Raw genomic sequence first — 56,719 nt, 5'->3', positions numbered from 1 at the left:
CGGCATTTTCCGCTTTCCCGATCCCTGAGATTTTTTGAGGCAGGCATGGCAACCATACTATTTCAGGCAGCAGGTGCGGCGCTCGGCGGTATTTTTGGGCCCGTGGGAGCGATCATCGGGCGTGCGGCCGGCGCGCTGGCTGGCAACGCCGTGGATCGCGCCTTGCTTTCAGACGGTCGTACCGTGTCCGGGGCACGGCTCTCGGCCGCGCGTATTCCCGGTGCGGATGAAGGCGCCGCGATAAACCGGCTTTACGGTACGGCGAGGATCGGCGGCACCCTGATCTGGGCGACACGTTTCGAAGAAAGCCGTGTCGTGCAGAGACGTGGTGGCAAAGGCAACCGCGGCCCAAGGACGGAAACCTATCGATATTTCGCCAATCTCGCCATCGGTCTCTGCGAGGGGGAGGCGGCCTTCGTGCGGCGCGTCTGGGCCGATGGGCGCGAAATTGACCTGACCGGCATCGAGATGCGCTTTTATCCCGGCAGCGCAACGCAATTGCCCGATCCGCTGATCGAGGCGAAACAGGGGAGCGGCAATGCTCCCGCCTTTCGCGGCCTCGCTTATGTCGTCATCGAGCGCCTGCCGCTTGAAGCCTATGGCAACCGCATTCCGCTCATGCAGTTCGAGGTGGTGCGGCCGGTCGGCGGGCTGGAGAAGTCGATCCGCGCCGTGACCGTCATTCCGGGCGCAACCGAACATGGTTACGCAACGGTGCCGGTTTCCGAGCATACGGGCATGGGTGAAAGCCGCGTGATGAACCGTAACGGCCTGACGGCCGAGACGGACTGGCGCGCTGCCATCGATGAATTGCAGGCGCTTTGCCCCGCTCTTCAAAGCGTGGCGCTGGTGGTGAGCTGGTTCGGCACGGATATGCGGGCGGGCGAATGCCGCATCCTGCCGGGTGTTGAAGTGGGGGACCGGGAGGGGGAGACGGCGCCGTGGTCCGTTGCCGGCTTGACACGCGCCGGGGCGCATCCGGTCAGCCATCATCATGGCGGTCCCGCCTATGGCGGCACGCCGAATGATGAAGGCGTGCTGCAGGCGATAGCCGACCTCAAGGCGCGGGGCCTGAAGGTCTGCCTTTATCCCTTTGTGATGATGGACGTGCCGGCGGGCAACGGGCTGCCGGATCCCTATGGCAAGGCCGAACAGGACGCTTATGCCTGGCGGGGGCGCATCACCTGCTTTCCCGCACCCGGGAGGCCCGGATCGGCCGATCGTACCGCCGGTGCGCGGCTGGAGATCGATCGTTTCTGTTCCCGCGCCGAGGGCTATCGACGCATGGTGCTGCATTACGCCGACCTTTCGGTAAAAGCGGGAGGCGTCGACGCCTTCCTGATCGGTTCCGAACTGCGGGGGCTGACGGGGTTGCGCGACGACAACGGCGCCTTTCCCTTCGTGGAGGCGCTGGTGCGGCTCGCGCGCGATGTACGGGCTGTCGTCGGAAGGGCGACGAAACTAACCTATGCTGCGGACTGGAGCGAATATTTCGGTCACCAGCCGGCCGACGGCTCTGGGGACGTGTTCTTCCATCTCGATCCGCTCTGGGCGAGTTCAGACATCGACGCCATTGGCATCGACAATTACATGCCGCTCTCCGACTGGCGCGACGAAGATGCCGCAAACGGCAATCCTGACGGCATGACCGGCCCGGATGACGCTGTGGCCTTCCGCCGCGCCGTTACGGCTGGCGAGGGTTTCGACTGGTTTTATGCAAGCGAAGCCGACCGCACGGCCCGGCGGCGAACCCCCATTGCCGATGGCACAACGGCAAAGCCATGGGTATTCCGCTACAAGGACCTTCGAAACTGGTGGGAACATCTCCATTACGATCGGCCCGGCGGGAAGGAGGGCACCACGCCGACCGCATGGAGGCCGGGCTCGAAGCCCATCTGGTTCACGGAACTCGGCTGCCCGGCGGTGGACAAGAGCGCGACACGCCCCAATGTCTTTCCCGATCCGAAATCGGCGGAAAACGCCTTTCCCCATTTTTCCCGCAAAAGCAGGGCGGACAGCCAGCAGCGGCGTTTTCTGGAGGCGCATCTGGGGCACTGGGAGAATGGCGATACCGCGATGGTGGATACGAGCCGGATCTATCTGTGGACCTGGGATGCGCGGCCTTTCCCGGCCTTTCCGCAAAACGGTGCGACGTGGAGCGATGGCGGTAACTGGCGCACGGGCCACTGGCTGAACGGCCGGCTGGGAACGGCGACGCTTGCCGACACCATCGCCGCCATTTTGACGGATCACGGCTTTTCCGCTTTCGACGTCTCCGCCATCAGCGGCGATCTCATCGGTTATGTGCAAGGCGAGGTAACTTCGGCCCGCAGCCTGCTGGAGCCGCTGATCGCGGCATTTCAGCTGGATGTGGCGGAGGATGCCGGCACCCTGTGTTTCCGCTCCCGCAACGGGGCTGTCACGCCCGTTCGGGATATTTCCATTCTCGCCGATCTGGAGGGTGAACCGCTGTGGTCGGAAAATCGCGGCCACGACAGCGATTTCCCCGCGGAAGCCGTTCTGACCTCGTTCAACCCGGCGCTGGACTACGAGCAGGCGAGCGTGCGTTCGCGGCGCGTGGAGAATGCCGGCAGCCGTGTCATGCGGCTCGATCTCAACGCCGCTCTATCTTCGGAAACGGCGCAAGCGGCGATCGAGGCGGCCTTGCGCGACAGCCGCCAGGCACGGCGCAGCCTGAGTTTTGCCCTGCCGCCGGGGCAGATTGCGCTGGAACCGGGTGACTGCATCCGTCTCTCCACGGAGGCCTTTCCGCAGGCGCCCGCAGGTCGGTTCATGGTCAGCCGTATCGAGGATGGCGCGGTGCGGCAGGTGGAAGCGCGGGCCTTTTCCCCGGCCTTGTCAACTTTTGCCGGTGTGGCGGACGAGCGACGTGCCCGTGGCGCAAGCGGCAGCGAGGGTTTCGCGCCGGAAGTGCTGTTTCTCGATCTGCCGTATCAGGACGGTGCGGCGGCCGAGCAGTCGGCGCGAGTTGCCGCCTTCGCGAAACCCTGGCGGCACATCGTCGTCTCGGCCTCATCAGGCACGGAAGGATACGGCCAGCGCGTCGTGCTAGACCGTCCGGCCAGGATCGCAACGCTGGCAATGCCGCTGAAGCCTGGACCCTCCGGTCGCTTCGACCGTGCAAATACCATCGTGCTCGATCTGCCTTTCGGCGAAGTTGCATCGGTCGAACCGCTTTCGGTGATGAACGGCGAGAACCGCATCGCCGTGAGGGCGGCGAATGGTGTCTGGGAAATCGTCGCTTTCGCGAAGGCAGAGGAAACCGCGCGGTCGCGCTGGCGGCTTTCTGTTCTCCTGCGCGGCCTTGCCGGCACGGAAGACGCGTTGGCCATCGGTGCGCCGGCAGGGGCGCCGGTGGTTGTTCTGGATGCCGCGGTACAGCCGCTCGGTCTGCTCGCCGGAGAGCGTGGCCGGCGAATGAACTGGATTGTCGAGGCAGCGGAACAGGCCGGCGCGCCGGTCGGGCCTTTCTCCGTCGAGGCCGGATTTCGGGCGCTGACGCCGCTTGCGCCGGTGCATCTTGGCGGGCTGCGAAAAACGGATGGCGTTCTCATCAGCTGGAAACGCCGGGGGCGGATGGACGCCGATGGCTGGGACGCAAGCGAGATTCCGCTGGATGAAGCTTTCGAACGTTATCGGGTGGAGGTGCTGGACGGCGACGAGGTGCGGCGTACCGCCGACGTCTCGGAACCCTTCTGGTTTTATCCAGCAACAGCCGAACTCACAGATTTTCCGGCGCTGCGGGATCACATTTCCGTGCGAGTCCGCCAGCTCGGCCGCGCGGTGCCCCTGGGAGTGGCGGCACAGGCCGTTCTCCCGCTTTCATAAATGCCTGAAAACAAAGCAAAGGACGACAAGATGGACAGTACCAAACCGTGGTATCAATCCCGCACGATATGGGGCGCGCTGATTGCGGTCTTCGCCCCGCTTTTCACCATTGCCGGCTTTGATCTGCCCGCCGGACTTCACGGTGAGCTGGCCGACGGCCTGATGACCGTGGCCGGCGGAATTGGCGGTCTCATCGCGCTTTACGGCCGCCTTTCGGCGACCCGTGCGATCCGCTGACGCAGCCCGCGCAAGCGCCGCTCCCGTTCCGTCTTCCCGCTGCGGGGGCGGCATTCATTTGCCATTCAGACGCTTTGCGCTACATATTCGGTCACAATACGGTTCAAGACGCACCCGTTTTTTTTGTGGAAGTTTGTAGAATGGCATCACCTCTCATCATCGCGACGCTTGCAGCCGGGCTTTCCGGTTTCACGGCGCCCGAGGCTGATTTGCAGGGCCACTACATTCTCGCTGCCAGCGACTGCGGCGCGGCCGTGGCCCGCGTTGTACGCGAAACCGGCGGCCAGCTTCTTTCTGTCTATCCTTCCGGCGACGGTCAGTCCTGTGTCGTCACCGTTCTCGTCCAGGGAAATGGCGAGCGCCCGCGCAAGGTGACGATGCGCGTGCCGATGTAGCTTGCCCGCATCGCCGAAATATCGGAAAACGATCCGAGACATCTAGCATGACCGGCCACGCACGTGGGCCGGGACACAGGAAAGGGCGGACAATGCGTATTCTCGTTGTTGAGGACGATGCCAATCTCAATCGTCAGCTGACCGATGCTCTCAAGGAGGCCGGTTATGTCGTCGATCAGGCATTCGACGGCGAGGAAGGCCATTATCTCGGTGACACCGAGCCCTATGACGCCATCGTTCTTGATATCGGCCTGCCGCAACTCGATGGCATCACCGTCGTCGAAAAATGGCGCGCGGCCGGAAAGGCCATGCCTGTTCTCATCCTGACCGCCCGCGACCGCTGGAGCGACAAGGTGGCGGGCATCGACGCCGGCGCCGATGACTATGTGACGAAGCCTTTCCATGTCGAGGAAGTTCTTGCCCGTGTGCGCGCGCTCATCCGCCGCGCAGCCGGCCACGCTTCTTCCGAACTCGTCTGCGGCCCGGTCCGGCTCGATACAAAGTCCTCCAAGGCGACCGTCAACGGCACGACGCTGAAACTCACCTCGCACGAGTTCCGGCTCCTGTCCTATCTCATGCATCACATGGGTGAGGTCGTATCGCGCACGGAGCTGGTCGAACATATGTACGATCAGGATTTCGACCGCGATTCCAACACGATCGAGGTATTTGTCGGACGTCTTCGCAAGAAGCTCGGGGTTGATCTGATCGAGACGATCCGTGGTCTCGGTTACCGGATGCAAGCGCCGGCAGATGCGAAGTAATTCTCTCACCGCCCGCGTCCTGCTGCTCGCCTCGCTCTGGTCGGTGCTGGCGTTGGTGGTGATCGCCGTCGTGATCTCGACGCTTTACCGCCAGGGCGTGGAGCGCAGCTTCACCGATCTTCTCAGGGCACAGCTCTATAACGTCATCAATTCCGTGACGATTTCGAACGAGAATACGTTGGCCGGCAGCCCGCAGCTTGGCGATCTGCGCTTTTCGCAGCCCGATACCGGCTGGTACTGGGTTGTCGAGCCGCTCGGAAATTTCCAGACCGCGCCGCTGGTCTCTTCCTCGCTCGGCGTTTCCACCCTTCCGGTGCCGAGCATTCTCGATGCCCCCTTCGACAACCGCTACGAGCGCTTTTATGCCGTCACCGACGAGGCCGGCAATCAGGTGCGGGTGGCGGAAACCGAAGTCGTGCTGGATGGCGAGGGGCGTGCAGCGCGTTTCCGTGTCTCCGGCAATCTCAATGTCGTGGAAGACGATGTCCGCGACTTTTCCAACAGCCTTTATCTGGCTCTGGCCGTCTTTGGTGTCGGCAGCCTCGTCGTGAACGGTCTTGCCATTCTCTACAGCCTGCGGCCGCTCGATCAGGCCCGCGTCGCGCTTGGTAAAATCCGGGGCGGTGAGGCGGAAAGCCTGGAGGGCGAGTTCCCGCGCGAAATCCAGCCGCTTGCCAATGAGGTCAATGCGCTGATCGACAGCAATCGAAGGCTTGTGGAGCGCGCGCGCATGCAGGTCGGCAATCTCGCCCATTCGCTGAAGACGCCGATTGCAGTTCTCCTGAACGAAGCCCGCACGCTCGATCCCCAGCACGGCGATCTGGTGCGGGCGCAGGCGGACGCCATGCAGGCGCAGGTGCAATCCTATCTCTCCCGCGCCCGCATCGCCGCCCAGCGCGGCTCCATCCTTGCCCGCGTGGAGGCCGAACCGGCGCTGGAGAGACTGGTGCGCGTCATGCGCCGCCTGAACCCCGACAAGCAGTTCGTGCTGAATTTCGAGCAACCCGGCGCGGTACTCGGCATGGAGCAGCAGGATCTGGAAGAGGTCGTCGGCAACCTTCTCGAAAATGCCGCGCGTTTTGCACAGACGCGTGTGGTCATTACGCTGGCGACCGGTACGCACCCATCCTCCGACGCCGAAATCGCCCGTCGCGCCTGGGTGGAGCTGACGGTGGAGGATGATGGGCCGGGACTTGAGCCGGAACAGATCAGCGAAGCGATGAAGCGTGGGCGGCGATTGGATGAGAGCCGCCCCGGCACGGGCCTCGGATTGTCGATCGTTTCAGAGGTGGTGTCAGAGTACCATGGCCGCTTTTCGCTGTCGCGCAGCGCCATCGGCGGGTTGAAGGCAGATCTGATTTTGCCCGGCCTTTCGAAAGAGCTTGCGTGAGCCGAGAAAAAAGGCAAGAAATTCAACGCTGGTATATTGATGCAATGCGGTAGGAAAGAGGACAGGGTTTGGTTGACGTGTATGATGGCTGCCGCTCCGTGACGATGCGTTCGCTGGTGTCACGCCCGGCACTTCTCTCGATCCTGTGCGTTTCCATGCTGAGCGCCTGCACCACCACGGGCACCCGCCCGGCAGGCGGCGGTCTTTTCGGCCGTTCGTCACAGCCCTCCACGCCCTTCCTTGCCAATCTGGAAGGCGGTATTGTCGGGCGAAGCGGCGTGCAGCTTGACAGGGGTGACCAGACAAAGGCGCTGGAGGCCGAATATAAGGCGCTGGAAACGGCCCCGGTCGGCACGCCTGTCACCTGGACGGGCGATGACGCCAGGGGCCAGGTGGTCGCCAATGCGCCCTATCAGGTTGGCAACCAGAACTGCCGGCAATATTCGCACACCCTGACGGTAGACGGACGCGAAACCCGGGCGCGTGGCGCAGCCTGCCGCAATGCCGATGGAAGCTGGTCGCCGCTGACATAACCGGTTTGACGCAAATCAAGGTCACGGGCCCTTTGCGATGACAAGAGAGGCATGGCGGTGCAGCCGGGGGAACGGCCTGCGGTGCGGCGTGATGTCTCAAATTCGCGTCATCCCTGCGCTTCATGTTTCCATGTGCCGCGCATTCGAGTAATTGAGCCTTATGTTCTGGATTGTCGTTGCGATATTGACGGCGGCTGTTGCCATCGTCCTGATGTACCCGCTGATGCGGAAGACCGAGGCGCCGCAGACGCGCCGTGACGGTGAGGTTGCCGTTTATCGTGACCAGCTGGCCGAACTGGACCGCGAGCGCGCCGCCGGCCTGATCGGGCAGACCGAGGCGGATTATGCCCGCGCCGAAATCGGCCGCCGTCTGCTTGCCGCCGCCGAAGCGGAAGAGCAACCCGGCAAAGAAACCCGGCCGCGCCGGCACAATCTCGCCGCCAGCCTGATCACCATTCTGTTGCCGGCGCTGGGTCTCTGTCTTTACATCTGGAACGGCAGTCCGGAGGTGCCGGACATGCCGCTCGAGGCACGCCTTGAAAAGCCCGGCAACGACATGAATCTGCTGGTCGCAAGGGCCGAAAGGCATCTGGCGCAGAACCCGGATGATGGCGCGGGCTGGGACATTCTGGCGCCGATCTATTTCAAGATGCAGCGGCTTGGCGACGCCGAGCTCGCCTATCGCAATGCGCTTCGCATTCTGGGCCCGAGCGCCGAACGATTGACGGGCCTTGGCGAAACGCTGGTGGCCGGCAATGACGGTATCGTCATCGAGGCGGCGCGGGATGCATTTGCCGAGGCGGAAAAGCTGAAACCCGGCAACCCGCGTGCCCGCTTCTATCTCGCGCTGTCGCTGGAACAGGCCGGCAAGGCGGAGGAAGCACGCGCGGCCTTCACTCAGCTGGCGGCAGACGCCCCGGCTGGCGCGCCATGGCTGCCCCTGGTGCGCGAGCATATTGCCCGGACTGGCGGCGAAACGAAGCCTGCCGCACCCGGCCCGACGACCGAGGACATGGCGGCGGCAAAAGACATGACGGCGACCGACCGGCAGGCGATGATTGAAGGTATGGTGGCGAGCCTTGACGCCAAGCTGAAGGATAACCCGGCCGATTTCGAAGGGTGGATGCGGCTCGTGCGTGCCTATTCCGTGCTGAAGAACGAAGCCAAGGCCGGAGAGGCGCTGCGGGCGGGGCTGAAAGCTTTTCCGCCGGAGGGTGAGCAGGGCAGGCAGCTTCTGGCGCTGGCGAAGGAACTCGGCGTTTCCGCCGGACCGATCCGCATGAACGGGAAACAGGATGCCGCGCCGCAGGGAGTGACACAATGACCCGCAAACAGAAACGACTCGCGATCATCGGCGGCGGCATGAGTTTCATCGTGGCGGCGGTGCTGCTGGTCATGTTCGCCTTCGGCCAGTCCATCGCCTATTTCTACATGCCGGCCGATCTGGAAAAAACGCCCGTCAACCCCGGCACGCGCATCCGCCTTGGCGGGCTGGTGGCGGAAGGGTCGATCAAGCGCGGCGAGGGCCGCACGGTGAGCTTCACGGTGACGGATGGCGAAGCGACCGTGCCGGTCAGCTATACCGGCATCCTGCCCGATCTCTTCCGCGAAGGGCAGGGCGTGGTGACCGAAGGCATGTTCGATGCCGCGACCCACGGTTTCGTGGCCGACAGCGTGCTTGCCAAACACGACGAGAACTACATGCCGAAGGAAGTTGCCGACCGGCTGAAGGACAAGGGTCTGTGGCAGCAAGGCGCAGAGGGAGAGAAACCCGCGGCCGCAACGCCGGCCGCCGGCACGGCTTCGACTGACAAGACCGGAGCAACCAAATGATCAACGAGATCGGCCATTACGTTCTGGTCCTGGCGCTTGGCGTGGGGCTGATCGTGTCCACGCTGCCGGTCATCGGCGCGCGCCGCAACGACCGGGCGCTGATGGACATCGCTTCGCTCGGCTCGGTGCTGATGTTCCTGCTCGTTGGTTTGTCCTTCGCGGCGCTGACGCGGGCCTATGCCGTCTCGGATTTTTCCGTGCGCAACGTCTGGGAAAACTCCCATTCGCTGATGCCGATGATCTACAAGCTGACCGGTGTATGGGGCAATCACGAAGGCTCCATGCTGCTTTGGCTGCTCATCCTCGTGTTTTTCAGCGCGCTCGTCGCCACCTTCGGGCGCAACCTGCCGGAAACGCTCAAAGCCAATGTTCTTGCCGTGCAGGCATGGATTTCCGTCGCCTTCCTGCTGTTCATCCTGCTCACCTCCAATCCGTTTCTGCGGCTGGAGCCGGTGCCGGCCGAAGGGCAGGATCTGAACCCCATCCTTCAGGATTTCGGCCTCGCCATTCATCCACCGCTGCTTTACCTCGGTTATGTCGGCTTTTCCGTCTGCTTCTCCTTCGCCGTTGCCGCATTGCTGGAAGGCCGTATCGATGCCGCCTGGGCGCGGTGGGTGCGGCCATGGACGCTCGCCGCCTGGACCTTCCTGACCGCCGGCATCTCCATGGGTTCCTACTGGGCCTATTACGAACTCGGCTGGGGCGGCTGGTGGTTCTGGGACCCGGTGGAAAACGCCTCCTTCATGCCGTGGCTTGCCGGCACCGCGCTGCTGCATTCGGCGCTGGTCATGGAAAAGCGCGAGGCGCTGAAAATCTGGACCGTGCTTCTGGCGATCATGACCTTTTCGCTCTCGCTGCTCGGCACCTTCCTCGTTCGCTCCGGCGTTCTCACCTCCGTGCATGCCTTCGCCACCGATCCGAGCCGCGGCATCTTCATTCTCGGCATTCTGACCGTCTTCATCGGCGGCGCCTTCGCGCTCTTTGCATGGCGTGCGCCGTCGCTCAAAGCCGGCGGGCTGTTTGCGCCGATTTCGCGTGAGGGATCGCTGGTTCTCAACAACCTGATCCTGACGGTCTCCACCGCGACCGTGCTGATCGGCACGCTCTATCCGCTCATTCTGGAAACGCTGACAGGCGAGAAAATCTCGGTCGGCGCGCCTTTCTTCAATCTCACCTTCGGCCTCCTGATGATCCCGATCCTGATCGTCACCCCGTTTGGGCCGATGCTCGCCTGGAAACGCGGCGATCTCCTGGGCGCATTCCAGCGGCTCTATGTGGCGGCAGCGCTTGCCGCTCTGGCGGGACTGACGCTCTGGTACATTGAAAATGGCGGCCCGGTACTGGCCGCACTCGGCATCGCTGCCGGTTTCTGGCTGATCCTCGGCGCATTTGCCGATCTCTGGTATCGCGCCAATTTCGGCAAGCTCGCTTTCGGTATTGCGTTTCGCCGCCTCAAAGGCCTGCCGCGCTCGGCCTTCGGCACGGCGCTGGCGCATATGGGTCTCGGAATCACCGTTCTCGGCATCGTCATCGTCACCACCTATGAGACCGAGACGGTGCTGGAAATGAAAGAGGGCATGGCGGCGGAAGCGGGCGGCTACAGCCTGACCTTCGACGGCATCCGCCACGCCGTCGGACCGAACTTCACCGAGGATCGCGGCCATTTCACCGTGCGCAAGGCAGGCGTGGAAGTTGCGGATGTCTGGTCGTCCAAGCGGCTTTACACGGCGCGGCGAATGCCGACGACGGAAGCCGGCATCCTGACCTTCGGTCTCAGCCAGCTCTATGTCTCGCTTGGTGACCCCATGGCCGATGGCGGCATGGTGGTGCGCATCTGGTGGAAACCCTTCATCCTGTGCATCTGGGGCGGCACGCTGTTCATGATGGCGGGCGGGTTCATTTCTCTCTCGGACAGGCGATTGAGAGTGGGGGCGCCGAATCGCAAGGCGAAGCCGGTGCAGGCTGCAATGCCGGAGGCAGCGGAATGAGTGTGGAGCGTGCGGCAGGTTTCTTCTCCCCCACGGGGAGAAGTGCCGAGCAAAGCGAGGCGATGAGGGGGAAGCCGCATACACTGAGAGTTATGGCTGGCGTGGGCCCCCTCATCCGACCCTTCGGGCCACCTTCTCCCCGGCGGGGAGAAGAAATGCGCCGCACTCTTTCGGGATTGCCTCGGATGCTGGCGGGTTTTCTGCTTCTCTTCGCTGTGCTTGTCTCAGCATCTCCCGCTTCCGCCTTCAACCCGGATGAAGTCCTCAAGGACCCCGTGCTCGAACAGCGAGCCCGCAACCTCACGTCTCAGCTCCGCTGCATGGTCTGCCAGAACCAGTCGATCGATGACAGCAACGCCGAACTGGCGCGTGACCTGCGCGTTCTGGTGCGCGAACGGCTGGTCGAGGGTGACAGCGACAAGGCGGTCATCGATTATGTCGTGTCGCGCTATGGCGAATTCGTGCTTCTCAAACCGCGCCTCAGCCTGCGCACCGTGCTTTTGTGGGGCGCACCCATCGGCCTCACGCTTGTGGGAATTTTCGCCGTCTTCGTCTTTTCGCGTCGCCGCGCCACCCTTGAACAGCCACAAAAACTGAGCGCGGATGAAGAAGAAAGAATTCGCAACCTCATTGAAAAATAACTGTTTTTCATTTTTTCCCACGGTTCTTTTTCAACATTACGGATTTTTCATTCCTCAGACACTTCGCCGTAAGGTGTCGCCTCCTATATCTTCATCATCCACCGCTTCCCCGGTCACACGGGTTCCAGTCTGAATGAAGAAAGAAGGTACACCATGTCTCATTCGCAAAACGGCCATTCCTCGCTGAAGACAGCCCTGAAGGCCACGACGGTTGGCGGCCTTGCGGCGCTGATGCTTTCCACCGGCATTGCCGCACCTATCCTCCACTCTTTTGCCGCCCCCGTCGAGGTGACTGCGCCGCAGGTTCCGAGCTTCGCCAACGTGGTCGATGCGGTATCGCCCGCCGTCGTCTCCGTTCGCGTTCAGTCGAACGTGCAGCCCGCTTCCGATGATTCCAGCAATTTCTCCTTTAATTTCGGTGGCCGTGGCCTTGACCAGCTTCCGGATGACCATCCGCTCAAGCGCTTCTTCAAGGAATTCGGCGGCCCGAACCAGGATCGCTCCGACCGCGGCCCCAATCGCCACCGTGACGGCAAGGGTCCGCTGCGCCCCGTCGCTCAGGGCTCCGGCTTCTTCATTTCCGAAGATGGTTACATCGTCACCAACAACCACGTCGTCGATGACGGCTCCGCCTATACGATCGTGATGAATGACGGCACCGAACTCGACGCCAAGCTCGTCGGCCGCGATCCGCGCACCGATCTGGCACTCCTCAAGGTCGATGTGAACCGCAAGTTCACCTACGTTCAGTTTGCCGATGACAGCAAGATCCGCGTCGGTGACTGGGTCGTCGCCGTTGGCAACCCCTTCGGCCTTGGCGGCACGGTGACTTCCGGCATTATCTCGGCCCGTGGCCGTGATATCGGCTCCGGCCCCTATGACGACTACCTGCAGATCGACGCCGCCGTGAACCGCGGCAACTCGGGCGGTCCCGCCTTCAACCTCAACGGTGAAGTGGTTGGCATCAACACCGCCATCTTCTCGCCCTCGGGCGGCAATGTCGGCATCGCCTTCGCCATTCCGGCATCGGTCGCCAAGGACGTGATCGCCGACCTGCAGAAGGACGGCAAGGTAGAGCGCGGCTGGCTCGGCGTGCAGATCCAGCCCGTCAGCAAGGACATCGCCGAATCGCTCGGCCTTTCCGAAGCCAAGGGCGCTCTGGTCGTTTCGCCGCAGTCCGGCTCGCCGGGCGACAAGGCAGGCATCAAGCAGGGTGACATCATCACCGCCGTCAACGGCGAACCCGTCAAGGATGCCCGCGACCTGTCACGCCGCATCGGCGGCATGGCGCCGAACAGCAAGGTGGAAATCTCGCTGTGGCGCGGTGGCAAGTCTCAGTCGGTCACGGTGACGCTCGGTGATCTCGCCAGCGACGATGCCTCCAAGGCGACCCCGAGCCAGAACGACGATAAGGGCGGTCAGTCTTCCAGCGAGAAGGTGCTGTCCAGCCTCGGCCTTACGGTGGCCCCCGCCGATGACGGCAACGGGCTTGCCATCACCGATGTCGACCCTGACAGCGATGCCGCTGCCCGTGGCCTGAAGACGGGTGAGAAGATCACCTCGGTCAACAACCAGCAGGTCGCATCCGCCGCCGATATCGAGAAGATCCTCGAGCAGGCGAAGAAAGACGGACGCTCCAAGGCGCTGTTCCAGATCCAGACGGATGACGGCAGCCGCTTCATCGCTCTGGATATCGACCAGGGTTGATAGGCTGAAAGGCGATGCCGGTTCTTTCGGGAGCCGGCGTCGCTAAGGAATGTGTCTCGCCTATAGGACGAGGCAGAACATATGGAATGAGCGCGTGCCACTTGTTTCTTCTCCCCGAGGGGGAGAAGGTCGCGGCGGCGGGATGAGGGGGCAAGGGTAGCGATAGACTGCGCGCTTGCCCCCTCATCCGACCCTTCCCCGGCGGGGAGAAGAAAGGACCCGCAATGCCGGTCCAGGCAGTATCGCGGAGGAAACCTCATGGAAAACAAGGTTCAGGAAATGTCTGTCGCATCTGTTTCCGGTTGTGCGGAAAAGGGCGAGGGCGCTATTGTCCCGCACATGAAGATTCTTGTCATTGAAGACGACCTCGAGGCTGCGGCCTATATGACCAAGGCGTTCCGCGAAGCCGGGATCGTCGCCGACCACGCCAGCGATGGTGAAAGCGGCCTGTTCATGGGCTGCGAGAATGTCTACGACGTCATGGTGATCGACCGCATGTTGCCGCGCCGCGACGGGCTTTCCGTCATCAGCGAACTGCGCCGCCGCGGCATCGAGACGCCGGTTCTTATCCTCTCGGCGCTGGGGCAGGTGGATGACCGCGTGACCGGCCTGCGTGCCGGCGGTGACGATTATCTGCCGAAACCCTATGCCTTCTCCGAACTGCTCGCCCGTATCGAAGTGCTTGGCCGCCGCAAGGGCAAGCCCGAGCAGGACATGATCTATCGCGTCGGCGATCTCGAGTTGGACCGCCTGTCCCACGATGTGCGCCGGGGTGGCAAGGAAATCCTCCTTCAGCCGCGCGAATTTCGCCTGCTGGAATATCTGATGAAGAATGCCGGCCAGGTGGTGACCCGCACGATGCTTCTCGAAAATGTCTGGGATTACCATTTCGATCCGCAGACCAATGTCATCGACGTGCATGTTTCCCGTCTGCGCTCGAAGATCGAGAAGGACTTCGAGAAGCCGCTGCTGAAGACCATTCGCGGTGCGGGCTACATGATGAAGGACGAGGGCTGATTGCCGAAGATGGCCCGCCTCAGAATATTGTTCAGGTCGACAGCGGTGCGCCTTTCGGCGCTCTATATCCTGCTGTTTGCGCTCTGCGCGGCGTTCCTTGTTTTTTATGTCACTGCGCTTTCCGAAAGGCTGCTGAACCAGCAGACGCGTGACGCTGTGCTGCAGGAAGTCTCGGATGTGCAGCGCATCTATAATCGCGGCGGTATCAATCCGCTGCTGAGGATGATGGAGCGCCGTGCCCGCCAGCCGGGAGCGAGCCTTTACATCATCGCCGGGCCGAATGGTGAAATTCTGGCCGGCAACGTCGCCTCCGTGCAGCCCGGTGTTTTCGACAAGGAAGGCTGGACCGGCTTTCCCTTCCGTTATGAGCGTTATTCCGAGAGCGGCGACAGCGTGCAGCATCTTGCCACGGCCAATGTTTTCGTTCTGGACAACGGGCTGCGCATCCTGATCGGCCGCGACCTCGGCGAGCCGACCAAATTCCGCGCCTTGGTGCGTAATGCCCTGATGGTGGCGCTCGCCATCATGAGCGGCGGCGCCCTGCTGATCTGGTTCGGCATCGGCCGCAATGCACTGAAACGCATCGACCGCATGTCGGCGGCAACCAAGAAGATCATGGCCGGCGACCTTTCGCAGCGTCTGCCGCAGGGCCGCTCCGGCGATGAGTTCGACAGGCTGTCCGGCTCGCTTAACGCCATGCTGGGCCGCATCGAGAAGCTGAATGAAGGCCTACGGCAGGTTTCCGACAATATCGCCCATGACCTGAAGACGCCGCTGACGCGCCTACGCAACAAGGCCGCCGCGGCACTGGACGATGATGACGAAACGAAACGCCGCGCAGCCCTTGAAGGCATTATCGCCGAGTCCGACCAGCTCATCCGCACTTTCAATGCGCTGCTGATGATTTCCCGTGTAGAGGCCGGTTCCATCGCCGCCGAAATGACTGAAGTGGACGTCTCGGCGATTGCCGAAGACAGCGCCGAACTCTACGAGCCGGTGGCCGAGGATGCGGGGCTCGCGCTGGAAACTGAAATCGAACAGGGCCTCATCGTCAAGGGCAACCGCGAATTGATCGGCCAGGCGCTTTCGAACCTGATAGACAACGCCATGAAATATGCCTGCGAAGGCGAGGGTGACAAAAAACTCGTCGTTCGTCTGGCAAAGGCCCCTGGCGCAATCCTGCTTTCCGTTGCCGATAATGGTCCCGGTATTCCTGCCGACAAGCGCGGCGAGGTGCTAAAACGCTTCGTGCGGCTGGATGAAAGCCGCTCCAAGCCCGGCACGGGCCTTGGCCTGTCGCTGGTGGAGGCGGTGATGGAACTGCATGGCGGGTCGCTGGAGCTTTCGGACACCGACGCCTCCAACACCGCCTGCCCGGGGCTGACAGTCTCCATGGTTTTTCCAGACAATAGCCGCTGAAGAGAGCCGGGGAGCGTATTCCGGCGGGGAGTTGTGCCCCGCCAGACGACAATCCTCGCGTTAGAACGTGTAGGCCAGGCCCACCATTGCAAACGGCTGGATATCTTTTTTGGACAGCGGGCTGTCCTTGGCATCGCCCAGCAGGAAACCGACGCCTCCGGTGCCGGTGATCGACCAGTTCTCGGTCATCAGGTAGGTGACGGAGGCGCTGGCGTCGACGCGCTTGAAGCCGGATTTGGCGTCGAAGCGACGCAGGCCCGAACGGGCGGATTGCGCCGAGGTCACACCGAAATAGGATTTCATGTGCTTGTCGTCAGCCCAGGTGGCGGAGAGGTCCGCTCCGAGGATGAACTGGTCGACCTTCTGGGAAACGCTGGCGCCGATCGAGGCTGTCAGGCCCTCGCTGCCATTGATGGTCTTGTCGACCTTGGCGTAGATTTCGAAGGGTTCAGCGTCATAGGCGATAACGCCGCCAATGACGCCGCCTGCCTTGATATCGCCCATCCCGCGCAGGTTTTTCCTGTCGTCCTTTTCCTTGCGCCCGGGCTCCCAGCCGCCTTTCACTCCCAGCCGGAAGCCATTGCTGTTGAGCAGGTTGACGGTGACGCCGCTGAAATCAATGCTCAACGTGTCCCCATAGGCGACGGAGACCAGCGGCACGGGGCCGGCCTCCAGCTTGTCCGACCCCTCATATTTCGGGGCATAGGCGGCGCCGACACCGAGCGTGATTTTCCAGTCGCTGGAACTGCTGTAGCGGGAATTATCGAAACCGGCCTGCGGATCGGCCATGCGGTCCGATTTGCCGATATCGGCGGCGAAAACCGGCGCGTAGACCGCTTGTGCCACCGGCAGCGCCGTCAGGCAAAGCGCCATGGCGCACAGGCTCTTTTGCCATTTCATTGTAAAAATCTGTTTCATGATCATATCCGTTGCAGCACCGCGTGTTTGAAAACCGGGGAGTCGGGTTTCGTTGAGGGGAACGCTACGTGGGCACAATTGCGGAGACATTACGCGGCATTGCGATGCGCCGCCGAAACCGTGGTCGCGCCAGCAGGGTTTCGGAAAATTCGGCAAAAGCGGTTTTCCTGATCGCAAAGCGCGCCGCATTTGTTACAACGCAGGTGATATGTGCCTGCAGGCTTCGGTGATGCAACGGCAGGATGGCTAGCGTGGGGAGAGCGGCCCGTCCTGAAAATCCGGTATGGCCGAAGGACAAACGGGCTCGGGAGAGGGAGAGAAGCATTGACGAAACCGGAAAGCGCCGAAAGGCGGCTGAACGACGTGCTGGCGGGCGTGATCCGCCCCTATACGCAGACCGAGCTGAAATCCGTGCTCTCCACTCTGAAAGACATCGGCAGAAGCGAGCCGGCGGTGGCCGCGCTGCTTGCCGACGAAAGCGCCCTGAAAGACTTCGTTGCCGCGGCCTTCACGCTCTCCCCCTACCTGCGCGACATGGCGGCGGCCGATGAGGGGCTGTTGTCACTGGCCATTTCAAAACCTCTGGAGCCACTGCTCGCCGATCTCGTGCGTCAGGCGCGCGATTGCTGGAAACCGGGAGAGGACGGCGGCATACCGAGCGAAAACGAGGTAATGTCGAGGCTCCGGATCGCCAAACGGCGGCTCTCCTTCGTCGCGGCACTTGCCGATCTCGCCCGTATCTTCACTGCGCGTGACACGACCCGCTGGCTGAGCGACATGGCGGATGCGGCACTCTCTGCCGCCATCGATCACCTTCTGCTGTCGGCCCATGAGAGTGGCAAGCTGAAACTGAAGGATGTTGCCGCCCCCAGCGAAGGATCGGGCCTCATCGTGCTCGGCATGGGTAAGCTCGGTGCCCGCGAACTCAATTATTCCTCCGATATCGACGCCGTGGTGTTTTTCGAACCCTCCGCCGGGATCATGGGCGACCCCTACGACGCGACGGAGAATTTCGGACGCATGATGCGCCGTCTGGTGCGCATCATGCAGGAGCGCACGGCCGATGGTTATGTCTTCCGCACCGATCTGCGGCTGCGGCCAGACCCGGGCTCCACACCGCTCGCCATCCCCGTGGAAGCGGCACTGCTTTATTACGAGGGCAGGGGCCAGAACTGGGAGCGCGCTGCCTATATCAAGGCACGGCCGGTGGCGGGCGATATCAAGGCGGGTGAGAATTTCCTGCGCGAACTCACGCCCTTCATCTTCCGCAAATATCTCGATTATGCGGCGATTGCCGATATTCATTCCATCAAGCGGCAGATCCACGCCCATAAGGGCCACGGCGCGATTGCGGTGAAGGGCCACAATGTCAAGCTCGGGCGCGGCGGCATCCGCGAGATCGAGTTTTTCGCCCAGACGCAGCAGCTGATCGCCGGCGGCCGAATGCCGGCGCTGCGGGTGCGCGCAACGCAGGAGGCGCTGGCGGCGCTGACCGAGGCGAAATGGATCGACGCCGAGACCCGTGACAGCCTGACGGACGCCTATTGGTTCCTTCGCGAGGTGGAACATCGCATCCAGATGGTGCGCGATGAGCAGACCCATGTGCTGCCCGATACCGAAGCCGAACTGAAGCGCATCGCCTTCATGCTGGGTTTCGAGGATACCAAGGCCTTCTCGGAAAGGCTGGAAGAGGTGTTGCGGCTGGTGGAGCGGCGTTACTCGGCGCTGTTCGAACAGGAAGTGAAACTGTCAGGCGAGGCCGGCAATCTGGTGTTCACCGGTCAGAAGGACGATCCCGATACGTTAAAGACGCTCTCCGCCCTCGGTTTCGAGCGGCCGGAGGATATCTCCCGCGTCATCCGCACCTGGCACAATGGCCGTTACCGGGCGACGCAGTCGGTCGAGGCCCGCGAGCGGCTGACGGAATTGACGCCGGACCTGCTGCGCGCCTTTGGTGAGAGCAAGCGGGCCGACGAGGCGCTGCTGCGCTTTGACAATTTCCTCTCCGGCCTGCCGGCAGGCATCCAGCTTTTCTCGCTGCTCGGCAACAACCCGGCGCTGCTCGACCTGCTGGTAACGATCATGTCCTCCGCGCCGCGTCTGGCCGAAATCATCGCCGCCCGCCCGCATGTCTTTGACGGCATGCTGGACCCGGCTTTGATGAGCGACATCCCGACACGAGACTATCTCGCCCACCGCATGGGCAGTTTCCTCTCCAATGCCCGCCATTACGAGGATATTCTCGACCGGCTGCGTATCTTTGCCGCCGAGCAGCGCTTCCTCATCGGCGTCAGGCTTCTGACCGGCGCGATCCGTGGCGAAGTCGCCGCCCGTGCTTTCACCCATCTTGCCGATCTGGTGATCGAGGCGGCGTTGAATGCGGTGCTGGCGGAGATGGAGGCGGCACATGGGCCCTATCCCGGCGGCCGTGTCGCCGTGATGGGAATGGGCAAGCTCGGCTCCTTCGAGCTGACGGCCGGATCGGATGTCGATCTCATCCTGCTTTACGATTATGATGATGCCGCCCATGAATCGACCGGCGCAAAACCGCTCGATGTGGTGCGTTATTTCACCCGCGTCACCCAGCGGTTGATTGCCGCCCTGTCGGCCCCGACGGCAGAAGGCGTGCTTTACGAGGTCGACATGCGGCTTCGCCCCTCCGGCAACAAGGGGCCGGTGGCGACCCGCATTTCCGCCTTCGAAAAATACCAGCGTGAGGAGGCCTGGACCTGGGAGCACATGGCGCTGTCGCGCGCCCGCCTGATCTGCGGCGATGCCTCGCTGATGGAAGATGCGCGCCGCATCATTGCTTCCGTCCTGTCGCAAAAGCGGGATGTGGCCAAGGTCTCGGCCGATGTGCTGGAAATGCGCAGCCTCATCGAGCAGGAAAAACCGCCGGAAAACAACTGGGACTTCAAACTCATCAATGGCGGCCTGATCGACCTCGAATTCATCGCCCAATATCTGGCGCTGGTAGGGCCTGCGAAGGGGCTTGCCGCGCACGAACCGGGGCGCAACACGGCAGAAGCGCTCCAGGCGCTCGCCGCTCCGGTCATGGAGCCGCAGGCCTTCGATGACTGCATGGCGGCGATGGGGCTTTATACGGAAATATCGCAGATCGTTCGGCTTTGTATCGATGGGGCGTTCAATCCGAAGGAAGCGCCAGCGGGATTGATCGATCTTGTGTGCCGGGCAGGTGATTGCCCTGATATTTCCACGCTTGAGGGAGAGGTGAAGCGGCTGGCGAAGGCGGTGCGGAAGGCGTTTGTGGCGGTGGTGAAGAATGGGGGGTGATGTCGGTGGGTGTGGCTTACCCCCCTCTGCCCTGCCGGGCATCTCCCCCACAAGGAGGGAGATCGGCAAGATGCGCTATCGCCACTTCATTCTCTAACGTCGAGATGGGCAAAACCTTGCCGCATATCTATCTCCCCACCTGTGGGGGAGATGCCCGGCAGGGCAGAGGGGGGTGAACCACGCCCACCAAGCTTCAATGCACCGTCCCACAAACCCCCGCCGCATGCGGAATAATAATCGTCACCACCGTGCCACGCCCCTCACAGGAACGAATTTTCATCGTTCCGCCATGCAGCTTCACCAGCGAGCGGGAAATCGCAAGCCCGAGACCGGAGCCGCCCTGGCTCTTGGCATATTGGCTCTGCACCTGCTCAAAGGGCTGACCGATCTTTTCCAGCGCCTGTGTCGGAATGCCGATACCGGTGTCGGCGATGGTGAGGATCATCGCAGCCTCATGCACATGGGTGCGCAGCGCAATGCTGCCGCCGTCGCCGGTGAATTTCACGGCATTGGAGAGCAGGTTGAGCATGATCTGCTTCATGGCGCGGCGGTCGCCCTGCATGGTGAGGCCGGCGCAGACCTTCTGCTGCACGGTGATGTTCTTCTGTTCGGCCTGGATGGCGGTCAGACGCAGGGTCTCTTCGATCAGCGGCGCGAGATCGATGGTCTCGCGGTTGATGCGCATATGGCCCGCCTCAATCTTCGACATGTCGAGAATATCGTTGATGACGTTGAGCAGATGTTTGCCACTGTCATGGATGTCGCGCGCATATTCGGAATATTTGGGAGAACCCACGGGGCCGAACATCTCGTTCAGCAGTATTTCGGAGAAGCCGAGGATGGCGTTGAGCGGCGTGCGCAGCTCATGGCTCATATTGGCAAGGAATTCCGATTTCGCCCGGTTGGCGGCCTGGGCGCGCTCTTTTTCGGCAAGGTAGTTGGCATTGGCGTCAGAAAGCTCGGTCTTCTGGCGCTCCAGCTTGTGCTGCGAGGCGGAGAGATCGCCGATGGTGGCCATCAGTCGCCGCTCGGAATCGCGCAGCCGTTCCTGGTGGCGCTTCAGAAGCGTGATGTCGGTGCCAACCGAGACGAGGCCGCCATCGCGGGTGCGGCGTTCGTTGATCTGCAGCCAGCGATCGTCGGCAAGCTGCACCTCCGTGGTGCGGGACAGGCCGGACTGATCGGGATCGGCAACGCGACGTTCGACGACCGGCCGGGCTGCTGCGGCATAAACCGTGGATTTCTCCGTGCCTGCCACCAGCACGCTGTCCGGCAGGCCATAGGCCTTCTGGTAATGGGTATTGCACATGACGAGACGGTCGTTCTTGTCCCACAGCACGAAAGCTTCGGACGTGGATTCGATGGCGTCGGCAAGGCGCTGGTCGGCCTCGGCATAGCGCTGCGCAAGGCGGTGCTGTTCGGTGACATCCATGGCAATGCCGATGACACGCGGCCCATTATTGGTGCGGATGACCTGGGCGCGGGCACGCAACCAGACATAATGGCCCTTGGTGTGGCGCATGCGGAAGATCTGGTCGATCTGGCGCAGGTTGCCGCAGCCGACAGCCCGGGCGAGCTCATAGAGATTGCCGTCTTCGGAATGCATCATTCGCGCCGCATCGGAGAAGGAGAGCGGTGTCGCCCTGGGCGGCATACCGAGAATCTCGTAAAGCGAACCGGACCAGAACATGCGCCGGGTGGAAAGGTCGAAATCCCACAGGCCGCAACGGCCGCGCGAGAGCGCCGTCTCCACCCGCAGGTTGGATTCGGCGAAGATGTCGTCGGCATCGCGGGCGCGCTTCACCTGCATGTAATAGGCATAGAGCACCACGAGCAGGATGGAGGAAATGCCTGCGAACAGCGTGACATTCATGGCGATTTCGCTGCGCCAGAACGAGCGGATCGGCTGCAGGGACCGCGCCGCGATGACCATGGCACCATCGTTTCCGAAGGGGATCATCGTCGCGTAATGCTGCTGGCCGTCTATATTGGTCTCGATGGTTCCGGGAGCGCCGGGAAAACGCTGCACGATGGCGATTTCCGGCAGCAGGGCAGGCAGGGAGGTGCCAATGTAAAGCATTGCCTCCTTGCCGGAACCGGCAAAAATACGACCGTTGCTGCCCGACAGCAGCACCATGGTGCCATCGGCAAGACTGCCCTGCGGCAATGCGGCGACAAGGCTTGCCTCGGCGCGGGTGCGGTCCTGCGAGGTGAAAACAGTGCCGTCGTTCAGCAGGGCCGCCTTGGCGGTCAGCGCCGTCAAAGCCGTGGAGTGGCGGGCGGCTTCTTCCATGCGGCTGTATTCGGCGACGATGCCCAGCATGCGCGAGGCCGCCACGACCACCAGAAATGCGAGGATGAGAATGGGAATGAGGCGCTTCAGCAGGGTCTCGACCTGCGGCATGGGCCGTTCCGCACCGCTCATCAAACCCATCAGGTCACTGGAAAGCTTTTCGCCCCAGGCCGCTAGATCAGAAAATTTGGCATACGGCCGCTCATCGCCCGCAGTCGCCCGCCGCACGTTCGTCATTGTCCCGCCTTTTAGATGTCCCCGTGATTCGAAGCGCCGCCGCTCGAATATCTCTAATGAATCAAATGGGATTCGCCCTGTCCAGAGGCAAAAGTTAAAAGAATTTTAACCCCTTGAACCGACTCCGTATTTTTTCGGGACAGTCTGCTTCCGCTTCGGCAAAAGCGGGATTCATGAAGAAAAACAGTGAGCCGGCGCTTCAATTCCGGCTGCTTGGGAATGCCGCGTGTAACGTTTCAGGCTCCGTCGAAGGCATCGAGAGCAGGACCAAGCGCGCTGATCACGCCATTTCCGGCGGCAGGAAGACCGGTGAGCACCGCGCTGATGATATCGTCGCGGCTCGCGCCGCGCGCCTTGGCTTCCATCACATGAAAACCGACGCCGCTTTCCAGGCGGAGGGCGGCAAGAATGCCGATGTAGATCAGGCTCTGTGTCTTCACGTCGAGCGTGGACGCGGCCCCGAGAGCCTGCACGGCCTGAAACCACGCCGCCTTATGGTCTGGAGCATCGCTGATGAAACGCTGAAACGAAGCGCTTGTTCTGGACATATCCGTCATCTGAGGTTCCTGTCTGATCCCGGGCCAACCGCGGCCCTTCGCACGAAAGATGCTGCATGATGCACGACGCCGCCTTGATGGAAATCAAGACGGTGTCGCGGAATGGGTCGGAATGTCGGAGCTTCGGCGGAAAGTCAGCCCTTCAGGATACGCCCGACGATATCGCTTACATCCGTCGAGAGGCCTTTCGCCTCGGCAATGGTGGAAAGCGCTGCTTTCGCATGGTCGGCGCGGCTTGCCTCAAGTGAGCGCCAGGAGCGCATGGACGTGAGAATGCGGGCGGCAAGCTGCGGATTGCGTTTGTCGATGGCGATGATCTGCTCTGCGAGGAACCGATAGGCGGCGCCATCGGCACGGTGAAAGCCGGTAGGATTGGAAAAGGCGAGCGTGCCGACGAGCGAACGTACCCGGTTCGGATTGGTGGCGATGAAATGTTTCGATTTCATCAGTGCCTTGATACGATCAAGCGCGCCTTCGCCGGGAATGGCGGCCTGCAGCGAAAACCACTTGTCGAGCACCAGTGCATTGTCGGCGAAGCGTTTTTCGAAAGCGGCAAGCGCTTCCTTCGTTTCCGCGCTGTCGGGGAAGCGCTGCGTCAGCACGCTGAGTGCATGGGCGAGATCGGTCATGTTGGTGGCGCCGGCATAGGCCTTCGCCGCCCGCTCCGGCGTTCCCTCGGCAAAGGCGAGGAAGGTCAGCGCACCGTTGCGCAGTGAACGCCGCCCGGCGCTTCCGGCATCGGGGCTGTAGGCCTCGCCATTGGCAGCATCGTCGGCAAGCCGCCGCAGTGTGTCCTGGCCGGCTGTCGCAATCGCCGTGATCGTGGCGTTGCGCGCCTTGTGGATGGCATCGGGATCCGTGTTTCCGCCGAGTTCGCGGGCGATATCGGTCTCGCTGGGCAGGGCGAGTGCCTGCGCCCGGAATGCTGGTTCAAGCGCGTCGTCGCCGATGATTTCGATGAGCGTCGCGATCAGGTCGGCATCGGTGCGGACGTCTTCGCCTTTTTGCACCGCCTTGGTGGCGGCGATCAGCACGGGCAGGGCGAGATCGGTCAGCGCCTGGAAACGCGCGAACATATCCGTCTCATGCCGGGCAATCTGCACCAGGTCGGCAGCATTCTGCTCGAAATGCAGGTTGATCGGCGCGGAGAAGCTGCGGTTGATCGACAGCACCGGCCGCGAGGAAATGCCAGAGAAGGAGAAGGTCTGGTTGCGCTGGGTCAAATGAAGTACGCCGTCGCGATACTCGCCGCCTTCGACGGCCTGCGGTTCGGCGATCTGACCATTATCGAGGATCAGCGCCAGCGAAAGCGGAATGTGGCGTGGCTGTTTCACCGGCTGGCCGGGGGTCGGCGCGGTCGTCTGTTCCAGCGTCAAGCTGAAAGTGGCCTTGCCGGCATCGTAAGCGGACGAAACGGAGACTAGCGGCGTGCCGGCCTCGGTGTACCATAGCGAAAACTGCGAGAGATCGCGACCGCTGGCATCGGCAAAGCTCCTGACGAAATCCTCAACCGTTGCAGCTTCGCCGTCATGACGTTCAAAATAGAGGTCCATGCCCTTTTTGAAGTCTTCAGCGCCGAGGATCGTGGCGATCATGCGGGTGACTTCGGCACCTTTTTCATACACGGTCGTCGTGTAGAAGTTGTTGATTTCGCGATAGGTATCCGGGCGCGGCGGATGCGCCAGCGGACCGGAATCCTCCGGGAACTGCTCCGATTTCAGGTGGCGCACATCGGCAATGCGCTTCACCGGCCGCGAGCGCATGTCGGAGGAAAATTCCTGATCGCGATAGACCGTCAGGCCTTCTTTCAGGCACAGCTGGAACCAGTCACGGCAGGTGATGCGATTGCCTGTCCAGTTGTGGAAATATTCATGCGCAATGATGCGCTCGATATTGGCATAGTCCGCATCCGAGGCGGTTTCCGGGTCGGCCAGCACGAATTTGTCGTTGAAGACGTTGAGACCCTTGTTCTCCATCGCGCCCATGTTGAAATCCGATACGGCGACGATCATGAAGATGTCGAGGTCGTATTCGCGGCCGAAGCGCTCTTCGTCCCATTTCATCGAACGCTTCAGCGCATCCATGGCATAGGCAGCGCGCGGCTCCTTGCCGTGCTCGACATAAATCTTCAGCGCCACTTCCCGTCCGGACATGGTCGTGAAAGTATCTTCCACCACGCCGAGATCGCCGGCGACGAGAGCGAACAGGTAGCTCGGTTTCGGATGCGGATCGAACCAGGCCGCGAAGTGACGGCCTTCATCGTAATTGCCGCCGCCCAGGAAATTGCCGTTCGAGAGCAGCAGCGGATTACCTTCCTTTGCCGCGATGATCGTCACCGTATAAGGCGCCAGAACATCCGGACGGTCGGGGAAATAGGTGATGCGACGGAAACCTTCCGCTTCGCATTGGGTGCAATAAACGCCATTGGTGCGGTAAAGCCCCATCAGCTGCGTATTGACCTGCGGGTTGATGTAATTGGTGACGCAGATCTCGAAGGGAGATTCAGCGGGAAGGTCGCGGATGGTCAGGCTGTCCGGTGTGGCCCCATATTGAGCGGCGGGCAGCTCCACCTGGTCGAGCAGCAGGCTGGAAAGCTTCAGCTCGTCGCCATCAAGAACCAGCGGTGCATGCCGGTCGGCGCTTTCGCGCCGGTGGAAGATCAGACGGGCTTCGACCTTGGTATTTTTAGGGTCGAGTTCGAAGGTGAGATCCACCCGCTCCAGAACGAAATCGGTGGGGCGGTAATCCGCCAGGTGAACGATCTGGCCCGTGTCTGTTCGCATGACTGTCCCTGAATAACTTTGCGTGGTCTTCCCGGCATCATGTCGTCATAAGGCCCGGATGTAAAATGGGTAGAATATTCGTCACGATCATGTGCGCGTCGGAGGACATTCTGTCCCGCCATGGAAGGCTTTGCCGGCCATGCAGACGATCCTCCCCGCTGCCGGACCAACGGACCATCGCAGCAAATGTTGAACGATTGCTGAAATTATATTTTATTTTCTTCAAATTTTAGCGCGTGCCACTTTTTGCCCTCGCGCCTGCCTTGCGAGGCTTCGATTTCTCCACGCCATCAACTGAATTCAGGGATAAATCACATTTTTTGTTGTAAAGCGCCGGAGGAATGCTCTAGCCTTGCGCAAATCCAATTCCCCGCGTCGTCTCCCCCGCATGAAACCTCCCGATGGCGTGTCTGCGCAGCCGATATGAGTAACTGCTAATGAACGCCGAACCGATGAATCCCTTCCGCGGGATCAGCATGAAGCTGATTTCGGTTGGCTTTTTTCTGGTCATGCAGACCTGTATCAAGGCGGCAGGTGATGTGCCGGCCGGCCAGATCACCTTCTTTCGTTCGGCTTTCGCCATCATTCCGATCGTCGTTTACCTCGCCTGGCTGCATGCGCTCGCAAGTGCGCTGCACACCAACAATCTTCTCGGCCATTTCAAGCGCGGTTTTCTTGGAATCCTCTCAATGGCCTGCGGCTTTTACGGGCTGACCATGCTGCCGCTGCCGGAATTCATCGCCATCGGTTATGCTTCGCCACTTCTCGCGGTGGTTTTTGCCGCCTTTATCCTGCATGAGAAGGTGCGCATTTATCGCTGGAGTGCAGTCTTCGTGGGAATGATCGGCGTGCTGGTCATTCTCTGGCCGAAGATGACGCTTCTCAGGGAAGGCGGGTTTGCCGCGGGTGAGGGGCTGGGCGCCATTGCCGTGCTGTGTGGTGCCGCCCTTGGCGGGCTGGCGATGATCCAGGTGCGGCAATTGGTGGAAACGGAAAAGACGCCAACCATCGTGCTTTATTTTTCGCTCACCGCCACCCTGCTGTCGCTCATCAGCGTTCCCTTCGGCTGGAGCGTGCTGACAGTGACGCAGACCCTGCTTCTGATAACCAGCGGCATCTGCGGCGGCGTCGCGCAAATCTTCCTGACGGAGAGTTACCGGCACGCCGAGGTCTCGGTCATCGCGCCCTTCGAATACAGTTCCATCGTCTTCGGCATCGTGGTTTCCTACGTCCTTTTCGGAGACATACCCACGCTGACGATGCTCATCGGCACGGCGATCGTGATCCTGGCCGGCATCTTCATCATTTTCCGTGAACATCAGCTGGGATTGGCGCGACGCGCGGCGCGCAAGGCCTCGACGCCGCAGGGGTGAGGAGCGCTATTGCCGGTGTTTCAGGGCAACCGCTTCCGTCATCCCGGCCTTGAGCCGGGATCCAGCCGACGCGCGTCCGCGCGGCGAAGGAGTTCTTTCAGCCCAAGGACTTGGGCTGGCTGGATGCCGGATCAGGTCCGGCATGACGGAGACTTATGATCGTACACCCACAAAAGCAAAAGGCGCCTTCCCGAGGAAAGACGCCAGCGCGCAATCATATTTGTAAGCCAGTGTAAGCCGGCCTGAGTGCTTCTCAGCGCTCGCGGAAATCCGCGAAGACTGCCGAGGGACGCGTCACGCGGACCTGCTGCATGGCAGCGCGTGCGGTCAACTGTTCGTTAGCGGCTGCGCCGAAACGATGGTAGCCCTGACTGGAGCGAGGGCCGAGGCCCGCCAGGCGGAGCGATTCAAAGCCGGAATGCACCGGACGGAAGCGAGTGGTCATTGCCTTGGTTCCTTTAACCGAAATTCCTCCCAAGACATGGCCGTATATCGCAGCGCAGCATGGATTCGGCAAGTTGACCAAATGCGCCGCTGTTATGCGTAATGCGCATGGCTATTTTAATAATTCATTTACATTGAGCAGGAATGAGGCAATCAGCCTTCGGCGATCTTTGCCCGAAACATCAATAAATCCTGCCATGCCAAGGACTTACTGGCCGGGGCGTTCAATAGTTCCTGGGGGTGCAGGCTGGCGAGCGCCGGCAAAACAAGGTGTCCGGCTGCGACATCACGCCACTGTCCGCGCAATGTATGGATTGTGCCGGTGCCGCCAAAGAAGAAACGTGCGGTAAAGTTGCCCAGAAGCAACAGGTGTTTTGGCTCCGCAAGGGCGATCTGGCGCTCGATGAAGGGGCGGCAGATATCCATTTCGGCTTGGGTCGGCGGGCGGTTGCCCGGTGGCCGCCACGGCACCACATTGCCGAGCATGATGGTGCTGCGCTCAAGGCCGATGGCCGCCAGCATCCGGTCAAGCAGCAGGCCGGTCTTGCCGGCAAAGGGCAGGCCCTCGCGATCGTCATCCGCATCCGGCATGGGGCCGATGACCATGATGCCCGAGGAAGCGTCACCTTCGGTGAAGATCGTATTGCGGGCGCTGTTCTTGAGGTTGCATCCGGAAAAACCCTCGAGCGCGGTTTTCAGTTCGGCAAGCGATCTCGCGCTTTCTGCGGCAAAACGCGCCGCTGCCACCGCCTGCTCATCCGGCATGGCGACATTCTGCTGAACGGCTGGACTTGCCGGCGCTCCGCGCGCGGGAGCACTGCGCGTTGCTCCCTGCCGCTGCGGCACATCGGCGCCGCGATCCGCAGGCCTTTCAGTCTGCCGTGCAGATGTCGCCGCCGCCTGAACAGGCGCGGACCGGGCAGGGCGGGCGGCGGCAAATTCGGCGAAACGGTCTACGGGCGCCTCTTCCAGCAACCAGTCGACGCCCGCATCCGCATGGAAATGCAGGAGGGCGGCGAGTTCGGCCGGGGAGAGGTCTTGAGCGGCGATCATGGGCGGAAATTACCCCATGTTCCCCGCCCGGGGAACCCGCAAATCACACTGTCCAGCGCTGAATATCGCCGCTTTCGCCGATCATGGCCAGCCCATGGGCAATCGAAAGCAGCTCGCCGCCGCTTTCGATGCGGTCGGCGTCGAAACGGCGGGTGAAAAGCTCCCGCACCGCCGGCACGAAGGAGGTTCCGCCGGTCAGGAACACCTTGTCGATCGCATCTGGCGCAACCTGCGTCTTTTCCAGAACCTCGTCGAGCGCTTCTTCTATCTTGGCAAGGTCCTCGGCGATCCAGCTGTTGAAATCGCTGCGCTTCACCATCTTGCGTCCGGCCTTGCCGAGCGGCGCAAAGTTGAACTCCGCTTCTTCCGCCGAGGAGAGCGCCATCTTGGTGGCGGAAATAGCCTGATAGAGCGGGTAGCCCTCGTCATGCTCAACGAGGTCGATGAACATTTCCAGCTTTTCCGGCTCCAGCGCCGAGCGCACCAGCGACTTCAGATCGGTGAATTCCTTCGAGGTCTTGAAGATCGACAGCTGGTTCCAGCGGCCGAAATTCACGTAATAGCCGGAGGGCACATCCAGCACCTTGTCGAAACTCTTGAACTTGCTGCCCTTGCCGATCTCCGGCGACACCAGATTGTCGATCATGCGGAAGTCGAAATGATCGCCCGCAACACCGACGCCGGAATGGCCGATGGGGGTGGCGGAAAGCTTGCCGGCATGGGTTTCGAAACGGATGAGCGAATAGTCGGTGGTGCCGCCGCCGAAATCCGCCACCAGCACGTTGGCGTCCTTCTTCAGGCTTTGCGCGAAATAATAAGCGGCCGCCACCGGCTCATAGACATAGTGGATTTCGGGGAAACCGGCCCGGCTCAGCGCCTCGTTGTATCGGGCAAGCGCCAGCGTCTCGTCCGGATTGCTGCCGGCAAAACGCACCGGCCGGCCGGCAATGACAGTCGATACATCATCGGGCCATTCCGTCCCGGCATAGGTCTTCAGCTTGCGCAGGAACACTTCCATCAAATCCTCGAAGCTCTGCCGCTTGGCGAAGATCAACGTGCCCTGAAACAGCGGGGAGGCCGCAAACGTCTTGATCGACTGCAGGAAACGGCAGTCGCCGGCATTGTCGATGAACTGGCGGATAGCGGCGTGGCCCGCCTCCACATGCAGGGCGGCCGCGCCGAGGCCGGCGTCCTTCATGAAGGAGAGGGCCGTGCGCATGCTGTCATCCGTGCCGGCGCTGCTGGTAAAGCGCATGGAATGGCTTGCGCCGCCATTGTCGGAAAGAGCCATGACCGTATTTGTCGTGCCGAAATCGAGGCCGAGAGCCCGCTTTTGCGTCATCGCCATATTCCTTGTGTCGATAGAAGAACCCGCCCGGCCCTGGATGGCCCGGCGTGAAAATAAGGGATGCTCTTGGCACCCCGATGTCAGAGGAGGGCGGTTGATTGCACAGGGCGGGCGGAATGGCAAGCGCCGTGGGTCTTTTTTCGGTCGAACGCCCGTGCCCGCGCGCCAGTCGCAAAGTTGCGGCAATCCTGGCAACGCATGGTAAACGGGATTACAATTCCTTTAAGAAAGAGCAGTGTAGTTCTAGGCGACGGCTTTAAGGGAATTCTGTTAAAGTCAGCTTTGTCGAAGTAACCGGATTGAAGATGTATCCATTTTGCTATCGAGCGTAAATATTTATTAAATTTCGGAATGTCCATATGGACATGCTGTATTTGGTTTTCGGTCGTTTTTAGTTTTGGAAATTATATGCCCCACAAAATCAGCCAGCATGCAGTGGAGGATGCAGCGCCGGACGATGCCGGTGTCGTTCACGGCGATATGGGCGTTTTCTTCCGGCAGCTCATGGCCCTCCTGGAAGCATCGCAGCAGGGATACGCTTTGTTTGATGGCAGCGATGAGTTGCGGTTCGCCAACAGTGCCTTCCGCGCCGCGCTCGGTATCGGACAGCGCGATTTTCCGAGCTGGGTGGAACTGATGCGCAATGGTTTTCGCAACGCGACCGGTACGGCCATCGAGACATCGGATTTCGAACTCTGGTTGCGCTCGGCCAAGACGAGGCGCGGCAAGCTGCCGTTCCGGACCATTGAGACCAGTCTCAATGACGGGCGGTGGATACTGACGACCGAGACCACGCTGCCGGGCGGCTGGATGCTATGCGTGGTCACCGATGTTTCCGAACTTGGCATCGAATTGCGCGATCTGCGCCAGGAGCGGGACAGGGCGCTGAAATCCGCCCTGAGCGACGAGCTGACCGGGCTCGGAAACAGGCGTTACGCCATGGATGCGCTCAACCACCTGCTTGGGCCCAACAAGGCGCAGGCGCTCGCCGTCATCATCATGGATATCGACCACTTCAAGAGCGTCAACGATCGCTTCGGCCATGCCTACGGCGATCTCGTGCTGAAAGATTTTGCAGGACGACTGTCCGCCGCTGCCGGGCGTGACGACCTTCTCGGCAGGATTGGCGGGGAAGAGTTTTTGCTGGTGCTCAGTGGCTCGCGCATGCACGGCGCCGAAAGCCTGATGCGGCAGCTCCTGTCGTCACTGGCCGATGCAGCCCCTCTGCGCGACATGCCCGAGTTTCGCTACAGCTGCTCCGCCGGGATCGCCTTTGCCAATCCCGGCGAGAGTACAAGCGACGTTTTGCGCCACGCCGATACCGCGCTTTATGAAGCCAAGAATACCGGGCGGAACCGCTACGTGATTTACGGAACGGCGTCGTGACAGCACCCAGTCGTCAGTTCGACTTTGCCGCGCCGCCATCCACCCTGAGCATCGTGCCGGTGATGTAGCTTGCGGGCACCGAGCAGAGGAAAGCGCCGGCGGCAGCGAACTCCTCCACCGTGCCGAGGCGGCCTGCAGGAATGCTCTTGACCGAGGCCTCGCGGATTTCCTCGATGCTCTTGCCGAGACGCTTTGCATTGGCGCCATCGAGCTCATCGATGCGGTCGGTGTGGATGCGGCCGGGCAGAAGCAGGTTTGAGGTAATGCCGAAACCGGCCACTTCGGAGGACAGCGTCTTGCTCCAGCCCACAAGCGCGCCGCGCAACGTGTTGGAAAGGGCGAGATTGGCAATCGGTTCGAATACGCCTGACGAGGCGACGGTGAGGATGCGGCCGAAACCCTGCTCCTTCATGCCGGGCAGAAGCGCATTGGTCAACGTGATGACCCGCAGCACCATCGACTGGAAGAACGTATCCAGCTTCTCCGCCGTCATCTCCTGAGCGAGGCCCGGCGTCGGGCCGCCGGTATTGTTGACGAGAATGTCGATGCCGCCGAGCTTTTCCCTGACGGCCTGAACCATGGCCTCGACAAAATTGTCGTCGGCAAGATCACCCCAAACCCAGTCGGCCTTGCCTTTGCTAAGGGCGTTGATGGCCTTGCAGTTCGCTTCCAGCTTTTCACCGCTCCTGCCGACGAGAAGGACATTTGCACCCTCCTTTGCCAGCGCCGTCGCAATGCCAAGCCCAAGGCCGCGTGAAGAGGCGAGAACGAGGGCGCGTTTGCCGGAAATGCCGAAATCCATGGGTTTTGTCCTGTCTTGTGAGTGCTGTATGTGGTGTTTATAGAGCATTTCCAGGAAAAGTGGACCCCGGTTTTCCGTCTGGAAATGCGCCGAAACAAAGAGTTAGGCGTTTTCTCGATTCGAGGAAAAGCAAAATCCCCCTGTGAAGGCGGGCCCGGTTTTGAAGGTCGAACAAGTGTCATGACAGAACAATCTTTGCTGAAATTCTCGATTGCCGTCACGGTTCTGCTGGCGTTGTTCGGCATCGGGGCGGGCCTGTTTTCCGGCTCCTTCGCGGTCGTCTTCGACGGTGTCTACGCCCTGACGGATGCTTTCATGACGGTGCTCGCATTGCTCGTGGCGCGGCTGATCGCCGCCGCCGCGGCACCCAGGCCGGGCGGCCGGCTGGTGGAGCGCTTCACCATGGGCTTCTGGCATCTGGAGCCAATGGTGCTCGGCCTCAACGGCACGCTTCTGATGGGGGCGGCGATTTACGCGCTCATCAATGCCATCGACAGCCTGATGGATGGCGGCCGGTCGATCGAGTTCGATTACGCCATCATCGTCACCTTCGTCAGCTTTGCCGTCTCGCTCGCCATGGCATGGTTTGTCAAACGGCAGAACCAACGGCTGAAATCCGCCTTCGTGGCGCTGGACGCTAAAAGCTGGCTGATGAGCGCGCTGCTGAGCGTGGCGCTGTTCATCGCTTTCGCCATCGGTTACGGGCTGACGGGAACGTCGCAGGCATGGCTGTCGCCCTATGTCGACCCGGCCGTGCTGGCGCTGGTCTGCTTCGTCATCATTCCCATGCCGCTCGGCAATGTGAAACAGGCGCTGGCCGACATACTTCTTGTCACCCCGCTGGAGTTCAAACAGCATGTCGACAGGGTGGCGGGGGAGGTCGTGGCGAAGTTCGGCTTTTCCTCGCATTACTCCTATGTGGCCCGGGTTGGCCGCGGTCGCCAGATCGAACTCTTCTTTATTGTTCCCAGAAACTGGCCGCCGCGGCGGCTTGAGGAATGGGATGCGATCCGCGACGAGATCGGCGAAGCGATAGGCGGCGAGGGGAGTGACCGTTGGCTGACGATCGTGTTCACGACGGATGAAGAATGGGCTGTTTGAGCGGGGTGTTGGAAAGCAAGGTCTGCTTCGTCCCCGGGAGTGGGCCAAGTGGCCCGCGCCTTTAAAACTGGCGGCGCTCACGGTCCCTTGGTTTCGTTTTCCTTCTTCGCCTGATCATGATGCCATTTGATGGCGAAGAACATGCCCGTTCCCAATACGAGAATTTTGAACGGCAAGAAGACGATAGGGAAGAAGTCCCACATTTCAGATATTCCAGCTATGACGTGACGATATATTTCTTAGGAATATTAGCTCAAAACCGCTGCGTCCGACACCGGCCATATTGACGCAGATGCGGTCGCGATCTCCCTTGTCATGCGATCGGCCCGCCCATCAATCGCTTTTGGCCGCCTGATTATAGGTTGGCTATGCCTGCCCAATGCCCGCAACCCTTGACGCATTCCCCCGTCGATCATATCCTCATTATTACGTGAACGTAAAAGTAATAAACAATCATCAGGTTGTCTGACAATTGACTGGCGTGCGACATGTTTTGCCGCTATAGAAGCTCGACAAAGGCGTGCCGCTTTGCAAAGACGGATGCTGATGGATACGGTGTCGCGGATGGACTTTTTGTCCGGCGCAGGCGGTGCGTCGCAGGTGTGGAAAAGACGATAACAACAGCCGGATGGGACTGGCGATCTGAGAGGATGGAAATGACGGAAGCGATGGAACTGCCCGAACGCGAAGCGATGGAATTCGACGTTGTGATCGTCGGTGCGGGTCCGGCCGGTCTTGCCGCCGCAATCCGGCTGAAGCAGGTGGAGCCGGAGCTCTCGGTCGTCGTGCTGGAAAAGGGCGCGGAAGTCGGTGCCCACATCCTCTCCGGCGCCGTGGTCGACCCCATCGGCATCGACAGGCTGCTGCCGGGATGGCGCGAAGAGGAGGGGCATCCCTTCAAGACCGAGGTCAAGGACGACCAGTTCCTGTTCCTGGGGCCGGCGGGCTCCATCCGCCTGCCGAACGCCATGATGCCGCCATTGATGAACAATCATGGCAATTACATCGTCTCGCTTGGCCTCGTCTGTCGCTGGCTGGCGGAAAAGGCGGAAGGGCTCGGCGTCGAAATCTATCCGGGCTTTGCCGCCACGGAAGTGCTTTATAACGACGAAGGCGCTGTCATCGGCGTTGCCACCGGCGATATGGGCATTGAGAAGAATGGCGAGCCGGGCCCGAACTTCACCCGTGGCATGGAACTGCACGGTAAATACGTGTTGATCGGCGAGGGCGTGCGCGGATCGCTCGCCAAGCAGCTGATTTCCAGATTCGACCTGTCCAAAGATCGCGAGCCGCAGAAATTCGGCATCGGCATCAAGGAGCTCTGGCAGGTCAAGCCGGAGAAGCACAAGCAGGGCCTCGTGCAGCACTCCTTCGGCTGGCCGCTCGGCTTCAAGACCGGCGGTGGCTCTTTCCTGTATCACCTGGAAGATAACCTCGTTGCCGTCGGTTTCGTGGTGCATCTCAATTACAAGAACCCCTATCTCTATCCCTTCGAGGAATTCCAGCGGTTCAAGACGCATCCGGCGATCCGCGATACGTTCGAGGGCGGCAAGCGCATTTCCTATGGCGCGCGCGCCATCACGGAAGGTGGTTACCAGTCAGTGCCGAAGCTCACCTTCCCGGGCGGCGCGCTGATCGGCTGTTCCGCCGGCTTCGTCAACGTGCCACGCATCAAGGGAAGCCATAATGCGGTTCTCTCGGGCATGCTCGCGGCGGAAAAGATCGCCGCGGCGATTTCCGCCGGCCGCGCCCATGACGAGGTTACCGAGATCGAGGCCGAATGGCGCGAAGGCGATATCGGAAAGGACCTGAAGCGGGTCCGCAACGTCAAGCCGCTCTGGTCGAAGTTCGGCACGCTCATCGGCGTCGGCCTCGGCGGTCTCGACATGTGGACGAACCAGCTGTTCGGTTTCTCTTTCTTCGGCACGCTGAAGCACGGCAAGACGGATGCGCAGAGCCTGGAGCCCGCCTCCAAACACAAGCCGATCGCCTATCCGAAGCCGGATGGCGTTCTGACCTTCGACCGCCTGTCCTCCGTCTTCCTGTCGTCCACCAACCATGAAGAGGACCAGCCGGTCCATCTTCAGGTGAAGGACATGGAGCTGCAGAAGCGCTCCGAACACGACGTCTTTGCCGGTCCCTCCACGCGTTATTGTCCAGCCGGCGTTTATGAGTGGGTGGAGAAGGACGGCCAGGAAGTCTACGTCATCAACGCCCAGAACTGCGTGCACTGCAAGACCTGCGACATCAAGGATCCGAACCAGAACATCAATTGGGTGCCGCCGCAGGGCGGCGAGGGGCCGGTTTACGCCAACATGTGACGGTGAAGCGATCCTGCCTCATGATGCTCGGGCTTGTCCCGAGCATCTGCAACGGGTGATTTTACGATAGGTGGACGGATACTCTGCGGAGCGCTGTTTCCGTCGGCGAAAGCTCGTCGCGGTCATGCAGTTCGTCGGTCCGCCTGGTTCATTGTGTCTGCCACGGCACCAGAGCAGCGCCATTGCCCTCTTTCCCGTCAGTATTTGTGGATTGCTCTTCGATTTCTTACATATAGGATGTTGGGGCGTTGTAGCATCATGTGGCCTGTGGATCGCGGGCAGTGAATGCGATAACGCCTTGAACGTGCATATGGTCCTAGGTGCCGTCGCCAGACGGCAGGGAGTGAAGGAATGTCCGGCTTTCAAAGGCTGAATATCGTGCGGAAGACAGGCTTGGCTGGCAGCGTCGCGGCGCTTGCGATGGCTGCCTTTTCTTTCACTGGCAATCCGGTGGCTGCCGCGAGCTGTCGTTCCGATGCCATGGCCGGCATAGACTGGCGCGAATGCAACAAGCGCCTCCTGATGCTGGGCGGCAGCAATCTCGACTCGGCGATGCTCTACGGTACGGATTTCACTTATACGGATCTGCGCGGTTCGTCGCTGAAGGGCGCTAACCTTGAGAAGGCCAAGCTCATCCGCGCTGCCCTTGGCGAGGCGAACCTTCAGGGCGCCAATCTGACGAAGGTGGAAGCCTATCGAAGCGATTTTTCCGCCGCCGACGCCACCAACGCGAAATTCGTGAATGCCGAAATGCAGCGAACCAAATTCGAAAACACCAAGCTGGACGGCACGGATTTCACCAAGGCTGAACTCGGCCGCGCCGATTTCGAGGGCGCAACGCTGAACGGCTCGAAATTCTCGCTCACCAACCTGTCGCGGGCCCGGTTCGGTGGCGCGAAGCTGGGTGGCCCTGTCGATTTCACCAGCGCCTTCCTGCTGCTGACTCGGATTGAGGGGGTCGATCTTTCCACGGCCACCGGCCTTGACCAGAAACAGATCGACATCGCCTGCGGCGACGCCAAGACCAAACTGCCGAATGGCCTGACGGCGCCCGCCTCCTGGCCGTGCCCGGAAGATCCCGACGACGAGTGATAAAAGGCCGCGCGGTTTTGCGCGGCCCGAACCTCTCCGTAAGCGGAAGGGAAGCGTTCGCCATGCGAACGCTTCATCGGCGATCAGAAGCCCGAAAGCACGATCTTGCCCTTGGCCTTGTTGCTCTCGATCAGTGCATGCGCCTTGATAAGATTTGCGGCATTGATGGTGCCGAAAACCTCGGTCAGCGTCGTCTTGATCTTGCCGGCATCGACAAGCTCGGCCACGTGGTTGAGCAGCTTGTGCTGCTCGATCATGTCAGGCGTCTGGAAAACGGCGCGGGCGAACATCATTTCCCAATGGATGGATATGCATTTGCGCTTGAACGCCATGATGTCGAAACCGCCAGCCGGATCGTCGATCAGGGCGAAACGGCCCTGCGGTGCGATGGTCGCCACGCTGTCGGCCGCGTGGATGTCGCTATGGGTGGTGGAGAAGACGAAGCCCGGCGCACCGAGGCCAAGCGCCTCCACCTGCGGCGCGATGGGCTTGCTGTGATCCACGACGTGATGCGCGCCGAGTTCCTTTACCCATTCGATCGTTTCCGGCCGCGAGGCAGTCGCGATCACGGTCAGGTCGGTTAGCGCCCGCAGAAGCTGAACGGCGATGGAACCGACGCCGCCCGCGCCGCCGATGACGAGAACGGCGCTGGCTGCACCCGGAACCGGCTCATTCACCCGCAACCGGTCGAATAGGGTCTCATACGCGGTGATGGCGGTCAGCGGCAGGGCGGCGGCTTCCTCGAAATTCAGGGACTTCGGCTTGGCACCGACGATGCGCTCGTCGACCAGATGGAATTCGCTGTTGGAGCCGGGACGGTTGATGACGCCGGCGTAAAACACCTCATCACCCGGTTTGAACAGCGAAACCTTGTCGCCAACGGCCTTCACCACACCCGCTGCATCGAAGCCGAGCACACGGGCCTCGCCGTTTTCCGGCGACTGGTTCCGACGCACCTTGGTATCGACGGGATTTACCGAAACGGCTTTCACCTCCACCAGAATGTCGTGTCCCTTCGCTTCCGGCTGGGGCAGATCGATGTCGATGAGGGCATCCTCGGCAGTGATGGGCTGGCTCGTCCTGTAACCGATGGCGCGCATGAAAAGTCTCCTTTGCTTGTTTGCGTGCCTCTTACTTGATACATATGAACAACGATCGCAAGAATGCACATTTTGTGATGATACATACAAAAAGGATACTGTGATGTCGCGACCACGCGCCAAGCTCACCGGCAACTTTCCCGGCTGCCCGGTGGAATCGGCCCTGAGTTTTCTCGATGGCAAATGGAAAGGCGTGATCCTCTATCACCTCATCAATGAGGGGACACTGCGCTTCAACGAACTGCGCCGCCATATTCCAAGTGTCACCCAGCGCATGCTGACCAAGCAGCTGCGGGAACTGGAGGAGGCGGGTTTGATTTCGCGGACCGTTTTCCCCGTCGTGCCGCCGCGCGTGGATTATGCGTTGACACCGCTTGGCGAGACGATGCGGCCGGTGATTTCGGCGCTGAAAAGCTGGGGCGATGCGCACGTCGTCTGCAAAAACGGCGCGAAATACACGCAGCTTCCGCAGGTGGCGGAGAAGGCGGCCTGAAAGAAATCACGGGTAAGAGCGCGTGCCGGGACATCATTTTTCATGGTGCGATGCAACACGGATTTGCCCCGATTGATGCATAATGCTGCGATCTCGATTCGCAGCAGGGACATCAAAGCACATGAGCATGGGTTGGATGGAGGCCGGATTTCTCGGTCTTTTGCAAGGACTTACGGAGTTTCTCCCAGTTTCGTCGAGCGCGCATCTGAGGATCGCCGGGGAGTTCCTGCCCTCCGGCGCCGACCCCGGCGCTGCCTTCACCGCCATTACCCAGATCGGCACGGAAATGGCCGTGCTGGTCTATTTCTGGTCCGACATCATGCGGATCGCTGCCGCCTGGCTCCGGCAAAACCTTCGTCTCGGCCCCTATGACAAGGCCGATGCACGTCTCGGCTGGCTGATCATCGTCGGCTCCGTGCCCATCGTGCTGCTCGGCCTTCTCTTCAAGGACGCCATCGAGCATTCGCTCCGAAACCTCTACATTACTGCCGTGATGCTGATCGTGTTCGGTATCGTTCTTGGCGTCGCCGACAGGATCGGGAAAAAGCGCTACAAGCTCAACCAGCTGATCTGGCGTGATGGTATCCTCTTCGGTTTCGCGCAGGCCATGGCGCTCATCCCCGGCGTTTCGCGTTCCGGCGGCACGATCAGCGCCGGCCTGCTTCTGGGTTATACCCGCGAGGCGGCGGCCCGTTATTCCTTCCTGCTCGCCGTACCCGCCGTCTTCGGCTCCGGTTTCTACCAGCTGTTCAAAAGCATCGGCGAAGACAATCCGGTGGGCTGGGGCCCGACAGGCCTCGCGACCCTGATCGCCTTCATCGTCGGTTACGCCGTTATCGTCGTTTTCCTGAAGCTGGTTTCGACCAAAAGCTACATGCCCTTCGTCTGGTACCGCGTGGTCATCGGCTTCGTCCTGCTTGGGCTTTTGGGAACCGGCGTCATCAGCGCCGGCGGCTGAAGGGCTTCGCCAGTTGACCGGATACTATTAAGCTGAGTTGCACCATCCGTACTCCGTCACCCCGAACTTGATCCGGGGTCCAGCGCGATCAAGTCATTGATCGCAAAAGACTCTTCTCACGGCGCAGACGCGCCGTGGCTCGATGCCGGATCAAGTCCGGCATGACGGAGGAGAGATTATGACGTGCCGCGAAATGTAGAAGGCCCGCTCTTTCGAACGGGCCTTTCGTCTTTCAGAGCAACGTGCCGCTCAAGATCACCAGCGCCACCGAGAAATAGATGACGAGCCCGCTGACATCCACCAGCGTGGCGACGAAGGGGGCCGAAGCGCTGGCGGGATCAAGCCGCAGACGTTGCAGCACGAAGGGCAGCATGGAGCCGGCGAGCGAACCGAAAGTGACGATACCGACGAGGGCCGCAAAAACCGTGGCACCAACCAGCAGCCAGTGCTCACCGTAGTCGTAGAAGCCAGCCTGCTGCCAGACCGTGAGCCGCAGGAAGCCGATGGCGCCCAGAATGCAGCCGAGCGTCAGGCCCGTCGGGATTTCCCGAAGCAGCACCCGCCACCAGTCGGAAAGCTTCAGTTCGCCCAGCGCCAGCGCCCGGATGATGAGCGAGGTGGCCTGCGAACCGGAGTTGCCGCCCGAAGACATGATGAGCGGAATGAACAGCGTCAGCACCACGGCCTTTTCCAGCTCGCCTTCGAAATGCTGCATGGCGCTGGCCGTCAGCATTTCGCCGAGGAACAGTGCTGCGAGCCAGCCGGCGCGCTTGCGGATCATGTCCGGAAAGCCGATCGTCATGTAGGGCTTGCCCAGCGCCTCCATACCACCGAACTTGTGGGCGTCTTCCGTGGTATCGGCGATCATGGTGTCGATCACGTCGTCAACGGTGACGATGCCGAGAATATGCGAGCGGTCATCCACGACGGGCAGCGCCAGAAGGTCGTGCTTGCGGATCAGCCGGGCGACATCCTCCTGTGACATCAGGGGGCTCGCACAGACAATGCCTTCCTTGGATGCGACCGAAAGAATGGAGGCGCCCGCTTCGCCGGTCAAAAGGCGGCGCAGCGTCACGACGGTGGTTAGCGTCCCGTCCTCGGCCAGCACATAGATGGCATAGACCGTTTCACGCGACCGCTCGACGACGCGGATGTGCGAAAGGGTCTGTTCCACCGTCCAATTGTCCGGCACGCTAACGAATTCCGTGGTCATGATCGAGCCGGCCGTGCGCGGCGGGTAACCCATCAGGTGCTTGATGGAGAGCGCCGTGGTGCGGTCCAGCCGGGCAAACAGCTTGGCGCGCGGCTCTTCGGCCATTTCCGCCATGACGTCGGCCACGCGGTCGTCCGACATCAGGTTGACGAGGCGCGCGGCCTGTTCGACCGGAATATCGGCTATGATCGCGGCGGCGCCATGCAGTTCCGGCCGGTCGAGAATGGCGACGGCCTTTGCCTGCGGCATGGCGAGAAGGGCGGCTGCGGCGGCGCCGACATCCAGCGTGTTGAGGTGCTCGACGCGTTCGGCAATGGTGGTGGAGCCGGCATTTCCGCTACGAAGAAGGCGTGCGGCCTTGCTGGCCCTCTGAGAGAGGTTGTGGAAGTTCATGATTGCTCACCTTTCCGTCGATTCGCCGATCACGGCGAACGCGGTGGTGAGCCGACAGCGGTCGGATCAGTTCCCGTTCGCCGCTTTCGGCAAAGGCAATCGACTGCTACTGTCGCTAGACATCTAATGATGCTCCGTTGAAATCCGCGCCGTGCCGCAAGGCATGCGCGTATGGCCGTGTTGCGCCTGAAACCGGAAAGAGTCAAGCGCCCGATTGTGAATTTTCCGTAAGCTTCGAAAGGGCCGGGTCAAGCCGCCTTTTGACGCCGCTCTACGGTGACGGAGACAAGAAAAACGCCAAGCCCGAGAAGGGAAAGAACGGCGCCCACATAACCCGTCGAGGCGTAACCGAAGCCCATGGCGATGACGAGGCCGCCGAGCCAGGCGCCAAGCGCATTGGCGATGTTGAAGGCGGAATGGTTCGAGGCGGCAGCCAGCGTCTGCGCATCCTGCGCCACATCCATCAGCCGCGTCTGTACGGCCGGGCAGGCGGCAAAACCGCAGCCGATCAGGAAGACGCAAAGGCAGAGCATGAAGGGATCCTGCGCCGTCATGCCGAAAACAGCCATGACCACCACGTTGAAGGCGAGCATGCCGCCAATCGTGCCGTTGAGCGAGATATCGGCGAGCCTTGAGCCGACTACATTACCGACATTCATGCCGATGCCGAACAGCGCCAGCACCATGGAGACCGTGGAAACCGGCATCATCGCCACGTCAGTCGTGGTCTTCGCGATATAGCTGAAGACCGAGAACATGCCGCCAAAGCCGACGGCGGCAATGGCGAGCGTCAGCCATACCTGTACGCGGCGGAAGGCGCCGAGTTCGCGCCATACGCTGGCGCCTTCTTCAACCCTGTCACGCGGCTGGAACAGCCAAAGCAGGGCCACCGTCAGAAGTGCGATGCCGCCGACAAGCATGAAGGCCGCGCGCCAGGACAGCAGCTGGCCGAAGAAGGTGGCGAGCGGAGTGCCGAGCAGGGTGGCGATGGTGAGGCCGAGCATGACGCGGCCAACGGCGCGGGCGCGCTTGTGGATTGGCGCCATCGAGGCCGCCACAAGCGCCGCAACGCCAAAATAGGCCCCATGTGGCAGGCCGGTGATGAAGCGCAGAATGGTGAAGCTCACAAAATCCGGCGCGACGGCGCTCAGGATGTTTCCAGCCGCAAAAAGTCCCATCAGACTGAGAAGCAATGTGCGGCGCGTGATGCGTGCGGCGAGAACCGCGATGATCGGCGCGCCAATGACGACGCCCAGCGCATAGGCGGTGATGACATAACCCGCTTCCGGCACCGTGACGCCATAGGTCGAGGCGACGTCGGGCAAAAGGCCCATGATGGCGAATTCGCCGGTACCGATGCCAAAACCGCCGGCAGCCAGCGCCAGCTCTATAAGCGCAATGGCAAGTGGGGAGAGGACCACGGCAGGCGCAGCCGTGTAAACGGTTTCATTCTCCCCGCCAGGGCGGGCTTCGGAGATGTTCGAATGGCTCATCGTGACCTGAAAAGCGGGAAGGGCCCACAGAAAAAAGGGCAAGACCGTATGGGAGCGGTCTGCCCTGACTGGAGATGCGCGGTCATGAAAATGACCTTAAGTGACCTCTAACATGAAATGATGCGTTGCGGTAGAGCGATTCTCGGCAAAAGACGATCTTCACGCGATGGTGTTCGGAACTCTATATAAGGCCAGGCATTTACGCGCGGCTGCGAATGTTACGGGACCGGGTTGGAAACATGAAGCTCATTGCAATTTTCAATCGTGACGGCGGCACATTTCGCACCACCGACATGGAAGCCTATTGTGATCATGCCCGCGAGGTCTTCACCCGCGCCGGACACGTGATCGATTGCCGTCTTGTCTCCGGAAAGGACGTCGTCGAGGAAATGGAACGCGCCGCCGAGGAGCCGGGCATTGAAGGCATCATTGCCGGCGGCGGAGATGGCACCATTTCGGCGGCTGCCGGCATTGCCTGGAAACAGGGCATCGCGCTCGGCATCGTGCCGGCCGGCACCATGAACCTCTTCGCCCGCTCGCTGAAGCTGCCGCTCGACATTCGTCAGGCGCTGGAGACGCTGGCGAATGGCGAGATTGCCAGTGTCGACATCGCCAGCGCCAATGGCCGCCTCTTTGTCCACCAGTTTTCCGCGGGCCTGCATTCGCGCATGGTGCGCTATCGAAACAATCTCGCCTTTGCCTCCCGTCTCGGCAAGATCAAGGCGAGCATCCGTGCCGCCATCAGCGTCATCCTCAACCCGCCTGTTTTCGAGGTGGAATACACCGTTGATGGCCGGACGCAGCATCGAAAGGTATCCGCCATTTCCGTCTCCAACAATGAATTCGGTCAGAATTCGCTGCTGGTGGCGGATAACGTCTCCGGCGGCCATCTGGGTTTTTATCTCACCGATCCGTTACGCCCGTCCGGTGTCGCCAGACTCGCCCTGGATATTCTGCGCGGCAAATTCAAGCAGAATGCCGCCGTGACAGCCATGACCGTGACGGATGTGGAACTGCATTTTCCCAAGAAACGCCATGATGTCCGCTGCGTCATCGATGGCGAGCTGCTGCCGATGGAACGCGACGTGGCACTGGAAGTGCACGCCGGCGAGTTGAAGGTGCTGGTGGGGCGGGCGTTCTTCGCTTAGCGCAAACCGACCGTGAATTAGGCCATCGCCGTCTGTTCTTCTGCCCGGCGGGGAGAAAAACAGGCGGCGATGTCGTGTCCTCCCTAGCCCCTGAAAACCTCCAGTCTTGCCAAATCGAAGCCGCCCGGCCATGGTCGGCGGGTGCGATGGCGTGCGCGCTGTCGCTTCTATGGGAGTGCGATCTGTCATGAATGAAATCTCCAAACCCCTCTCCAACCTTGCTGCCATCGATGCCGCCCATCATCTCCATCCCTTTTCAGACATGGGCAAGCTCAACGCCGCCGGCACCCGCATCATCGAGCGCGCGGAAGGGGTGTTCATCTACGACAGCACCGGCAGGAAATATCTCGACGCCTTCGCCGGCCTCTGGTGTGTGAATATCGGTTACGGACGCCGCGAGATCGCCGATGTGGTACGGCGTCAGATGAACGAGCTCCCCTATTACAACGCGTTTTTCGGCACCACCACGCCGCCCGCGACGCTGCTGGCGCAGAAGATCGCTTCTCACGCCGGGCCTGGCATGAACCACGTATTCTTTACCAATTCCGGCTCGGAAGCCACCGATACCTGGTTCCGCATGGCGCGGGTCTACTGGAAGGCCCTCGGCCATCCCGCGAAGACGAAAGTTATCGCCCGCCGCAACGGCTACCACGGCTCGACGGTGGCCGGGGCCTCGCTGGGTGGCATGACGTGGATGCACGAGCAGGGCAGCCTGCCCATCGATGGCGTCGCCCATATTGGCCAGCCCTATTGGTATGCCGAGGGTGGCGATCTTTCTCCGGCCGAATTCGGCCTGAAGGTGGCTCGCGAACTCAATGAGAAAATCGACGAATTGGGCGAGGAAAACGTTGCTGCTTTCGTGGCCGAACCGATTCAGGGAGCCGGTGGCGTCATTGTACCGCCGGAGACCTACTGGCCGGAAATCGCCCGTATCTGCAAGGCGCGCAATATTCTGCTCGTCTCCGATGAGGTGATCTGCGGTTTCGGTCGCCTGGGCTCCTGGTTCGGCTACCAGTATTTCGGCGTGGAGCCGGACTTTGCCCCCATCGCCAAGGGCCTGTCCTCGGGTTATCTGCCGATTGGCGGCGTGGTCGTGTCGGATCGGGTGGCAGAAGTGATGTTGTCCGAGGTCGGTGATTTCAACCACGGCTTCACCTATTCCGGACATCCCGTCTGCGCCGCCGCCGCGCTGGAAAATCTCCGCATCATCGAAGCGGAGGGTCTGGTGGAGCGGGTGCGCGACGATATCGGCCCTTATTTTTCCGAGGGCTGGAAAAGCCTTGAGGACCACGAACTGGTGGGCGAAGCCGTCAATGTCGGCTTGATGGGTGGACTGCAGATCACGGTGGACAAGGCGACCCGCAGACGCTTCGGCAAGCCGGACGATGTTGGCATAACGGTGCGCAATCATTGCCTTGCAAACGGCCTCGTCATGCGCGCAACGGGCGACCGAATGCTGGCTTCGCCGGCGCTGACCATCAGCCGTTCGGAAGTGGATGAGATCATAGAGACGTTGCGCAAGGGGCTCGACCACCTGCGTGATACGCGCGAGCATTTCTAGGGAAAGTGGACACCGGTTTTCCGTTAAAGAATGCGAAAAGAGATGCCAAGGGAGGACTGAAATGGCAGGACAGGAACACCATTACGCCGTGAAGGTGACGTGGACGGGTAATCGTGGCAAGGGCACGTCGGGCTATCGCGACTACGAACGCGACTACACAATTTCCACCGAGGGAAAGGCTGATATAGCCGGCTCGTCCGATCCGGCCTTCCGTGGCGATCCCGCCCGCTGGAATCCTGAAGACCTGCTGGTCGCTTCGCTCTCGGCCTGCCACAAGCTCTGGTACCTGCATTTCTGCTCGGTCAACGGCATCATCGTCGAAGACTATGTCGACGATGCCGAAGGCACGCTCGTCATGGAAAAGGATGGCGCCGGGCAGTTCAGCGAAGTGGTGCTGAAACCGGTCATCACCATCTCGAAGGGCGATCCCGCCCGGGCGGATGCGCTGCACCATGACGCGCACGACAAGTGCTTCATCGCGCGGTCGGTGAATTTTCCGGTGCGGGTGGAGGGGACCGTGAAGGTGGTTTGAGACTCATGCCAGTTGCAGACCGAGATGATCGGCCATCGGCTGAAAGTCTCGGTCGTTTTGCAGCAGCTTATGGCCGTGCTCAATACAGTAGGTGCCGATGATGAGGTCGGGAGTTTTACGCACGGTTTTCCCAACGCTTCGAAGTTTCCGATAGTTAGCGGCGGATTTCACGGCAAGTTCTGGCGTGAGCATCGAGACAAAACCGAAGCGCTTTAACCGGTCATGTATCGCCGCCGCCCGATCGTCGTTGCGTTCGCCCTGCAGGATTTCGAGGAGAATAATGTCGCCGATGATGACGTCGGTCAGATCGCCGATATCATTTAGCATCCTACCTTGGCGCGTGGATTTATTCTGAAACCAGTCAATCCAGACAGAAGTATCGACGACTATCATTCCGCGGCGTCTTGCGCTTCGATGTCGTCCACGCTCCAGCTACGGCGCACATCGTCCAGATTGCCACTCCAGCCGATGCCTCTCAGTTCTTCCAACGCTTTGCGTCGTCCGAGATTCTCTACAAGATCGCGCAACGCCTTCTCCACCGTCGCCTTTTTTGTCGAAAGGCCGGTAATTTCCATCGCTTCGGCGATCAAGGCGTCATCAAGATCAATATTCGTACGCATGGATAATCCTTGGTGTATCGATTTTCAAAATCATACACCAAGGCATGCTTCTGCGATATCTCTTTTTACTGGAACGCCGTCTCGTAGAAGCTTCTGAGCTTGCGCGAGTGCAGCGTTTCTGTCGGCATGGCGGCAAGCTTCTGCACGGCGCGGATGCCGATCTGCAGATGCTGGGCGACCTGGGTGCGGTAAAATTCCGTCGCCATGCCTGGCAGCTTCAATTCGCCATGCAGTGGCTTGTCGGAAACGCACAGCAGAGTGCCGTAGGGCACACGGAAGCGGAAGCCGTTGGCCGCTATGGTGGCGGATTCCATGTCAAGCGCGATGGCGCGGGACTGCGATAGGCGCTTGACGGGACCGGCCTGATCACGGAGCTCCCAGTTGCGGTTGTCGATGGTAGCGACGGTGCCGGTGCGCATGATGCGCTTCAGTTCGAAGCCCTCGTAACCCGTGACTTCGGCGACTGCACCTTCCAGCGCGAGCTGCACTTCGGCAAGAGCCGGGATGGGTACCCACACCGGCAGGTCGTCGTCAAGCACGTGGTCCTCGCGCACATAGGCGTGGGCCAGAACATAGTCGCCCAACCGCTGGCTGTTGCGCAGCCCGGCGCAGTGGCCGACCATCAGCCACGCATGCGGGCGCAGCACGGCAATGTGATCGGTGATCGTCTTGGCGTTGGAGGGGCCGACGCCGATATTGACGAGCGTAATGCCGGCGTGACCTTTTTTCTTCAGGTGATAGGCCGGCATCTGCGGCAGTCGGGCCAGCACCGCGTCCGTCTCGGGCTTGTCGGAACCCGCATGGGTGATGATGTTGCCCGGCTCCACAAAGGCCGTGTAACCCTCGCCGCCATTCTTCATCATCTGCCTCGCCCAGGCAGCGAATTCGTCGATATAGAACTGGTAGTTGGTGAACAGCACGAAGTTCTGGAAATGGCTGGCGCTCGTCGCCGTATAATGGCTGAGGCGCGCCAGCGAATAATCGATGCGCTGCGCCGTAAAGGGCGCAAGCGGCGCCGGCTCGCCCGGCACCTGATCATATTCGCCATTGGCTATGAGATCGTCGGTATTGTTGAGATCGGGCGTATCGAAGAGATCACGCAGCGGCACGTCTGACAGCGACGAAGCCGCCGCCGCCTCTACATACGCGCCTTCACCGAAAGCGAAATGCAGCGGAATGGGCGTAGCCGATTCCGACACCGTGACCGGAACGCCGTGGTTCTTCATAAGAAGCCCCAGCTGTTCCTTGAGATAGTGGCGGAAAAGCTCAGGCCGTGTGATCGTTGTCGTATAGACGCCGGGCGCGGTTACGTGGCCATAGGAAAGGCGGGAATCGACATGGCCGAAAGTGGCGGTCTCGAGGCTGACCTGCGGGTAGCAGGCGCGGTAACGCCCGGCAATCGGCGCGCCCTTGGCAAGGTCTGTGAAGGAATTGATCAGGAACGCCGTGTTGCGTTCGTAGAGCGCGCTCAAAGCCGCAACAGCTTCTTTCGGGTCCGTGAATGTTTGCGGCGCGAAAGGCTCTGGACTGATGAAGGTGAGGGGCGGAATCGTTGGTTTTGCTATTGTCATGGCCCATTATAAGAGGCCAATTTCGACAGGCAAGCGACAGAAATACGAAGAAACTGAAAAGAAACGCGAAAATGCAGCCGGACAATGCTGGCGCGGCAGAAACTCAGCCGAGCGCGCCGCGCTGCAGGCTCATCAGCAGCACGAAGCCGGCGCCTTTGGAGGCGGGGCGGGGATCGGCCTTGTAAACCGCAAGTCCGGCCACCGGGCCGAGAAAGATCGAGGCCATCAGCATCAGCCGCAGTGCGGAGAACAGGCCGTTGGAAAAACTGGTGGTCATTGGCTGGTCCTCACAATACGACGGGGCAATTGGCGGCGGGCGCCGGGCCGTGCTGGCAGGCGATTGCCGCACCGGCATTCACGCGCTGGAAACTGCGGTTCGGATTAACGACGAGCGAGGCGAAGGACATGGCGAAGATCGCCATGAGAAACGCGAAGATTGCCAGTCGGCTGATCAGCTTTGTCATGTCCATTCCCCTTTATCGGAGTTGATGGACAGAGTTTTGCCATAGTCGGACTGAACGGACCCTGAGGCCCCGGTTCATATGGTGTTCAGGGATGTTAACGGGCGGCGACATGGCGGATTGATGCCGCAGTGGTGCGCATGCCCAGCTTCAGGACAGAGGGATGTCCGCGCCTGGCGCAAGATCGGTTAGCAGTTTCTCCAATTCTTCACCTTGGGTCACGTCGACAATCGGCACCCGGTGTTCCTGCGCGGATGCCAGCATCTCGGTGTTCTCACGTAGCGAGCGTTCGATGAAGGCGTCCATGATCCGCTGCCTCTTCGCCGTTGCATCTTGGTAGCGTGCTTCAGAGCGCATTCTTTCGAGAAGAAAATCATTGTCGGCATGAAGAAATACGCCCGCCACCGTGCTGTCGAGGAGAGGCGATATGAACTCCGGTCGCAGGGCGGCGCCCTCGAAGATCGTCGTAGTCCCTGTGCCGGATCTTCTGTCAATCATCGCGCGGATCAGCGGCCAGATGTTCTGGTGATGGACCTTGAGAAACCAGTGGATCGTATCCGCCGACAGCTGTGCGTAATATTCCTCAACAGGCACCGGAATACCCGCCCATGGCCTCCCCGGATGGCGGGCGAGACTGTCGGTCGATATCGCCTCGCAGCGCAGCCTTTCGCTGAGCAGGCAGGCCAGTGTGCTTTTGCCGACATGCGAGGTGCCCGCGATCAGAATTGTCGAAAGGGTGGGGCGCATATCGTTGCTCTCATTGGCATCGGATGCAGCGATAATAAACGGATATATGGTTTGCATGCGACGTCTGTTCGCAGCCTGCGCGCGATTCCTGGCAGCCACCGCGCTCTGCGTCGCGAGACTGCAGGCTGGGGGACAAAAGCCCGCCTGCCGTTCCCTGTATTACAGCCGTGTCCAGGTCTGCGATTTGCACAGAACCTTCAGCACGCAACCCTTCATGCTCAGCGAATTTCCCGAAACGGTGCCGGAGCCGCTATAGGTCTTGTCATTGGCAGGATCGGTGATCTCACCCGAGTAGCTGTTTCCCTTTCCCGAAAGCTTGCCGATCTGTTTTCCGGCATGCTTGCCGGTCTTCAGCGTCACGCAGAAAGCGCCGCCGCAGGGGCCGATCACCGCGGTTTCGCCGCTGGCCGTCTTCCAGTTGCCTTCGATCGCCTCGGCGGCAAAGGCAATATTGCCGCTCATCAACAGGGCAGCGGCAATCGTCATCATAAGCTTCATGAAATTCCTCCCGAAATTCGCGCAGGCTTTTCCCAGGCCGGAACGGCCAAAGATGCGATGCGCAGATCAAACTCCCTTCGGCATGCCCCGCACCATCTCTGGCCGGCGGCCGCCGTGCGGTGCAACGATTGCTCCTCCCACCGCGCTCTTCCGTGCCCGTTTTATCCTCGTGACGGGCAGGGCGGATAGTATTTGACGTTCACGTAAAAGGAAACAGAAATTTGCGGTGCCGGTGCAGCGTTGGCGTGTGCGGGGAGGGCGAAGGAGAGCAGTTTCGAAAATCGGGGTTCTTTTCGTGGTGAAGGAAGGGTTTAAATCCAATTGTAAAGCTTTCGTAAAATTCACCGGAAAGTCCTTAATTTCCGCAGGCAATGATATTTAACAAAAACCCAATTTTACCAATCGTTTGCAGTTTGTTTGCGGCACATTAATCATGCCTTTTAAGCGAGCGTTGAAAGCCTCGTGGCATAGTGAACTCATCAAAAGCGCAGGGAAAACCTGCCGGACGGAAGGACAAAAAAGCCGCAAAAGACGGCAGTCCGGAAGACGCCTCGGCAAGAAGGCGCACGATGAAAACAGGTAGAACGACAGGGATTAAAACAATGGCACGCTTTGACATCAGTGATATCGAAATGGCTGCCGGTGGCGAAACCCGCGCCGACACCCTTTGCAATCTCGGCCTGGTCTATGCGACCGGCCGGGGCTGCAAGGTGGACCTGATCGCGGCCCACAAATGGCTTAACATAGCCGCGATCCGCGGATCGGAAAGAGCGGCTTCTCTCCGTGCGGATCTCGCCCGCAACATGACGAAAGCGGAACTGGCCGAAGCCCTTCGCGCTGCCCGCGACTGGATGACGATGCACTGATCGATCTCGGCGATCCATAAGATTGCCGGTCCGGTTCCCTCCAGTCCCGACGACCGGCCCAAACGAAAGTAAAACCCGAAGGGGAACGCGGCGAGGGCTCCGAAACGAAGCTTTTGCGCTGACACATCGAACCGCGACCGGCAGGAACAAGGCCGGCGCGGTTTTCTTATGTTCTGCAATGTGTCTTCGCCGGAAAATGATTCTCGCGCAGGGGCTTGCGGGAGGATGTTGATTCGATGCGTGTAACGCGCGGCACTTTCCAACCCTCATTCCTGTGACGAACACAGGAATGAAGGCGGGTTGGGAGCTTACCCGACTGCCTTGAGAACCTTCGGCAATGCCTGCTCGAACAGATCGAGCTTGTCACCCGGCCCAACGCTCACGCGGATGCAACGGTTAAGCGGGGCCACGCCCGGCATGCGGATGAAAACCCCATGGTCCATCAGCCCGTCAACGATGGCGCGCGCATAGGCGCCGTCGCGGTGGCAATCGATGGTAACGAAATTGGTAGCGGAGGGCAGCGGTGAAAGGCCGTTATTGCGGGCGACAGCGGAAATACGATCCCGCGCATCGGAAATCTTGCCAACCACCTCGTGCAGATAGGCCTGGTCCTTGAGCGCTGCCAAAGCGCCGGCGATAGAAATACGCGCCATGCCGAAATGGTTGCGGATCTTGTCGAAGGCTTCGACATTGCCAAGCGTGCCGATGGCGTAACCCACGCGGGCGCCGGCGAGCCCGTAAGCTTTGGAGAAGGTGCGCATGCGCAGTATATTGGGCTGGCCGATCAGCGCGTCGATAGCAGGCACCGCGCTCGCGGGCGCGGTTTCGCAATAGGCCTCGTCCAGAATGAGCAGGCAGGTTTCCGGCAACGCACGGGCAAATGCCACCACCTCGCTCGCATCCCACCAGCTTCCCATGGGATTGTCCGGATTGGCGAAATAGACGAGCGGCGCGTTTTCCGTGTGAACGAGGTCGAGAAGCCCGTCGAGGTTTTCGTGGTCGTCTACATAGGGCGTGGTCACCAGTTTTCCGCCAAAACCGTTCACGTGATAATTGAAGGTGGGGTAGCCTCCCAAAGAGGTGACAACAGGCGTGCCTGGTTCCACGATCAGCCTGGCGATTTCACCGAGCAATCCGTCCACTCCGCCGCCTATGGCGATGTTGCCGCGCGAAACCCCGTGGTGGATGGCAAGCGCTTCCTTCAGCTCGAAATTTTCCGGATCGCTATACATCCAGGTTTCAGCCGCCGCATCGCGCATCGCCAGAAGCACTGATGGCGCGGGGCCGAAGCCGCTTTCGTTTGCACCGATTCGCGCCTCCACCTTCAAGCCGCGGTTCCTTTCTATGGCCTCCGGGCCGACGAAGGGAACGGTGGAGGGAAGCGAAGCGGCAAGCGGCGTGAGGCGTGAAAAAGCGGACATTGACAGAAGTTCCGGGACCTGTGTTTGAAAACCCGGCTCACAATAGGTGCAAAAAAACCGGACGCAAGCCGCGCCCGGGGGTTAGATGAGCGTTTGGCAACAGATTTTTGGTTCGCCACGGCACAACGCAAAGATCGGCGGGCTTACGCGCGGGTGCTGCTCAGACGCTGGTCTCGAAGCTCAGCCGGCGGACATGGTGCAGAAATTCGGCATCGATCAGCATGTTGAAGCCGATCGTCACTTTTTCCTCTTCCCGGCGGATCAGCGTGCAGCCGATTTCGTCGCGGATACCGAGAATTTCCAGATAGAAGTTGACCGGCATTTCCAGATCGGCACTGACATCCAGCTCCGCGCCGTAGAGCGAAATGGTGCGCACCAGGCAGCGCATGGTGTCCTTGGCGCTCAGGTGGTGCCCGATGAAGGTGATCTTGCCGGGCCGGTCGATCTGAAATTTCTCATACATCTCGTCCTGCGGGACGTTTTGACCGATATCCATATGTAGAGCCATGACAACCTCCCGGATTGCCTCTTCCGTCTGATTTTAACGCGGCTTCCTTGCCAGGGCGTGAAGGAAATATCCGCAATTGTCTCTTGTCCGTATCGACATGGGCCAGCTTTGTGTACGCAACCCGCGTTTCGCCTGTTTAAAACGCACTTTATCTCGACTGGTTGCAGAAGGCGGGCGCCCGTTTTGATAATCGGGCACGCTTGCACAGGGCTGGAGCCTCGTGCGGTTGACGCCGGCCGTACTTGGCGTTACGCCTGATCGTGCAATATCGCTTCGCAGCCTCGGGCGTCATAGGCCGGCTGTGATTGTCCTGGGAGTGGAAAGTGACTGGAAGGCTGGTAATCGTCGGGGCGGGGCAGGCCGCTTTTGCGCTGGCGTCGAAGCTCCGGGTGCTGAAGGACGAGCGTGCCATCACCATCATAGGCTCGGAAGATGCCTACCCCTATCAGCGGCCGCCGCTCTCCAAAAAATACCTCCTCGGCGAGATGAGTTTTGACCGGCTGATGTTCCGCCCGGAAGAATGGTATGCCGAAAACAATGTCGATATCCGGCTTTCCACCTGGGTGGAGGAGATAGACCCCGCCGGTAAGACCGTGCGCATGCAGGATGGCAGTACGCTTTCTTATGACCGGCTGGTTCTTGCGACCGGGGCCGCGCCCCGGCTGCTGCCCGCCAGCATCGGTGGCGATCTCGACGGCGTGCTTACCGTCCGTGACAGGCGCGACGCCGACCGCTTGACGGAGGAGATGAAGCCGGGCCGCAGGCTGCTGGTCATTGGCGGCGGTTATATTGGCCTTGAAGCTGCCGCCGTTGCCCGCAAGCTTGGCCTCGAGGTGACGCTGATCGAAATGGCCGACCGTATTCTCCAGCGCGTGGCGGCGAAGGAAACTGCGGATATCATGCGCGGCATTCATCAGGCCCAGGGCGTTTCCATCCGCGAAAAAACCGGCCTCGTGCGCCTCGTCGGCATGGACGGGCGGGTTGCTGCGGCCGAACTTTCAGATGGTTCGACGATCGACGTTGATTTCGTCATCGTCGGCATCGGCGTGACACCGAACGACCGGCTTGCCCGCGAATCGGGTCTCGATGTTGGTAACGGCATCGTGGTTGACGAATATACCCGCACATCCGACCCCGCCATTCATGCGGTGGGCGATTGCGCGCTTCTGCCCTGGCGCGGCCAGCAGGTGAGGATCGAATCGGTCCAGAACGCGGTCGATCAGGCTGAGGCGGCCGCCGCGGTACTGGCCGGCACGGAAGCGGTATACGACGCGAAACCCTGGTTCTGGTCGGATCAGTACGATGTGAAGCTGCAGATCGCCGGCTTCAATCTCGGTTACGACGAGACGATTTTGAGGCCCGGCGCAAGGGAAGGCAGCTGGTCCATCTGGTATTTCCGTGATGGCCGCTTCGTGGCTGTCGATGCCGTCAATGACGCCAAGGCCTATGTTGCGGGTAAGAAACTGCTCGATACAGCCGCCCAACCCGACCGCACAATCCTGGCGGATCCGTCCGCCGATCTGAAATTACTGCTCTCCTGAGGATATCATGCCCGCTGCCGAAAACCGTTTCAAAACCGCCATTCATGCCGGCAAGCCGCAGATTGGCCTGTGGCTCGACATGGGCGAGGCCATTACGGCGGAAATCGCCGGAACGGCTGGCTTCGACTGGCTGGTGATCGACGGTGAGCACGGGCCGAACGACCTGCGCAGCATCATCGACCAGCTGCGCGCGCTTGCCACCTCTGCCGCCGAGCCGGTGGTGCGTGTGCCTGTCGGCGAGAGCTGGATGATCAAGCAGCTTCTGGATGCTGGCGCCCGCACGCTTCTTGTGCCCATGGTCGATTCAGCGGCACAGGCGGAAGCCCTCGTCAGCGCCATGCATTACCCGCCGCGCGGCATTCGCGGCATGGGAGCGGCCGTCGCCCGCGCTTCCGCTTTTAATACAATAACGGATTATGCCGACAGCGCCTCTGCCAGCGTATGCCTGCTGGTGCAGGCGGAAACCCGCGCGGCAATCGAAGATCTCGACAATATTCTTGCGGTGGACGGCGTGGATGGCGTCTTCATCGGCCCGGCGGATCTCGCCGCGGACATGGGTTATCTGGGAAGGATTGACGAAGCGGCGGTGCAGGCGGTTATCGAAGCGGCGATCGTGAAAATCGTCGCGGCTGGCAAGGCCGCCGGCATCCTCACCTTCAATGAAACCTATAATCGCCGTTATCTGGAACTCGGCGCGTCGTTCGTTGCCGTGGGAGCCGATGTCACGGAATTCGCCAATACGCTGCGTGCGCTTTCCGCCCGCTACAAGGGTGGGCCGGTAGTGACGCCGTCCGGATCGGGATATTGATCAATCGTCGTTACTGGCGTTCAGCTTCTCCGGCGGAATACCTTCCTCGCCGGAGGCGAGATAACCGCCATTGATGAGGGCGGAGCGGACGATGCGCTGGATTGCCTCGTCCCTGTCGATGCCGTGATCCCTTGCAAAATCAGACAATGCCGCCTCAAGATCGTCGCTGAACCGCATATTCGCCCCCTTCATTCCTGCCGTTTTTACCAATGCATAAAGGCAAGGCGGGCAAACCCGCCTTGCCTTGATTTAATGCCCGTTCGTCATCAGCGCCAGCGATAAAGGCTGCTGTTCGGCGAACTCTGCTGCGTGCTCGTGCCCACCGCATAACCGATCGCGAAACCGAGTGCGCCGACGATCGTCAGCAGGGAAGTGGCGGTGCCTGGATTTTCCTTCACGGCTTCCACGACATTCTGGCCCTGCGCCCGGACATTATGCGCCGCCTTGCGAACGCGGCCGCGCGCCTCATCCAGAAATTCCGATGCATCCTCGCCAACACCTTCCGCACGGGCGGAAACGGATTTGGACAGGGATGCGATCTGCGAACGCAGTTCTGCAATCTGGTTTTCGATCGTGTCTTCGACAACATTCAGTTTGGTCTGAGCCATTAGAACACCTCTTTTGTTACCAAGGTGGAAACGTGCGGGCCCTGAAGAAGTTCCGCAACCGGACGTAAAGTTTGACCCGCGGTTTGTTTGGCCAACAGGTTTTTTGGCTTCTTGGCGAAAAAGCCTTGCAATCATTTTTCTTACGCAATAATCAGGCCGCACCGGAGAGGTGGCCGAGTGGTCGAAGGCGCTCCCCTGCTAAGGGAGTATACGTCAAAAGCGTATCGTGGGTTCGAATCCCATCCTCTCCGCCATTTAATGACGATCACCGCACGCCACCAGGCAGTCGAAGCGCTGATCCTTTCTTAAGCCCCACACCACATATACTGAGTTCATGGCCCGGTTCCGTGCAATGAGACGGCATTCGCCCCTTCGGCAGGCGGGGGAGAGGCTTGTCGTAGGCGTCAAGACCGTATGGCGACTGATGAATGATCCACGCCAGTCGGAACAAGTCCTGCGCCGCCTTACAGGTGTGGCAGGCAATTCAGCGCCTCTATCGTTCGCGTTCACAGCTGATTCGGTTGCCACCCATGTCGAGCTCTCGCTTGATAATCTTCTGATTCATAAAGGTGAGATAGCGGGCTTCATTGACATTGGCCGGGCTGGCATCGCTGACTGATATCTGGATATTACTCTACAAATCATCCGCAAATATCGTGAATGCGCGAACTTTCGTGCTCCGACCTTGTTCGGCTCTCTTCCAGCGGAAGGTAACTGACGATGCGCCTTGTTCTCTCCATCCTTGCGGCCGCCATCCTCATCGCGGTCATCGCTTACGCCATGTCCGGCAATGACACGGTCGGACAGCAACCATCGCCGCACGCGATCGATCAGGGCGGGTGAATCGCTTTTCGAATCATTGCCAGTGAATCGCTTGCCGCTCGCGTTCATTTCCGAAGCCAGCTCGTTCCCCGCATGACGGCCGCACCTGCGATGTGTGCAGCGGAGGCAAAAAATCTCTATAGCGCTGCCTGCGTAGCAAGGGATCGCGGAAAACACCGGTGGATTGGAAATACCTTGTTAACCGCCCTAACTAACGGATTCTCAACAGAAATCTTAACGTATTGTAAAAGCTTTTGTCCATCCGCAGGGCGGTGTGTGTTGTTTCCGCAACAAACCGAAATGAAGCATATACGTAAATGCTATTTATCGGATGTTGGCGATTGCATGCGGCGAAACCTTTTGTATTTTCACCACCAGAAGCGAGGCGGTGGATCGTTTGGCTTCTGAGAACACGGGAATGGGGCAGGGAATGCTGTCCTTCAGCGAAAGTACCCAGACCCTTTTAAAAACTTTGACTGGAGGTCAACCATGAACATCAAGAGCCTTCTGATCGGCTCCGCTGCGGCTCTCGCAGCAGTATCCGGCGCACAGGCCGCTGACGCCATCGTCGCTGCTGAGCCC

52 protein-coding genes and 1 tRNA gene (1 of these 53 cut by a window edge) are annotated in these 56,719 nt (G+C 60.7%); 30 read left to right on the top strand and 23 right to left on the bottom strand.

Annotated elements, in window-relative coordinates; translation table 11 throughout:
• The 14 genes from BLU28_RS00270 to BLU28_RS00205 form a co-directional block, all read left to right on the top strand.
• Positions 1-28: the 3' end of an NlpC/P60 family protein gene (locus tag BLU28_RS00270; protein ID WP_077986784.1), read on the top strand. 407 nt of this gene lie to the left of the window's left edge; the window shows 28 of its 435 coding nt (coding positions 408-435); its start codon lies off the left edge, out of view; its stop codon occupies positions 26-28.
• 17 nt (positions 29-45) lie between these two features.
• The gene (locus tag BLU28_RS00265) at positions 46-3,849 is read left to right on the top strand and encodes a baseplate multidomain protein megatron (protein ID WP_077986785.1); all 3,804 of its coding nucleotides are present in this window, start codon (positions 46-48) and stop codon (positions 3,847-3,849) included.
• A 30-nt stretch (positions 3,850-3,879) separates the two neighbouring features.
• A complete protein-coding gene (locus BLU28_RS00260; protein WP_004440775.1) occupies positions 3,880-4,086 on the top strand; it encodes a hypothetical protein in 207 nt (68 codons plus the stop codon).
• A 140-nt stretch (positions 4,087-4,226) separates the two neighbouring features.
• Positions 4,227-4,481 (top strand): hypothetical protein, encoded by a 255-nt coding sequence (locus BLU28_RS00255; RefSeq protein ID WP_003497070.1) that lies wholly within the window; start codon positions 4,227-4,229, stop codon positions 4,479-4,481.
• Between the two features lie 92 nt (positions 4,482-4,573).
• Complete coding sequence (locus tag BLU28_RS00250) at positions 4,574-5,245, top strand: response regulator transcription factor (RefSeq protein WP_003509815.1); 672 nt, start codon at positions 4,574-4,576, stop codon at positions 5,243-5,245.
• On the top strand, positions 5,235-6,635 hold the full coding sequence (locus tag BLU28_RS00245; RefSeq protein WP_004440792.1) for a sensor histidine kinase: 1,401 nt from the start codon (positions 5,235-5,237) through the stop codon (positions 6,633-6,635). The genes BLU28_RS00250 and BLU28_RS00245 overlap by 11 nt, the downstream gene beginning before the upstream one ends.
• Positions 6,636-6,739: 104 nt before the next feature.
• A complete protein-coding gene (locus BLU28_RS00240; RefSeq protein ID WP_037091716.1) occupies positions 6,740-7,168 on the top strand; it encodes a membrane protein in 429 nt (142 codons plus the stop codon).
• 160 nt (positions 7,169-7,328) lie between these two features.
• Complete coding sequence (gene ccmI, locus BLU28_RS00235; protein WP_168247088.1) at positions 7,329-8,492, top strand: c-type cytochrome biogenesis protein CcmI; 1,164 nt, start codon at positions 7,329-7,331, stop codon at positions 8,490-8,492.
• A complete protein-coding gene (gene ccmE / locus BLU28_RS00230; protein WP_004440798.1) occupies positions 8,489-9,001 on the top strand; it encodes a cytochrome c maturation protein CcmE in 513 nt (170 codons plus the stop codon). The genes ccmI and ccmE overlap by 4 nt, the downstream gene beginning before the upstream one ends.
• Positions 8,998-10,989: a heme lyase CcmF/NrfE family subunit gene (locus BLU28_RS00225; protein ID WP_077986788.1), complete on the top strand. Its 1,992-nt coding sequence runs from the start codon at positions 8,998-9,000 to the stop codon at positions 10,987-10,989. The genes ccmE and BLU28_RS00225 overlap by 4 nt, the downstream gene beginning before the upstream one ends.
• Before the next feature lie 185 nt (positions 10,990-11,174).
• Positions 11,175-11,630, top strand: coding sequence for a cytochrome c-type biogenesis protein (locus BLU28_RS00220; protein WP_034495871.1), 456 nt, complete (start codon positions 11,175-11,177; stop codon positions 11,628-11,630).
• 153 nt (positions 11,631-11,783) lie between these two features.
• Positions 11,784-13,337, top strand: a complete 1,554-nt coding sequence (locus BLU28_RS00215; protein ID WP_022555870.1) for a Do family serine endopeptidase — start codon at positions 11,784-11,786, stop codon at positions 13,335-13,337.
• A 258-nt stretch (positions 13,338-13,595) separates the two neighbouring features.
• The gene (locus BLU28_RS00210) at positions 13,596-14,354 is read left to right on the top strand and encodes a response regulator transcription factor (protein ID WP_004440811.1); all 759 of its coding nucleotides are present in this window, start codon (positions 13,596-13,598) and stop codon (positions 14,352-14,354) included.
• Positions 14,355-14,363: 9 nt separating this feature from the next.
• Complete coding sequence (locus BLU28_RS00205) at positions 14,364-15,773, top strand: sensor histidine kinase (RefSeq protein ID WP_037091522.1); 1,410 nt, start codon at positions 14,364-14,366, stop codon at positions 15,771-15,773.
• Positions 15,774-15,833: 60 nt separating this feature from the next.
• On the opposite strand, the gene BLU28_RS00200 is transcribed toward BLU28_RS00205, so the two are convergent.
• The gene (locus BLU28_RS00200; protein WP_168247089.1) at positions 15,834-16,697 is read right to left on the bottom strand and encodes a MipA/OmpV family protein; all 864 of its coding nucleotides are present in this window, start codon (positions 16,695-16,697) and stop codon (positions 15,834-15,836) included.
• A gap of 318 nt (positions 16,698-17,015) precedes the next feature.
• On the opposite strand from BLU28_RS00200, the gene BLU28_RS00195 reads away from it, so the two are divergent.
• Positions 17,016-19,985, top strand: coding sequence for a bifunctional [glutamine synthetase] adenylyltransferase/[glutamine synthetase]-adenylyl-L-tyrosine phosphorylase (locus tag BLU28_RS00195; RefSeq protein WP_077986789.1), 2,970 nt, complete (start codon positions 17,016-17,018; stop codon positions 19,983-19,985).
• A gap of 193 nt (positions 19,986-20,178) precedes the next feature.
• On the opposite strand, the gene BLU28_RS00185 is transcribed toward BLU28_RS00195, so the two are convergent.
• The 3 genes from BLU28_RS00185 to pepN form a co-directional block, all read right to left on the bottom strand.
• Positions 20,179-22,515 carry a PAS domain-containing sensor histidine kinase gene (locus BLU28_RS00185; RefSeq protein WP_037091513.1) on the bottom strand — a complete coding sequence of 779 codons (2,337 nt, stop codon included), beginning with the start codon at positions 22,513-22,515 and terminating at the stop codon, positions 20,179-20,181.
• A 236-nt stretch (positions 22,516-22,751) separates the two neighbouring features.
• A complete protein-coding gene (locus BLU28_RS00180) occupies positions 22,752-23,072 on the bottom strand; it encodes a carboxymuconolactone decarboxylase family protein (RefSeq protein ID WP_022555876.1) in 321 nt (106 codons plus the stop codon).
• A gap of 134 nt (positions 23,073-23,206) precedes the next feature.
• Positions 23,207-25,855 (bottom strand): aminopeptidase N, encoded by a 2,649-nt coding sequence (pepN, locus tag BLU28_RS00175; RefSeq protein ID WP_077986790.1) that lies wholly within the window; start codon positions 25,853-25,855, stop codon positions 23,207-23,209.
• A gap of 437 nt (positions 25,856-26,292) precedes the next feature.
• On the opposite strand from pepN, the gene BLU28_RS00170 reads away from it, so the two are divergent.
• A complete protein-coding gene (locus BLU28_RS00170; protein WP_004440828.1) occupies positions 26,293-27,228 on the top strand; it encodes a DMT family transporter in 936 nt (311 codons plus the stop codon).
• A gap of 253 nt (positions 27,229-27,481) precedes the next feature.
• Here BLU28_RS00170 and BLU28_RS00165 read toward each other — a convergent pair whose 3' ends face one another.
• The 3 genes from BLU28_RS00165 to BLU28_RS00150 form a co-directional block, all read right to left on the bottom strand.
• A complete protein-coding gene (locus tag BLU28_RS00165) occupies positions 27,482-27,673 on the bottom strand; it encodes a hypothetical protein (protein ID WP_004440829.1) in 192 nt (63 codons plus the stop codon).
• Positions 27,674-27,825: 152 nt separating this feature from the next.
• Complete coding sequence (locus BLU28_RS00155; protein WP_006699367.1) at positions 27,826-28,725, bottom strand: uracil-DNA glycosylase; 900 nt, start codon at positions 28,723-28,725, stop codon at positions 27,826-27,828.
• Positions 28,726-28,768: 43 nt separating this feature from the next.
• On the bottom strand, positions 28,769-30,067 hold the full coding sequence (locus tag BLU28_RS00150; RefSeq protein WP_006699368.1) for an Hsp70 family protein: 1,299 nt from the start codon (positions 30,065-30,067) through the stop codon (positions 28,769-28,771).
• Positions 30,068-30,481: 414 nt separating this feature from the next.
• Here BLU28_RS00150 and BLU28_RS00145 point away from each other — a divergent pair, with 414 nt between their 5' ends.
• The gene (locus BLU28_RS00145; RefSeq protein ID WP_168247090.1) at positions 30,482-31,459 is read left to right on the top strand and encodes a sensor domain-containing diguanylate cyclase; all 978 of its coding nucleotides are present in this window, start codon (positions 30,482-30,484) and stop codon (positions 31,457-31,459) included.
• 13 nt (positions 31,460-31,472) lie between these two features.
• Here the strand turns inward: BLU28_RS00145 and BLU28_RS00140 are convergent, their stop codons facing one another.
• On the bottom strand, positions 31,473-32,261 hold the full coding sequence (locus BLU28_RS00140; RefSeq protein ID WP_077986791.1) for an SDR family oxidoreductase: 789 nt from the start codon (positions 32,259-32,261) through the stop codon (positions 31,473-31,475).
• Positions 32,262-32,441: 180 nt separating this feature from the next.
• On the opposite strand from BLU28_RS00140, the gene BLU28_RS00135 reads away from it, so the two are divergent.
• A complete protein-coding gene (locus tag BLU28_RS00135) occupies positions 32,442-33,362 on the top strand; it encodes a cation diffusion facilitator family transporter (protein ID WP_077986792.1) in 921 nt (306 codons plus the stop codon).
• A 77-nt stretch (positions 33,363-33,439) separates the two neighbouring features.
• Here the strand turns inward: BLU28_RS00135 and BLU28_RS26750 are convergent, their stop codons facing one another.
• Positions 33,440-33,565: a hypothetical protein gene (locus BLU28_RS26750; protein WP_004440843.1), complete on the bottom strand. Its 126-nt coding sequence runs from the start codon at positions 33,563-33,565 to the stop codon at positions 33,440-33,442.
• A gap of 453 nt (positions 33,566-34,018) precedes the next feature.
• Here BLU28_RS26750 and BLU28_RS00125 point away from each other — a divergent pair, with 453 nt between their 5' ends.
• Positions 34,019-35,683, top strand: a complete 1,665-nt coding sequence (locus BLU28_RS00125) for an electron transfer flavoprotein-ubiquinone oxidoreductase (RefSeq protein ID WP_077986878.1) — start codon at positions 34,019-34,021, stop codon at positions 35,681-35,683.
• Between the two features lie 351 nt (positions 35,684-36,034).
• Positions 36,035-36,775: a pentapeptide repeat-containing protein gene (locus tag BLU28_RS00120; RefSeq protein ID WP_004440847.1), complete on the top strand. Its 741-nt coding sequence runs from the start codon at positions 36,035-36,037 to the stop codon at positions 36,773-36,775.
• An 83-nt stretch (positions 36,776-36,858) separates the two neighbouring features.
• Here the strand turns inward: BLU28_RS00120 and BLU28_RS00115 are convergent, their stop codons facing one another.
• On the bottom strand, positions 36,859-37,875 hold the full coding sequence (locus BLU28_RS00115; RefSeq protein WP_077986793.1) for a zinc-binding alcohol dehydrogenase family protein: 1,017 nt from the start codon (positions 37,873-37,875) through the stop codon (positions 36,859-36,861).
• A gap of 103 nt (positions 37,876-37,978) precedes the next feature.
• Between BLU28_RS00115 and BLU28_RS00110 the strand changes: the two genes are divergently transcribed.
• A complete protein-coding gene (locus BLU28_RS00110; protein WP_004440851.1) occupies positions 37,979-38,368 on the top strand; it encodes a winged helix-turn-helix transcriptional regulator in 390 nt (129 codons plus the stop codon).
• 121 nt (positions 38,369-38,489) lie between these two features.
• Complete coding sequence (locus BLU28_RS00105) at positions 38,490-39,326, top strand: undecaprenyl-diphosphate phosphatase (RefSeq protein WP_077986794.1); 837 nt, start codon at positions 38,490-38,492, stop codon at positions 39,324-39,326.
• A gap of 232 nt (positions 39,327-39,558) precedes the next feature.
• On the opposite strand, the gene mgtE is transcribed toward BLU28_RS00105, so the two are convergent.
• Positions 39,559-40,932, bottom strand: coding sequence for a magnesium transporter (gene mgtE / locus BLU28_RS00100; protein WP_004440855.1), 1,374 nt, complete (start codon positions 40,930-40,932; stop codon positions 39,559-39,561).
• Between the two features lie 248 nt (positions 40,933-41,180).
• The gene (locus BLU28_RS00095; RefSeq protein ID WP_051634455.1) at positions 41,181-42,425 is read right to left on the bottom strand and encodes an MFS transporter; all 1,245 of its coding nucleotides are present in this window, start codon (positions 42,423-42,425) and stop codon (positions 41,181-41,183) included.
• Between the two features lie 239 nt (positions 42,426-42,664).
• Here BLU28_RS00095 and BLU28_RS00090 point away from each other — a divergent pair, with 239 nt between their 5' ends.
• From BLU28_RS00090 to BLU28_RS00080, 3 genes are all read left to right on the top strand, one after another.
• Positions 42,665-43,573 carry a diacylglycerol/lipid kinase family protein gene (locus BLU28_RS00090; protein WP_037091492.1) on the top strand — a complete coding sequence of 303 codons (909 nt, stop codon included), beginning with the start codon at positions 42,665-42,667 and terminating at the stop codon, positions 43,571-43,573.
• 187 nt (positions 43,574-43,760) lie between these two features.
• Entirely contained in the window at positions 43,761-45,134 is a 1,374-nt protein-coding gene (locus BLU28_RS00085; RefSeq protein WP_168247133.1) for an aspartate aminotransferase family protein, read from the top strand.
• A 61-nt stretch (positions 45,135-45,195) separates the two neighbouring features.
• Positions 45,196-45,666 carry an OsmC family protein gene (locus tag BLU28_RS00080; protein WP_004440860.1) on the top strand — a complete coding sequence of 157 codons (471 nt, stop codon included), beginning with the start codon at positions 45,196-45,198 and terminating at the stop codon, positions 45,664-45,666.
• A 3-nt stretch (positions 45,667-45,669) separates the two neighbouring features.
• Here BLU28_RS00080 and vapC read toward each other — a convergent pair whose 3' ends face one another.
• From vapC to BLU28_RS00050, 7 genes are all read right to left on the bottom strand, one after another.
• Positions 45,670-46,059: a type II toxin-antitoxin system VapC family toxin gene (gene vapC, locus BLU28_RS00075; RefSeq protein WP_004440862.1), complete on the bottom strand. Its 390-nt coding sequence runs from the start codon at positions 46,057-46,059 to the stop codon at positions 45,670-45,672.
• Complete coding sequence (locus BLU28_RS00070; protein ID WP_004440864.1) at positions 46,056-46,286, bottom strand: type II toxin-antitoxin system VapB family antitoxin; 231 nt, start codon at positions 46,284-46,286, stop codon at positions 46,056-46,058. Before BLU28_RS00070 ends, vapC begins: the two co-directional genes overlap by 4 nt.
• A 65-nt stretch (positions 46,287-46,351) precedes the next feature.
• Entirely contained in the window at positions 46,352-47,857 is a 1,506-nt protein-coding gene (gene amn / locus BLU28_RS00065; RefSeq protein ID WP_004440865.1) for an AMP nucleosidase, read from the bottom strand.
• A 103-nt stretch (positions 47,858-47,960) separates the two neighbouring features.
• The gene (locus BLU28_RS26225) at positions 47,961-48,134 is read right to left on the bottom strand and encodes a hypothetical protein (protein WP_004440867.1); all 174 of its coding nucleotides are present in this window, start codon (positions 48,132-48,134) and stop codon (positions 47,961-47,963) included.
• Between the two features lie 10 nt (positions 48,135-48,144).
• Positions 48,145-48,327: a hypothetical protein gene (locus tag BLU28_RS26220; RefSeq protein ID WP_035210174.1), complete on the bottom strand. Its 183-nt coding sequence runs from the start codon at positions 48,325-48,327 to the stop codon at positions 48,145-48,147.
• A gap of 141 nt (positions 48,328-48,468) precedes the next feature.
• Positions 48,469-49,065 carry a hypothetical protein gene (locus tag BLU28_RS00055; RefSeq protein ID WP_077986880.1) on the bottom strand — a complete coding sequence of 199 codons (597 nt, stop codon included), beginning with the start codon at positions 49,063-49,065 and terminating at the stop codon, positions 48,469-48,471.
• 159 nt (positions 49,066-49,224) lie between these two features.
• Positions 49,225-49,563: a DUF2147 domain-containing protein gene (locus BLU28_RS00050; RefSeq protein WP_004440872.1), complete on the bottom strand. Its 339-nt coding sequence runs from the start codon at positions 49,561-49,563 to the stop codon at positions 49,225-49,227.
• 602 nt (positions 49,564-50,165) lie between these two features.
• Between BLU28_RS00050 and BLU28_RS00045 the strand changes: the two genes are divergently transcribed.
• Positions 50,166-50,429: an SEL1-like repeat protein gene (locus BLU28_RS00045; RefSeq protein ID WP_004440874.1), complete on the top strand. Its 264-nt coding sequence runs from the start codon at positions 50,166-50,168 to the stop codon at positions 50,427-50,429.
• A 308-nt stretch (positions 50,430-50,737) separates the two neighbouring features.
• Here the strand turns inward: BLU28_RS00045 and BLU28_RS00040 are convergent, their stop codons facing one another.
• Together BLU28_RS00040 and BLU28_RS00035 are read right to left on the bottom strand one after the other, a co-directional pair.
• Positions 50,738-51,850: a pyridoxal phosphate-dependent aminotransferase gene (locus tag BLU28_RS00040; RefSeq protein WP_077986796.1), complete on the bottom strand. Its 1,113-nt coding sequence runs from the start codon at positions 51,848-51,850 to the stop codon at positions 50,738-50,740.
• A 160-nt stretch (positions 51,851-52,010) separates the two neighbouring features.
• Positions 52,011-52,358: a hypothetical protein gene (locus BLU28_RS00035; protein WP_004440878.1), complete on the bottom strand. Its 348-nt coding sequence runs from the start codon at positions 52,356-52,358 to the stop codon at positions 52,011-52,013.
• Positions 52,359-52,681: 323 nt separating this feature from the next.
• Between BLU28_RS00035 and BLU28_RS00030 the strand changes: the two genes are divergently transcribed.
• On the top strand, positions 52,682-53,899 hold the full coding sequence (locus BLU28_RS00030) for an NAD(P)/FAD-dependent oxidoreductase (protein ID WP_060942528.1): 1,218 nt from the start codon (positions 52,682-52,684) through the stop codon (positions 53,897-53,899).
• A 7-nt stretch (positions 53,900-53,906) separates the two neighbouring features.
• Complete coding sequence (locus tag BLU28_RS00025; RefSeq protein ID WP_006699388.1) at positions 53,907-54,707, top strand: aldolase/citrate lyase family protein; 801 nt, start codon at positions 53,907-53,909, stop codon at positions 54,705-54,707.
• On the opposite strand, the gene BLU28_RS26215 is transcribed toward BLU28_RS00025, so the two are convergent.
• Together BLU28_RS26215 and BLU28_RS00020 are read right to left on the bottom strand one after the other, a co-directional pair.
• Positions 54,708-54,884, bottom strand: a complete 177-nt coding sequence (locus tag BLU28_RS26215) for a hypothetical protein (protein WP_004440886.1) — start codon at positions 54,882-54,884, stop codon at positions 54,708-54,710.
• A gap of 89 nt (positions 54,885-54,973) precedes the next feature.
• The gene (locus BLU28_RS00020; protein WP_077986797.1) at positions 54,974-55,315 is read right to left on the bottom strand and encodes a hypothetical protein; all 342 of its coding nucleotides are present in this window, start codon (positions 55,313-55,315) and stop codon (positions 54,974-54,976) included.
• A 163-nt stretch (positions 55,316-55,478) separates the two neighbouring features.
• Here BLU28_RS00020 and BLU28_RS00015 point away from each other — a divergent pair.
• Both BLU28_RS00015 and BLU28_RS26745 read left to right on the top strand, forming a co-directional pair.
• A tRNA-Ser gene (locus BLU28_RS00015) sits at positions 55,479-55,569 on the top strand.
• A 466-nt stretch (positions 55,570-56,035) separates the two neighbouring features.
• Positions 56,036-56,158 carry a hypothetical protein gene (locus tag BLU28_RS26745; RefSeq protein ID WP_267889664.1) on the top strand — a complete coding sequence of 41 codons (123 nt, stop codon included), beginning with the start codon at positions 56,036-56,038 and terminating at the stop codon, positions 56,156-56,158.
• Positions 56,159-56,719: the final 561 nt, after the last annotated feature.

This window comes from Agrobacterium pusense (assembly GCF_900102105.1).
In the GTDB taxonomy this organism is placed as follows: Bacteria; Pseudomonadota; Alphaproteobacteria; order Rhizobiales; family Rhizobiaceae; genus Agrobacterium; species Agrobacterium pusense.
This window is presented reverse-complemented; position numbering and strand designations above follow the sequence as displayed.

Excerpts from the sequence above, each read along its gene's own strand:
- BLU28_RS26215 (WP_004440886.1), bottom strand. The coding sequence starts at position 54,884 with ATGCGGTTCAGCGACGATCTTGAGGCGGCATTGTCTGATTTTGCAAGG.
- BLU28_RS26225 (WP_004440867.1), bottom strand. The coding sequence starts at position 48,134 with ATGACCACCAGTTTTTCCAACGGCCTGTTCTCCGCACTGCGGCTGATG.
- amn (WP_004440865.1), bottom strand. The coding sequence starts at position 47,857 with ATGACAATAGCAAAACCAACGATTCCGCCCCTCACCTTCATCAGTCCA.
- BLU28_RS26745 (WP_267889664.1), top strand. The coding sequence starts at position 56,036 with ATGCGCCTTGTTCTCTCCATCCTTGCGGCCGCCATCCTCATCGCGGTC.
- BLU28_RS00045 (WP_004440874.1), top strand. The coding sequence starts at position 50,166 with ATGGCACGCTTTGACATCAGTGATATCGAAATGGCTGCCGGTGGCGAA.
- mgtE (WP_004440855.1), bottom strand. The coding sequence starts at position 40,932 with ATGAACTTCCACAACCTCTCTCAGAGGGCCAGCAAGGCCGCACGCCTT.
- BLU28_RS00095 (WP_051634455.1), bottom strand. The coding sequence starts at position 42,425 with ATGAGCCATTCGAACATCTCCGAAGCCCGCCCTGGCGGGGAGAATGAA.
- BLU28_RS00040 (WP_077986796.1), bottom strand. The coding sequence starts at position 51,850 with ATGTCCGCTTTTTCACGCCTCACGCCGCTTGCCGCTTCGCTTCCCTCC.
- BLU28_RS00225 (WP_077986788.1), top strand. The coding sequence starts at position 8,998 with ATGATCAACGAGATCGGCCATTACGTTCTGGTCCTGGCGCTTGGCGTG.
- BLU28_RS00020 (WP_077986797.1), bottom strand. The coding sequence starts at position 55,315 with ATGGCTCAGACCAAACTGAATGTTGTCGAAGACACGATCGAAAACCAG.
- BLU28_RS00155 (WP_006699367.1), bottom strand. The coding sequence starts at position 28,725 with ATGATCGCCGCTCAAGACCTCTCCCCGGCCGAACTCGCCGCCCTCCTG.
- BLU28_RS00090 (WP_037091492.1), top strand. The coding sequence starts at position 42,665 with ATGAAGCTCATTGCAATTTTCAATCGTGACGGCGGCACATTTCGCACC.
- BLU28_RS00035 (WP_004440878.1), bottom strand. The coding sequence starts at position 52,358 with ATGGCTCTACATATGGATATCGGTCAAAACGTCCCGCAGGACGAGATG.
- BLU28_RS00070 (WP_004440864.1), bottom strand. The coding sequence starts at position 46,286 with ATGCGTACGAATATTGATCTTGATGACGCCTTGATCGCCGAAGCGATG.
- BLU28_RS00210 (WP_004440811.1), top strand. The coding sequence starts at position 13,596 with ATGGAAAACAAGGTTCAGGAAATGTCTGTCGCATCTGTTTCCGGTTGT.
- BLU28_RS00085 (WP_168247133.1), top strand. The coding sequence starts at position 43,761 with ATGAATGAAATCTCCAAACCCCTCTCCAACCTTGCTGCCATCGATGCC.
- BLU28_RS00170 (WP_004440828.1), top strand. The coding sequence starts at position 26,293 with ATGAACGCCGAACCGATGAATCCCTTCCGCGGGATCAGCATGAAGCTG.
- pepN (WP_077986790.1), bottom strand. The coding sequence starts at position 25,855 with ATGCGAACAGACACGGGCCAGATCGTTCACCTGGCGGATTACCGCCCC.
- ccmI (WP_168247088.1), top strand. The coding sequence starts at position 7,329 with ATGTTCTGGATTGTCGTTGCGATATTGACGGCGGCTGTTGCCATCGTC.
- BLU28_RS00265 (WP_077986785.1), top strand. The coding sequence starts at position 46 with ATGGCAACCATACTATTTCAGGCAGCAGGTGCGGCGCTCGGCGGTATT.
- vapC (WP_004440862.1), bottom strand. The coding sequence starts at position 46,059 with ATGATAGTCGTCGATACTTCTGTCTGGATTGACTGGTTTCAGAATAAA.
- BLU28_RS00220 (WP_034495871.1), top strand. The coding sequence starts at position 11,175 with ATGCTGGCGGGTTTTCTGCTTCTCTTCGCTGTGCTTGTCTCAGCATCT.
- BLU28_RS00215 (WP_022555870.1), top strand. The coding sequence starts at position 11,784 with ATGTCTCATTCGCAAAACGGCCATTCCTCGCTGAAGACAGCCCTGAAG.
- BLU28_RS00145 (WP_168247090.1), top strand. The coding sequence starts at position 30,482 with ATGCCCCACAAAATCAGCCAGCATGCAGTGGAGGATGCAGCGCCGGAC.
- BLU28_RS00115 (WP_077986793.1), bottom strand. The coding sequence starts at position 37,875 with ATGCGCGCCATCGGTTACAGGACGAGCCAGCCCATCACTGCCGAGGAT.
- BLU28_RS00135 (WP_077986792.1), top strand. The coding sequence starts at position 32,442 with ATGACAGAACAATCTTTGCTGAAATTCTCGATTGCCGTCACGGTTCTG.
- BLU28_RS00180 (WP_022555876.1), bottom strand. The coding sequence starts at position 23,072 with ATGACGGATATGTCCAGAACAAGCGCTTCGTTTCAGCGTTTCATCAGC.
- BLU28_RS00050 (WP_004440872.1), bottom strand. The coding sequence starts at position 49,563 with ATGAAGCTTATGATGACGATTGCCGCTGCCCTGTTGATGAGCGGCAAT.
- BLU28_RS00200 (WP_168247089.1), bottom strand. The coding sequence starts at position 16,697 with ATGATCATGAAACAGATTTTTACAATGAAATGGCAAAAGAGCCTGTGC.
- BLU28_RS00110 (WP_004440851.1), top strand. The coding sequence starts at position 37,979 with ATGTCGCGACCACGCGCCAAGCTCACCGGCAACTTTCCCGGCTGCCCG.
- BLU28_RS26750 (WP_004440843.1), bottom strand. The coding sequence starts at position 33,565 with ATGTGGGACTTCTTCCCTATCGTCTTCTTGCCGTTCAAAATTCTCGTA.
- BLU28_RS00255 (WP_003497070.1), top strand. The coding sequence starts at position 4,227 with ATGGCATCACCTCTCATCATCGCGACGCTTGCAGCCGGGCTTTCCGGT.
- BLU28_RS00080 (WP_004440860.1), top strand. The coding sequence starts at position 45,196 with ATGGCAGGACAGGAACACCATTACGCCGTGAAGGTGACGTGGACGGGT.
- ccmE (WP_004440798.1), top strand. The coding sequence starts at position 8,489 with ATGACCCGCAAACAGAAACGACTCGCGATCATCGGCGGCGGCATGAGT.
- BLU28_RS26220 (WP_035210174.1), bottom strand. The coding sequence starts at position 48,327 with ATGGACATGACAAAGCTGATCAGCCGACTGGCAATCTTCGCGTTTCTC.
- BLU28_RS00245 (WP_004440792.1), top strand. The coding sequence starts at position 5,235 with ATGCGAAGTAATTCTCTCACCGCCCGCGTCCTGCTGCTCGCCTCGCTC.
- BLU28_RS00120 (WP_004440847.1), top strand. The coding sequence starts at position 36,035 with ATGTCCGGCTTTCAAAGGCTGAATATCGTGCGGAAGACAGGCTTGGCT.
- BLU28_RS00055 (WP_077986880.1), bottom strand. The coding sequence starts at position 49,065 with ATGCGCCCCACCCTTTCGACAATTCTGATCGCGGGCACCTCGCATGTC.
- BLU28_RS00165 (WP_004440829.1), bottom strand. The coding sequence starts at position 27,673 with ATGACCACTCGCTTCCGTCCGGTGCATTCCGGCTTTGAATCGCTCCGC.
- BLU28_RS00105 (WP_077986794.1), top strand. The coding sequence starts at position 38,490 with ATGAGCATGGGTTGGATGGAGGCCGGATTTCTCGGTCTTTTGCAAGGA.
- BLU28_RS00025 (WP_006699388.1), top strand. The coding sequence starts at position 53,907 with ATGCCCGCTGCCGAAAACCGTTTCAAAACCGCCATTCATGCCGGCAAG.
- BLU28_RS00250 (WP_003509815.1), top strand. The coding sequence starts at position 4,574 with ATGCGTATTCTCGTTGTTGAGGACGATGCCAATCTCAATCGTCAGCTG.
- BLU28_RS00140 (WP_077986791.1), bottom strand. The coding sequence starts at position 32,261 with ATGGATTTCGGCATTTCCGGCAAACGCGCCCTCGTTCTCGCCTCTTCA.
- BLU28_RS00205 (WP_037091522.1), top strand. The coding sequence starts at position 14,364 with ATGGCCCGCCTCAGAATATTGTTCAGGTCGACAGCGGTGCGCCTTTCG.
- BLU28_RS00240 (WP_037091716.1), top strand. The coding sequence starts at position 6,740 with ATGCGTTCGCTGGTGTCACGCCCGGCACTTCTCTCGATCCTGTGCGTT.
- BLU28_RS00150 (WP_006699368.1), bottom strand. The coding sequence starts at position 30,067 with ATGACGCAAAAGCGGGCTCTCGGCCTCGATTTCGGCACGACAAATACG.
- BLU28_RS00260 (WP_004440775.1), top strand. The coding sequence starts at position 3,880 with ATGGACAGTACCAAACCGTGGTATCAATCCCGCACGATATGGGGCGCG.
- BLU28_RS00125 (WP_077986878.1), top strand. The coding sequence starts at position 34,019 with ATGACGGAAGCGATGGAACTGCCCGAACGCGAAGCGATGGAATTCGAC.
- BLU28_RS00185 (WP_037091513.1), bottom strand. The coding sequence starts at position 22,515 with ATGACGAACGTGCGGCGGGCGACTGCGGGCGATGAGCGGCCGTATGCC.